Annotated in this window: 44 protein-coding genes (1 of these 44 cut by a window edge); 27 read left to right on the forward strand and 17 right to left on the reverse strand. The window is 45.8% G+C overall.

Annotated features, from left to right (window positions below):
* Both B5D54_RS09190 and B5D54_RS09195 read right to left on the reverse strand, forming a co-directional pair.
* A protein-coding gene (locus B5D54_RS09190; RefSeq protein ID WP_078926249.1) for a DUF1887 family protein crosses the window boundary here: on the reverse strand, window positions 1-739 show its 5' portion. Its footprint begins 416 nt before the window's first position; only the first 739 of its 1,155 coding nucleotides appear in the window; the start codon lies at window positions 737-739; its stop codon lies beyond the left edge, outside the window.
* Window positions 740-933: 194 nt separating this feature from the next.
* Window positions 934-2,925 carry a methyl-accepting chemotaxis protein gene (locus B5D54_RS09195; RefSeq protein WP_078926250.1) on the reverse strand — a complete coding sequence of 664 codons (1,992 nt, stop codon included), beginning with the start codon at window positions 2,923-2,925 and terminating at the stop codon, window positions 934-936.
* A 357-nt stretch (window positions 2,926-3,282) separates the two neighbouring features.
* Here B5D54_RS09195 and hinT point away from each other — a divergent pair, with 357 nt between their 5' ends.
* The 7 genes from hinT (at window position 3,283) to B5D54_RS09230 (ending at window position 9,273) form a co-directional block, all read left to right on the forward strand.
* A complete protein-coding gene (gene hinT, locus B5D54_RS09200) occupies window positions 3,283-3,633 on the forward strand; it encodes a purine nucleoside phosphoramidase (protein WP_078926251.1) in 351 nt (116 codons plus the stop codon).
* Window positions 3,634-3,702: 69 nt separating this feature from the next.
* A complete protein-coding gene (locus tag B5D54_RS09205; protein ID WP_115174011.1) occupies window positions 3,703-5,094 on the forward strand; it encodes a COG3014 family protein in 1,392 nt (463 codons plus the stop codon).
* Window positions 5,094-5,483 (forward strand): YcfL family putative periplasmic lipoprotein, encoded by a 390-nt coding sequence (locus tag B5D54_RS09210; RefSeq protein WP_078926253.1) that lies wholly within the window; start codon window positions 5,094-5,096, stop codon window positions 5,481-5,483. Before B5D54_RS09205 ends, B5D54_RS09210 begins: the two co-directional genes overlap by 1 nt.
* Before the next feature lie 26 nt (window positions 5,484-5,509).
* Window positions 5,510-6,100, forward strand: a complete 591-nt coding sequence (gene lpoB / locus B5D54_RS09215) for a penicillin-binding protein activator LpoB (protein WP_078926254.1) — start codon at window positions 5,510-5,512, stop codon at window positions 6,098-6,100.
* A gap of 32 nt (window positions 6,101-6,132) precedes the next feature.
* Window positions 6,133-7,002 (forward strand): phosphotransferase, encoded by an 870-nt coding sequence (locus B5D54_RS09220; protein ID WP_078926255.1) that lies wholly within the window; start codon window positions 6,133-6,135, stop codon window positions 7,000-7,002.
* 80 nt (window positions 7,003-7,082) lie between these two features.
* Complete coding sequence (gene ycfP / locus B5D54_RS09225; protein WP_078926302.1) at window positions 7,083-7,622, forward strand: alpha/beta hydrolase YcfP; 540 nt, start codon at window positions 7,083-7,085, stop codon at window positions 7,620-7,622.
* A gap of 361 nt (window positions 7,623-7,983) precedes the next feature.
* The gene (locus tag B5D54_RS09230; protein ID WP_078926256.1) at window positions 7,984-9,273 is read left to right on the forward strand and encodes an NAD(P)/FAD-dependent oxidoreductase; all 1,290 of its coding nucleotides are present in this window, start codon (window positions 7,984-7,986) and stop codon (window positions 9,271-9,273) included.
* Window positions 9,274-9,404: 131 nt separating this feature from the next.
* Here B5D54_RS09230 and B5D54_RS09235 read toward each other — a convergent pair whose 3' ends face one another.
* Both B5D54_RS09235 and B5D54_RS09240 read right to left on the reverse strand, forming a co-directional pair.
* Window positions 9,405-11,072 carry a (2,3-dihydroxybenzoyl)adenylate synthase gene (locus tag B5D54_RS09235; RefSeq protein WP_078926257.1) on the reverse strand — a complete coding sequence of 556 codons (1,668 nt, stop codon included), beginning with the start codon at window positions 11,070-11,072 and terminating at the stop codon, window positions 9,405-9,407.
* Between the two features lie 8 nt (window positions 11,073-11,080).
* On the reverse strand, window positions 11,081-12,265 hold the full coding sequence (locus tag B5D54_RS09240; RefSeq protein ID WP_078926303.1) for an isochorismate synthase: 1,185 nt from the start codon (window positions 12,263-12,265) through the stop codon (window positions 11,081-11,083).
* Between the two features lie 254 nt (window positions 12,266-12,519).
* Between B5D54_RS09240 and B5D54_RS09245 the strand changes: the two genes are divergently transcribed.
* Window positions 12,520-13,305 (forward strand): 2,3-dihydro-2,3-dihydroxybenzoate dehydrogenase, encoded by a 786-nt coding sequence (locus B5D54_RS09245; protein WP_078926258.1) that lies wholly within the window; start codon window positions 12,520-12,522, stop codon window positions 13,303-13,305.
* 144 nt (window positions 13,306-13,449) lie between these two features.
* On the opposite strand, the gene B5D54_RS09250 is transcribed toward B5D54_RS09245, so the two are convergent.
* Entirely contained in the window at window positions 13,450-14,520 is a 1,071-nt protein-coding gene (locus tag B5D54_RS09250; protein ID WP_167514872.1) for a 3-deoxy-7-phosphoheptulonate synthase, read from the reverse strand.
* A gap of 209 nt (window positions 14,521-14,729) precedes the next feature.
* On the opposite strand from B5D54_RS09250, the gene B5D54_RS09255 reads away from it, so the two are divergent.
* From B5D54_RS09255 to B5D54_RS09265, 3 genes are all read left to right on the forward strand, one after another.
* Window positions 14,730-19,193 (forward strand): amino acid adenylation domain-containing protein, encoded by a 4,464-nt coding sequence (locus B5D54_RS09255; protein WP_238843293.1) that lies wholly within the window; start codon window positions 14,730-14,732, stop codon window positions 19,191-19,193.
* Between the two features lie 118 nt (window positions 19,194-19,311).
* Window positions 19,312-20,085, forward strand: coding sequence for a cytosolic protein (locus B5D54_RS09260; protein ID WP_078926259.1), 774 nt, complete (start codon window positions 19,312-19,314; stop codon window positions 20,083-20,085).
* A gap of 80 nt (window positions 20,086-20,165) precedes the next feature.
* On the forward strand, window positions 20,166-21,197 hold the full coding sequence (locus B5D54_RS09265; RefSeq protein WP_078926260.1) for a cytosolic protein: 1,032 nt from the start codon (window positions 20,166-20,168) through the stop codon (window positions 21,195-21,197).
* Window positions 21,198-21,270: 73 nt separating this feature from the next.
* Here B5D54_RS09265 and B5D54_RS09270 read toward each other — a convergent pair whose 3' ends face one another.
* The gene (locus B5D54_RS09270) at window positions 21,271-22,620 is read right to left on the reverse strand and encodes a condensation domain-containing protein (protein ID WP_238843292.1); all 1,350 of its coding nucleotides are present in this window, start codon (window positions 22,618-22,620) and stop codon (window positions 21,271-21,273) included.
* 246 nt (window positions 22,621-22,866) lie between these two features.
* On the opposite strand from B5D54_RS09270, the gene fepB reads away from it, so the two are divergent.
* The 8 genes from fepB (at window position 22,867) to B5D54_RS09310 (ending at window position 33,083) form a co-directional block, all read left to right on the forward strand.
* Window positions 22,867-23,793, forward strand: a complete 927-nt coding sequence (gene fepB / locus B5D54_RS09275; protein WP_078926261.1) for a Fe2+-enterobactin ABC transporter substrate-binding protein — start codon at window positions 22,867-22,869, stop codon at window positions 23,791-23,793.
* A 9-nt stretch (window positions 23,794-23,802) separates the two neighbouring features.
* On the forward strand, window positions 23,803-24,840 hold the full coding sequence (locus tag B5D54_RS09280; RefSeq protein WP_078926262.1) for a FecCD family ABC transporter permease: 1,038 nt from the start codon (window positions 23,803-23,805) through the stop codon (window positions 24,838-24,840).
* A complete protein-coding gene (locus B5D54_RS09285) occupies window positions 24,837-25,880 on the forward strand; it encodes a FecCD family ABC transporter permease (protein WP_078926263.1) in 1,044 nt (347 codons plus the stop codon). The genes B5D54_RS09280 and B5D54_RS09285 overlap by 4 nt, the downstream gene beginning before the upstream one ends.
* Window positions 25,881-26,175: 295 nt before the next feature.
* Complete coding sequence (locus tag B5D54_RS09290) at window positions 26,176-28,254, forward strand: TonB-dependent receptor (protein ID WP_242004477.1); 2,079 nt, start codon at window positions 26,176-26,178, stop codon at window positions 28,252-28,254.
* A gap of 108 nt (window positions 28,255-28,362) precedes the next feature.
* Window positions 28,363-28,662 carry an acyl carrier protein gene (locus tag B5D54_RS09295; RefSeq protein WP_078926264.1) on the forward strand — a complete coding sequence of 100 codons (300 nt, stop codon included), beginning with the start codon at window positions 28,363-28,365 and terminating at the stop codon, window positions 28,660-28,662.
* Window positions 28,659-31,583: a condensation domain-containing protein gene (locus B5D54_RS09300; RefSeq protein WP_078926265.1), complete on the forward strand. Its 2,925-nt coding sequence runs from the start codon at window positions 28,659-28,661 to the stop codon at window positions 31,581-31,583. The genes B5D54_RS09295 and B5D54_RS09300 overlap by 4 nt, the downstream gene beginning before the upstream one ends.
* A complete protein-coding gene (locus B5D54_RS09305) occupies window positions 31,580-32,386 on the forward strand; it encodes an ABC transporter ATP-binding protein (RefSeq protein ID WP_078926266.1) in 807 nt (268 codons plus the stop codon). The genes B5D54_RS09300 and B5D54_RS09305 overlap by 4 nt, the downstream gene beginning before the upstream one ends.
* Window positions 32,379-33,083, forward strand: a complete 705-nt coding sequence (locus B5D54_RS09310) for a 4'-phosphopantetheinyl transferase family protein (RefSeq protein ID WP_078926267.1) — start codon at window positions 32,379-32,381, stop codon at window positions 33,081-33,083. Before B5D54_RS09305 ends, B5D54_RS09310 begins: the two co-directional genes overlap by 8 nt.
* Before the next feature lie 2 nt (window positions 33,084-33,085).
* Here B5D54_RS09310 and B5D54_RS09315 read toward each other — a convergent pair whose 3' ends face one another.
* The 6 genes from B5D54_RS09315 to B5D54_RS09340 form a co-directional block, all read right to left on the reverse strand.
* Window positions 33,086-35,395, reverse strand: coding sequence for a penicillin acylase family protein (locus tag B5D54_RS09315; RefSeq protein WP_078926268.1), 2,310 nt, complete (start codon window positions 35,393-35,395; stop codon window positions 33,086-33,088).
* 54 nt (window positions 35,396-35,449) lie between these two features.
* Window positions 35,450-36,340, reverse strand: coding sequence for an isochorismatase (locus tag B5D54_RS09320; protein ID WP_078926269.1), 891 nt, complete (start codon window positions 36,338-36,340; stop codon window positions 35,450-35,452).
* A gap of 210 nt (window positions 36,341-36,550) precedes the next feature.
* Window positions 36,551-37,105, reverse strand: a complete 555-nt coding sequence (locus B5D54_RS09325) for a GNAT family N-acetyltransferase (RefSeq protein WP_078926270.1) — start codon at window positions 37,103-37,105, stop codon at window positions 36,551-36,553.
* A gap of 50 nt (window positions 37,106-37,155) precedes the next feature.
* A complete protein-coding gene (locus B5D54_RS09330) occupies window positions 37,156-37,929 on the reverse strand; it encodes a peptidoglycan binding protein CsiV (RefSeq protein ID WP_078926271.1) in 774 nt (257 codons plus the stop codon).
* Window positions 37,930-37,991: 62 nt separating this feature from the next.
* The gene (mfd, locus tag B5D54_RS09335; protein WP_422398708.1) at window positions 37,992-41,450 is read right to left on the reverse strand and encodes a transcription-repair coupling factor; all 3,459 of its coding nucleotides are present in this window, start codon (window positions 41,448-41,450) and stop codon (window positions 37,992-37,994) included.
* Window positions 41,451-41,468: 18 nt separating this feature from the next.
* On the reverse strand, window positions 41,469-42,038 hold the full coding sequence (locus B5D54_RS09340; RefSeq protein WP_078926273.1) for a PilZ domain-containing protein: 570 nt from the start codon (window positions 42,036-42,038) through the stop codon (window positions 41,469-41,471).
* A gap of 173 nt (window positions 42,039-42,211) precedes the next feature.
* On the opposite strand from B5D54_RS09340, the gene lolC reads away from it, so the two are divergent.
* From lolC to lolE, 3 genes are read left to right on the forward strand one after another with little or no spacing between them, the layout of a single operon-like run.
* Complete coding sequence (lolC, locus tag B5D54_RS09345; protein ID WP_078926274.1) at window positions 42,212-43,420, forward strand: lipoprotein-releasing ABC transporter permease subunit LolC; 1,209 nt, start codon at window positions 42,212-42,214, stop codon at window positions 43,418-43,420.
* Window positions 43,413-44,099 (forward strand): lipoprotein-releasing ABC transporter ATP-binding protein LolD, encoded by a 687-nt coding sequence (lolD, locus tag B5D54_RS09350; RefSeq protein ID WP_078926275.1) that lies wholly within the window; start codon window positions 43,413-43,415, stop codon window positions 44,097-44,099. Before lolC ends, lolD begins: the two co-directional genes overlap by 8 nt.
* On the forward strand, window positions 44,099-45,337 hold the full coding sequence (lolE, locus tag B5D54_RS09355) for a lipoprotein-releasing ABC transporter permease subunit LolE (protein ID WP_078926276.1): 1,239 nt from the start codon (window positions 44,099-44,101) through the stop codon (window positions 45,335-45,337). The genes lolD and lolE overlap by 1 nt, the downstream gene beginning before the upstream one ends.
* Window positions 45,338-45,413: 76 nt before the next feature.
* Here the strand turns inward: lolE and B5D54_RS09360 are convergent, their stop codons facing one another.
* From B5D54_RS09360 to B5D54_RS09370, 3 genes are all read right to left on the reverse strand, one after another.
* Window positions 45,414-47,336, reverse strand: a complete 1,923-nt coding sequence (locus B5D54_RS09360; protein WP_078926277.1) for a monovalent cation:proton antiporter-2 (CPA2) family protein — start codon at window positions 47,334-47,336, stop codon at window positions 45,414-45,416.
* A complete protein-coding gene (locus B5D54_RS09365; RefSeq protein ID WP_078926308.1) occupies window positions 47,333-47,953 on the reverse strand; it encodes an NAD(P)H-dependent oxidoreductase in 621 nt (206 codons plus the stop codon). The genes B5D54_RS09360 and B5D54_RS09365 overlap by 4 nt, the downstream gene beginning before the upstream one ends.
* Window positions 47,954-48,202: 249 nt before the next feature.
* A complete protein-coding gene (locus B5D54_RS09370; protein WP_078926278.1) occupies window positions 48,203-48,718 on the reverse strand; it encodes a DUF2062 domain-containing protein in 516 nt (171 codons plus the stop codon).
* Window positions 48,719-48,840: 122 nt separating this feature from the next.
* On the opposite strand from B5D54_RS09370, the gene B5D54_RS09375 reads away from it, so the two are divergent.
* The 5 genes from B5D54_RS09375 to kdsB are packed head-to-tail and all read left to right on the forward strand — an operon-like array spanning window position 48,841 to window position 54,671.
* Window positions 48,841-50,970 carry a DNA internalization-related competence protein ComEC/Rec2 gene (locus B5D54_RS09375; protein ID WP_238843306.1) on the forward strand — a complete coding sequence of 710 codons (2,130 nt, stop codon included), beginning with the start codon at window positions 48,841-48,843 and terminating at the stop codon, window positions 50,968-50,970.
* Between the two features lie 32 nt (window positions 50,971-51,002).
* On the forward strand, window positions 51,003-52,751 hold the full coding sequence (msbA, locus tag B5D54_RS09380) for a lipid A ABC transporter ATP-binding protein/permease MsbA (RefSeq protein WP_078926280.1): 1,749 nt from the start codon (window positions 51,003-51,005) through the stop codon (window positions 52,749-52,751).
* Window positions 52,752-52,754: 3 nt separating this feature from the next.
* Window positions 52,755-53,762, forward strand: coding sequence for a tetraacyldisaccharide 4'-kinase (gene lpxK / locus B5D54_RS09385; protein WP_078926281.1), 1,008 nt, complete (start codon window positions 52,755-52,757; stop codon window positions 53,760-53,762).
* The gene (locus B5D54_RS09390) at window positions 53,743-53,922 is read left to right on the forward strand and encodes a Trm112 family protein (protein WP_078926282.1); all 180 of its coding nucleotides are present in this window, start codon (window positions 53,743-53,745) and stop codon (window positions 53,920-53,922) included. Before lpxK ends, B5D54_RS09390 begins: the two co-directional genes overlap by 20 nt.
* Entirely contained in the window at window positions 53,922-54,671 is a 750-nt protein-coding gene (kdsB, locus tag B5D54_RS09395) for a 3-deoxy-manno-octulosonate cytidylyltransferase (protein WP_078926283.1), read from the forward strand. Before B5D54_RS09390 ends, kdsB begins: the two co-directional genes overlap by 1 nt.
* 97 nt (window positions 54,672-54,768) lie before the next feature.
* On the opposite strand, the gene B5D54_RS09400 is transcribed toward kdsB, so the two are convergent.
* Window positions 54,769-56,307, reverse strand: a complete 1,539-nt coding sequence (locus tag B5D54_RS09400) for a SpoVR family protein (RefSeq protein WP_078926284.1) — start codon at window positions 56,305-56,307, stop codon at window positions 54,769-54,771.
* Window positions 56,308-56,318: 11 nt separating this feature from the next.
* Window positions 56,319-57,590, reverse strand: coding sequence for a YeaH/YhbH family protein (locus B5D54_RS09405; RefSeq protein ID WP_078926285.1), 1,272 nt, complete (start codon window positions 57,588-57,590; stop codon window positions 56,319-56,321).
* Window positions 57,591-57,671: the final 81 nt, after the last annotated feature.

Raw genomic sequence — 57,671 nt, forward strand, 5'->3', positions numbered from 1 at the left:
CAAAACGACGGGCATCTTCATCGGAAAAGGTCAGTAAACCTTCTTGGTAGGTTGCAATGTTGGCTTCGACAAGATCGGAAATTAGCAAATTGAGCTCACGATAGCCTTGTTGTTTGATGGAAAGTTCAACATCCAGACGTTGTTCTTTACGGCAGGTCGTCGCTAAGTAGTTAAGCGTCGCAAGACCCGGCCCAAGTTCTAATGCGTGGCTGGCCCAGCGTTCACCTAATTGATACAGTTTTTGATCCAATTGAGGGGGGCGGTTATGTTCGCTGAACTCGCCTCGGGCCCCAAAAATAGTCAGGTAATCAGCAATGGTAATGTTGTCTTGCACTTGAGTATCAGGGCTGCCATCTGGATAGAGCCAGCACAACTTATCACTACGAGGCTCAACGACAAAAATAGGCCAGTGATAGGTCCGAAACACTTCATAGACAGATAATAATCGATGGCGTAGCCCGCAGCTGGCATTCAGTTTTACTTCAACTTGGCGTTGTTTGAGATCCTCTGCGAGTTGGCGAATGGCTAGCTTTGTTTCGGTAATATTCGCTTCATAAGGAATTTCAAAAAATTCTGAGGTGATTGCTCGTTGGGCTAATACCGTATGTAAGCGAACATACATGGCTTCTTGTGTTTTATCCCCGATAAAGACAATGTGTCGACTAATGGTGCGATTATCGAGTAGGGGCGTGACTAAACGAACTGGGTCTTGATCTATGATGCCAACATGAACGGCCATATTTTATCCTCATGTTTGGCTTGCAAAATAGAGAGAAGAAAAAGAAACGCGCAAGCCTTATCCATCATATAACGATGGCAGGACAAAAAAACAAGGGTGACTCTGTGGAAAAGTCACCCTTTGGGGAAGTTTTGACGTAGTACTAACAATCTACGCTAAGTTAAGTACCGAAAGCTTAATGTTGCTTCCGACGCTTATAATTTAAATCGATGAACGAGTTGCCCTTGCTGGTTGGCAAGCTGGGTTAAGTTTTCACTGGTTTGCGCGATTTGATTCATTGCCTTATAACTTTCATCCGCGATATGGTTGATGTCTTCTATACTTCGGGCTATTGAACTGGTGGTTTCGCTTTGTTCTGCTGCCGCTTGGGAGATATGCGTACTCATTTGGCTGATTTCTATGATCAAGGCTTGAATTTCTTCCATTGCACTATTGGCGCTGGAGGCTTGTTCAACCGATTGCTCCATATCTTGCATACAGGTTTCAATCACTTTACTGGCCGTTCCTGAACTGGCCTGTAAATTACTGATCATCGTCTCAATTTCAGAGGTCGATTCGGTTGTGCGCTGTGCAAGTACCCTCACTTCATCAGCAACGACAGCAAACCCTCTTCCTTGCTCTCCTGCTCGGGCGGCTTCAATGGCCGCATTTAAGGCCAGTAGGTTTGTTTGCTCAGCAATGTTGCGTATGACATCTAAAATTGAGCCAATTTGGCTGCTCATCTTATGTAATTCACCTACGGCATTCACTGAGTCATGAAGACGAGCTTCCAATTGATTAATTGTGGAGATGTTGTTGCTCATTACTTGGCGACCGGATTCAGAGGCACTTTCTACTTGCTGAACCATGTGCAGTGAATTTTGTGCACTATGGGCAACCTCTTGTACAGAATGTGCCATTTCCGTCATTGCTGTTGCGACATTGGCGGTCTGCTCTCGTTGATTGTTCAGTTTGTCTTGTGCGCTTTGAGAGGTAGATTGGTTACTGTTTGCTGTAATAGTCAGGTTATCTGAAGCTTCATTCAGCTTCATCAAAATGTCATGTAGGTTATTAGCGAGTGAGTTGATATGGGTACTTACACGCGCAAATTCATTGTTATAGCGAACTTCAATACGTTTGGTCATATCCCCTTGAGTAAGGCTTTCCAGCGTAGAAAGAATACGGTTGAGCGGGCTACGGACACTATGTGCAATATGATAGCCGATCCCTGTTGCCAGTAAGACCACTAAAATACCAATACCAATCGCTCGATAGACACCTAAATCATAAACTTCGCCAGCCTCGATGAGTGCGGCATTGAGCTCTTGAGTTGCCGTTTGGTTAAATGAGTCGAGAATCACCATTGCATTGTCCACTTCTGTGGCTAAGTTATCAATGTTGGCATACAAGGCATAACGAGATTTCAAATACTCATTGTGTTGGTCTAGTACCCCCCCTTTCTGTCCAATATCTTGAGTGAACTGTTCAACGGAGTCATCAAATACTCTCTTGAGTTCGGGAAGCTGTGCTGTTAAACCACGGTAAGAATAATTGAGGTGAGCCACCGCTTTTCGGTTATTGGCTACCGCTTGTTCTACAAAGTTCATATCAGAGCTGGCCAGTGCATCGGAAGTGATCACTTCCGCATCTCGAAGCTTAATGAAATAGCTTTTTGCCATGACTTTGACTGAAATACTGCTTTGTTCGTCCACGTACTCTTTCATACCCACGCTGAGTTCTGAATGTAGACGCTGAAAGTTACGTGTTGAATTTTGTACTTTTTCTTGTGAGATAAACATGGCTTGGTAGTTATCCATCGCATCGTACGCTTCAGTAAAATAGCGCTGCTCTAACTGCCGTAATGCACGGATGCGATCTTCCAGTTCAGGGCGGGAGGCACTGGCTTCAGCCAACTGTTGTAATATTGCACGAAAATCGGTTTGTGCTTGAGTAAATTCAGTACGTCTTTCCGCCATCCGCTCGCTATTTTGTGTGGTTAAAAAGTCCTTAAAGGATTTGTCTGCGGATAGGAGTTGAACACTGGTTTGGTTAGATAAGGAAACCAGAGGTAATGCGGATATGGATACTTCTTCAAAATTGGAATGGATACGTTGCATCCCATCCATCATGATAGCGACCGTGACGGCAAACATAATAATAATGAGTGCAAATCCGGCATACATACGCCTAATTACGGAACCTTGCATGTTTTTCTCTCCCTTGAAATCTCTCTCATTTAAAAATATGACACGCTCAATATGAAATGATGTGATAGGTACCGTTTAGGTTATCTTAGTGAAACGTGCTGCCTATCATGCAATTTGGCGGTCTGAATTATAGTAATGACAAAACGTCATAAAAAATTAACAAAATAATCAGTATTGTATGGAGATTAAAATACGCATTTTATGACGGGGACGGCAAAAATACTTTTTGGCATTTAATTTGTGAATGTAAATTTGGGTTTTGATAGGTGAACGGTGTTTTTTATTGAGATTTGATACACCTTGTCGCATACTCAGCCAGACTTAATGGCCTAATTTATTTTATCAACGGAGCGCTTCATGGCTGAAGAAACCATTTTCAGTAAAATCATTCGTAAAGAAATTCCAGCAGAGATTCTTTATCAAGATGAACTGGTTACCGCTTTTCGAGACATCAACCCCAGAGCGCCTAGTCATATCTTAATTATCCCTAACCAATTAATTCCGACGGTTAATGATGTGAAACCGGAACATGAACAGGCTCTTGGTCGTTTATTCACGGTAGCAAAGAAAATTGCGCAGCAAGAAGGCATTGCTGAAGATGGGTATCGCTTACTGGTGAATTGCAATGCACACGGTGGGCAAGAGGTATACCATATCCATATGCATTTAGTGGGTGGTCGCCCACTAGGACCGCTATTGATTGGCTAATATAGAACGGCCCAACAAGATTGGGCCATCACTTTATGGTTTTAACTCTGGTTTGAGGCGGTGAATGGCGTGAGCTTTTATTTACGACATATATTCCCCTTACTCGTCTGTCTGTTACTCAGCGCTTGTGCTCAGTTTACCGCAGGTAACCTCTTTAGCCACTATAGCGCTCAAAACAATCAACTTCATCAAGCGGTAAAAGCCGGAGACTATTCTCGTGCTTCTGGGTATTTATCGGATCATGTGGCGGGTGATATTCTTGATAATCTAGAAAAAGGCCGGGTTTACTTTCTTGACCAGCAGTATGCGTTGAGTAGAACAGCATTGGAATTGTCGGATATGGCGGTCACTCAGCAACAAGAAAAAGCCATGATATCGGTAAGCTCAACAGCGACGAGTATTGGCGCATTGGCGATTAACGATAACTTAAGTGACTATACTCCCGCCGATTATGAACTGGGATTCTTGCACCTTTATTTGGGGTTGAACTATCTTCAAAGTAACCAGTTAGAAGGGGCGCTCGTTGAAATGCGTCGAGCTAACCAGGTTCAGGAACAAGCACGAAGAAATCGTCAGTCAGAGTTGGAACGTGCACAAAAAGAGCTGCGTAGTAATGGTGTGTCTCCCAATATCGGGGCGGTATTATCCCAATATCCCGATGCAGGGACCCAATTGCAAGCCGTTCAGAATGGGTATTTATTCTATCTTTCAGCCTTATTGTATGAAGCGTCAAATGATTTAAACAGTGCTTATGTCGATTATCGCCGAGCTTTAGCGGTCGCTGAAAATAATTCGGCAGTGATTGATGGAATCTTGAGAGTCGCTCAGCGTTTGGGGATGAGAGAAGACTTGCGCCTATTGAGTGAACGCTATGGGGCACCAAATTCTCTGCAAGCACAGCAAGGAAGAGTGATTATTATTGAAGAACAAGGTGTTGTAGATAAGCGGCAAGGCTGGCGTTTATCTTTACCCTTATCTGACAGTCGGGGAAATACGGCGCTGTATTCTTTAGCTTTACCTTATTATGAACCAAGCCCGCAAACGGTCTTTCCACCATTACAACTGAATCAGTCTATGGTGATGGGAAACGAGTTAACCGATGTCCGCCTAATGGCGCAGCAAGATCTGTCTGAGCGGATTCCTACTATGGTGATTCGGCAAGCGTTGCGTGTTGTCACTAAAGATCAAATTCGAAAAGAGAGCACGCAAAGTGATGGGGTTGGAAATTTACTTATCAATGTGTTTAATACCTTAACCGAGCAACCGGATACTCGTAGCTGGTTAACGTTACCTGATCGTATTTTGGCTCATAGTGAAGTGGTCACATCAGGTGAACAAGTGTTGCAGGTTGGAGCTCAGAGCTATCGATTTACTGTGCCAGATGGGGGAACGACCCTAGTTTGGTTATCTCGGCAGGGGAGCAATGCCACTCTCTGGCATAAACAATTGGGAAGATTATGATGAAAAGAAGGGTTCTTGGACTGCTAGCGGCATGGCTTATCAGTGGTTGTGCGAGCAATACCACAGGGTTGAGCGTTGATGGTGCTAGTCAGCGGGTTTTATTTGGTGATCAAGTCCTGGCTGGCCGTATACAGATTGAGGATATTTCAACCACAGAAACTCATGGGCAAACTCGGGGGCTTGTCCGTATCTCCAGTCAATATCGAGGGGATCAACACTTGCAGTACCGTTTCTATTGGTATGATGCTGAGGGGCTGGAAGTGAATGTTCAGCCTGGGCCTTGGAAACAAATTATTTTACGTGGTGATGAAATGTTGCCATTGTCAGAAGTCTCCGTTAATCCACAAGGTAAACAGTTCCGAGTGCAGATTCGAGAATTGAAGAATTAGTGGGTAGGATGAGTAGAGGAAAAGAGATGAAAAAAAGTGTGGTAGTGCTTCTTGGGCTTGCTGTGGTGTTGGGAGGGTGTTCTAACCGTGTGAGTTATGGTGATGCCCAATCGGTCGAAACTGTAACCGTAGATTTCGGTTCCACTGATCTACAAAAAATTGCCGCAGATATGGTCGATAGCATGATGATGTCTGGCTCCGTTGCCGTGATTACTCGTGATACGCGTCCAGTGGTTTTTGTTGAGCGTATCAAGAATAAAACCAGTGAACATATTGATACAGAATCGATCACCGACACCATCAGTACTAAAATGCTGAATTCAGGCAAGTTCCGTTTTGTGGATATGGACCGAGTTGAGGCGGTTCGAGCTCAATTGAATTTCCAGAATAATGATGAGCTTGTTGACCAACGAGCGGCTATTCAATTTGGTCAAATGGTTGGAGCGCAATATATGTTGTACGGTAATTTATCCAGCATCGTAAAAAATGCGGGAAGAGATAAAGATGTCTACTATAAAATGACTATGCGCCTAATGGATTTAAAAACCGGTTTAATCGAATGGGCTGATGAAACGGAAATTCGTAAGCAGCAGTCGAGAAGTTTCTTGGGCTGGTAGAGCATCATGTATTGCAAGTAAAGAGGTGAACAATGGCAAGGATGTCATGGCGGGAAGCCTGTCAACTCGATCCGACATTACAGTCGTTAACTCACTTCTTTACTTCAACGCCAGAGTATGCGCAAACGTTGACTGGTGGGTTAACCAATCGATGCTGGAAAATTACTCACACTGCGGATCAGGTTTTTGTTTGGCGTCCTATTACGCTGATCACGAAAGGGTTATCGATATCTCGAGCTCAAGAGTATCAAATCTTAAAAGCAATAGAATCAAGCCATCTTGGCCCTAAAGCCGTGGTGATGAATGACCAAGGCTTATTAGTTGAATGGATCGCGGGGAAATCGCAGGCCGAAGAGAGTGTATGGGAGAGTATTCTCAAAGTACTGGTTCAAATCCACCAACTAGAAACGTCTCGAATACCTGTTCCTCCTTTTAACTATACTGCTCGTGTCGATCATTACTGGTTACATCTTAAGCCAGACGTTAAATCCTCTCCTTTTGAACCGTTATACCAACAGTGGCGCACAATGCCCAATTGTGCATCACTACCATTAACACTTTGTCATTTTGATTTAGCAGGCTATAACCTGATTAAAACAGAAGCAGGTTTTCGTGCTATTGATTGGGAATACGCCAGCATCGCAGACCCACGGTTAGATCTTGCGATTAGCATTGATGTGGCGGGTGAAAAGTTACTGGATGCTGTTTTCCGTTATTGTCAGTTGAGAAATATCCAGCAGGTAGACACTTGGATTGAGGGTGTGAAAGCGTGGCAGCCAAGAGTGAGAATGATGGCGATGCTTTGGTATTTACTCGCTTATCAGCTGTGGGGAGGGGATGAGTACTATCAGCAAGCTTTACGTTTTAAAGAACAATTAATTGCTGAACATCCATTGCCATAAATCAGTGGCAATAGAGCATTTAACGCTTTAAAACCATGCTTTTCATGTGTAAATTAAAATCTCCAGCTAGCGGGGGTAGTATGATTATTTATTTGCATGGATTTGATTCAACAAGTCCAGGAAATCACGAAAAAGTGCTTCAATTACAGTTTATCGATGACGATGTTCGTTTTATCAGCTACAGCACCCAACATCCGAAACATGATATGCAGCACTTATTGAAGGAAGTTCATAAAGCCATTGAGTTATCCAATGATCCACATCCTCTTATTTGCGGTGTTGGACTGGGAGGGTATTGGTCTGAGCGAATCGGTTTTTTGTGTGGAATTAAGCAAGTGATGTTTAATCCCAATTTACACCCTGAGATCAACATGTCAGGGAAAATTGATCGACCTGAAGAGTATGACGATATTGCGACAAAGTGTGTTGAACAGTATCGAATAAAAAACAAAGGGCGTTGTTTGGTTTTCCTTTCCCGCCATGATGAGTTTTTAGACAATCAAAAGGCCGCTCAAGAGTTGCAAGACTATTATCACATTGTCTGGGATGACGAACAGCCTCATAAATTTAAAAAAATATCACAACATTTACAAACCATTAAGGCCTTCAAAGAGGTTTAATTGGGTAAGCAGCTTCGATATGGGAGCTGCTTTTTACTCTGACCATGTTAACGTTTGTGAGTGTCATCCGTCCCTTACGGCCTCTGTATTGGTGAATCATTCATCAGACGCCTAAAGTCCGCTTAAAGGGAAGCCAGAATAAGCTAATCTTGGCTTGCACCCCTGAATTTGCCCTATATAATGAATCAAAAATAAAAAACTTGATAGACATCAAAAAATTGATGGATAGCATCACCAGAAAGCTAATCCTTATTGATGAACACTCAAGCCTCTCTAGAAGCCTACATATTTGATTTAAAGAATTTTATCAGCATGATACGTCGTGCTGACTCTGATTATTGATACTTTGAGGATAAACATAGTGACACGTATTATTGTAGTCGGTGGCGGAGCTGGAGGGCTTGAGCTAGCAACGAAACTCGGGCGGACCTTAGGGCGTAAAAATCGCGCTAACATTACCTTGGTGGACCGAAAGTCTAGCCATTTATGGAAGCCTTTGCTGCATGAAGTAGCGACAGGTTCATTGGATGAAGGTGTGGATGCTTTAAGTTATCGAGCACATGCCAAAAATCACAGTTTTGATTTTCAACTTGGTAGTCTGGAAGCGATTGATCGAGAAAGCAAAAAAGTGGTCTTGAGTGAGCTGACGGATGAACATGGTGAGCTGTTGATGCCTAAGCGTGAACTGCACTATGATCTACTGGTGCTAGCGATTGGTTCAACGTCTAATGATTTCAATACTCCTGGAGTTCGTGAGCACTGTATTTTCTTGGATAGCCCTGAGCAAGCCCATCGCTTTCGCACCGAAATGAACAATGAGTTTCTAAAACTCCATGCGAAAAATGGCCAAGGAACGGTTGATATTGCGATTGTGGGAGCGGGAGCGACGGGCGTTGAACTCTCGGCTGAATTGCATAATGCGGTGAAAGAATTGCGTACTTATGGATTTGGCGATCTTGACTCAAGTAAGCTAAATGTCAACTTGGTGGAAGCGGGGGAGCGTATTTTACCCGCCTTGCCTCCAAGAATTTCAGCCGCTGCTCATAGTGAACTGACCAAGCTTGGCGTGAATGTTCGAACGTCAACCATGGTGACAAAAGCTGAAAAAGAGGGTTTAACCACGAAAGACGGTGACAAAATCACGGCAACGATTATGGTGTGGGCGGCAGGAATTAAAGCGCCGGATTTTATGAAAGATATTGCGGGCCTAGAAACTAACCGAATTAATCAGTTAGTGGTGAAAGAGACACTGCAAACCACGCGAGACGATGATATTTTTGTGATCGGCGACTTAGCGCAATGCACCCAAGCTGATGGTTCTTTTGTACCACCAAGAGCACAAGCTGCGCACCAGATGGCCAGTTTAGCCTTCAAAAATATCGTTGCTAAACTCAATGGCCGTGAACTGAAACCCTACCTTTATAAAGATCATGGTTCGCTCGTTTCATTAAGCCGTTTTTCTACTGTTGGAAGCTTGATGGGTAACTTAACCAAAGGCTCAATGATGGTTGAAGGCCGTATTGCTCGTGTGGTGTATATTTCGTTGTACCGCATGCACCAAATGGCTTTGCATGGTGTGATAAAAACGGGACTGATGATGTTGGTGGGAAGAATTAACCGAGTACTGAGACCGAATCTCAAACTTCATTAATCTGCCAGAGTGGCTACAACTCAGTGGACCGCATGATCCAACAAGTTTGGGTGATCGGCTTCAGCTAGGCTAAATAGCAAGCGCAGTGTTTACTGCGCTTGCTTATTGTATTTCTCACGTTATCTCTGCTCTTACGATGGGTTTGATGCCATTTCTCCTGTTCGTTGATGCTGTTTCGGTGAAGTTTGGCTATAAAGCGCCCGTAAACTTTTCTTGTCCACCTTACCTACCGACGTTTTGGGAAGGGTATCAATAAACTGTATTTGATCGGGGATCTTGAAATCGGCCACGCCGAGATCACGTAAAAAGCGCTTTAGTTCCAGCGCTTTTATTGTGTGCTCTGAGCGTGTTACGACGACTGCGCAGCTGCGCTCGCCAAGATAATCGTCAGGTATGGCGATCAGAGCAACATCGTGTATGGCAGGATGACGTAACAGATAGTTTTCTACTTCTTCTGCGGCAATTTTTTCACCCCCGCGGTTAATCTGATCTTTCTCTCGTCCCGTGACAATGATGTTACCTTCGGCAGTACGCTTCACCAGATCGCCAGTACGATAAAAACCATCAGCAGTAAATGAGTGCTCATTATGTGCAGGGGCACGGTAGTAACCACGAATGGTATATGGTCCTTGAGTAAGTAGAAAACCTTCTTCACCGATTGCTACATCGTTTCCTTCTTCATCGACCACTCGAATTTGATCATGGGGTGAAATAGGTCGGCCTTGAGTACTGGCAATGATTGGTTCGCTATCTTCAAATCGAGTGTAGTTGACTAGCCCTTCTGCCATACCAAACACTTGCTGTAAGCGGCAATGAAGCTTTTTCGGTAATGCTCGTGCGGCAGTTTCACTGAATTTAGCTCCGCCAACTAACAGTAACTCAAGGCTAGAAATATCCTGTGTGGCTTTTTCTGCATAGTCCATCCATAGTAGAGCTAAAGGGGGCACTAAGGCAGAGACGGTGACACGGTGGCGCTCAATCATGTCAAATGCACTTTGTGGTGCGGGATCTTGGGTGAGAATCACACAGCCTCCAGACCAAAACACCCCTAATGCTCCCGGTGAGCTGAGCGGAAAGTTGTGCGCAACGGGCAGAACACACAGAAAACGCGTCGTGTGATCAAAATGGCAGATCTGAACGCTACCAGTAACACTGTAAGCATAGTCATTATGGGTACGTGGGATCAGCTTGGGAGTCCCTGTGGTTCCTCCTGAGAGTTGGAAAAAGGCCACGTCATTGGCGTGAGCATACTGTTCTTGTATTGGTGGTTGAAAGCATTCGTTCAAAGAGATAAAGCGGGGGTCGCAGGCCTTACCTCGGACAATGACGTGTTTAACACTTGGGCATTGTTGGAGGATATCTGCGGCTAACGCTTGATAATGGAAGGTCGTCGCTTGGCCATCAATAAAATAGGCCTTAACATCGGCATGTTGGCAGAAATAGCGTATTTCCATTTGACGATGAGCTGGGAGTGCGAGTATTGGGCGGACCCCAATTTGTAGTAGTGCAAAAAAACACTGATAAAATTCAGCGATGTTGGTCATTTGCAACACCACATTATCACCACGTTGTAAGCCGAGCCGATGAAATCCAGCGGCTAACTGTGCAGCACTATCGACAAGTTCTCGGTAAGTGATGGTACGTTGTTCGCAAATAATCGCGTCATATTCAGCGTATTTTTGTTTACTTTCCCGTAAATAATCCAGCAGGGTTTTATCTTGCCAATAGCCAAGGGCTCGGTATTGATCGGCTAATGCTTGTGGCCATGGTGTGTAGTCAAGTTCTGGTGGTTTTTTCATCGGACTTCCTAGGCGGTCAGTTGTTCATTGAGTTGAATGCCTGCGGCAGACAAAATCGTGCTCATCTTGGCACCCGTTTCATCTAACTCGCTCTGTGGTTCTGATTCATTAACAATGCCAGCTCCGGCGTATACCTTCATCTGTCTTTTTTGCACTTCTGCGCATCGGATAGTCACTACCCATTCTCCATTGCCACGTGAGTCACACCAGCCAACGATGCCAGTGAAGTAGCCTCGATCAAATTGTTCAATAGCACGAATGGCTTTATAAGCATGAGCGCGAGGATAGCCGCATACCGCTGGGGTAGGGTGAAGCTGGGAGGCAATACTAAGCACGTTGAGGTTAGTGTCGATGGTTTGACCCTCCAGCAAGGTAGAAAGATGTAACATGGTCTGTGTTTCGATAACCGATGGTGTCATCGGTGTATAGAGATTGTGGCAATACTGGCTCAAAATACGTTCCACTTCCTCTACCACTAAGCTGTGCTCATAGAGATCTTTTTGTGTGTTGAGTAACGATAAACGTGCCGCTTCATTATGCGCTTCATTTGAAGTGCGCGGGCGTGATCCAGCAAGGGGATTGGAGGTCACATAGTTGCCTTTTTTGGCGATCAACAATTCAGGGCTGGCTCCCATTAATTTGATACCGGGAGTAATATCTGCGGCGAAGGTATAGCCTTTAGTGTTGATGGATAAGAGGTTGCGAAGTAGGTTTGGTAGATGAATATCTGCATCCGTTTCAACTTCTATGGCTCTTGATAACACAGCTTTAGCGAGCTCTGTGTTCGCAAATAGATTAAGCAGATCGGTGACCCCTTGGCGGTAATGTTGACCGGAAGGAGAGGAAATCACTTTCGCGTTTGATGGCAGATTATTCATTCTATTAGCCGCCCCCCGGGTACTGCTCGATACCCATAGTTGTTTGGGAATAACAAAGCGTGTTGGGTGCTGTTCATGAAATGGCACGATCCCAAACAGGACGGGGTTATCCGCTTCATGACACTTTGCCGCTTGTAACATGGTATACGCTTGCTCCGCTAATTGAGCAAAACGGATCGGTTGGTGAATGTCTTGTTCTATGCCTAGGCCCATCATGGTATGGGTCGGAGAAGCAAAGAAAAATGGAGCTGATTCGAGTTGTTCGCTCAGCACTTCATTTTCCATTTTTGTATAGCCAATGACTTGACGTTGCATTTGGAACCCTTCTTTTCCTTTCTGACGATATCGGCAGCCTGATGTTCCTGTTTTATGACGTTGAAACCGCGCCAATTGCCAATGCATCAGGAACTCGATATAGTTATATTGCCATAAATGATAAATATTATCATTGCTATTTAATAATAATTATCATTATTGTTTTGAGGTTAAGATCTCATTTTGTTGGTAAAGAATGGATTGTTAAATCAATCAGTAATAGTGAGAGACAAATTCTACAAAGGGCTATAAAAATGGATGTATCGTTAAACAATCAAACCGTATTGGTTACTGGAGCGGCAAGAGGGATTGGCTTGAGTGTGGTGGAGCAACTGCTCAAGCAGAACGCTAAGGTAGTGGCAACGGATGTGCGAATGCAAACCTTGCTAAGTAATACGGAATTATTACGCGCAAGTTACGGACAACAACTGCAATGTGCAGAATTAGATGTGGCTCAAATTGATAGGGTTGCCGATATGATGGCCGACCTTCAGCAGCAATATGGCCCTATCGATCATCTGGTAAGCTGTGCTGGAATTTTACATTTAGGTGCGATTCACGAGATGCCATTTGAGCAGATACATGAGACATTCATGGTCAATACATTCGGTATTCTCAATGTAATGAAGGCGTTAAGTCATTCAATGAAAGAAGCAAAGCGTGGTTCGATGGTGATTGTTGGTTCCAACGCTGCCAATACGCCACGCCCCAATATGGGCGCCTATGGTGCTTCGAAATCAGCGTTGCATATGCTGGTGAAATGTATGGGAATTGAGCTGGCTTCTTATGGCGTGCGCTGTAATATTGTTAGCCCGGGTTCAACGCGTACCGATATGCAAATGCAGTTATGGACCGAGAGCTATGGTGAAGCGCAGGCCATTGCCGGTGATGCCGCCACTTATCGCCTTGGTATTCCGCTACAAAAAATAGCCGAACCTGAAGATATTGCACACACCATCTTGTTTCTACTTTCGGATGCCGCCAATCACATCACCATGCATGATTTGCGAGTGGATGGTGGTGCGACATTAGATAACTGACGCCAATACCACTTGAAGCATCCGTGGTATTGGCAATATTCATTCGCCCCAATTGTATCGTCTATCTATGTTCATGGGGTTTCACTGACTGGATTACTACCTGCTATACCAAGTTGTTTGGGGGCGGATAGATGCTCATTGAGATTAAGCAACCGTCGAGTAGCGCTGGCTCTTTACGTCATTCATCGCCTGAGCGAGAGTCTCTAACAAGGATAAGGTGTTTTCCCAGCTTAGGCATTCGTCAGTGATTGATAGGCCCGGTATCAGTGTATTTTTTCCTAATGTCTGATTACCTTGCTTGAGAAAACTTTCACACATTACTCCTGCGATACAGGTTTCTCCTGCCCGCAACTGTGTGGCGATATCGTTAGCAACTACTTGTTGATTGTGCGCTTTTTTCAGACTATTGCCGTGGCTGCAATCAATAATAAGGCGTGGATTAAGTGCATTCTCTTCCAGTTGTTTGGCAACGGAAATCACCGCATGGCTATGATAGTTAGGGACTTTCCCACCACGTAGAATCAGGTGTCCGTGTGGGTTACCATGAGACATGACTAAGTTTGGTTCACCTTGGGTTCCGGGGATTGCCATCACATGTTCTGTTTGCGCGGAATAAATGGCATCAATCGCAATGGTGACGTTGCCGTCGGTACCATTCTTAAATCCAACTGGACACGGTAGTGCTGACGCCATCTGACGATGAATTTGAGATTCGGTGGTGCGGGCTCCAATGGCTCCCCAGCAGATCAGATCGCACAGATAGGGATAGAGATGGGTATCGAGAAACTCGGTGGCGGTTGCTAATTCAAGGCTGATCACTTCACGTAGAAAAGCTCGCGCCATCGTAAGGCCTTTAACCATGTTGTGTGTGCCATTTAAATCAGGGTCAACAATGAAACCTTTCCAGCCAGTACGGGTACGTGGCTTTTCAAAATAGGTCCGCATCACAATCAACAGTTGGTCGGCATACTGGGCTTGCACCGCTGCAAGTTTATGAGCGTATTCTAAACCTTGCTGAGGATCGTGGATAGAGCAAGGGCCGACAATCACTAACAGCCTTGGATCTTGACCTTCTAGAATAGCGGCAATCTGGTTACGTTGTCGTTTTATAAACGCTCTTTGCTTCTCGTTCGTTGGGATATCGCTAAGTAGCGCTTCCACAAAGGGCAATTGGCCGATGGTAGTAGAGCGTATGACGTTGTCGAAAATTGGCATGAATATTCCTCAACCTGACTCTGTATCCTAAAGGGATGGTGGTTTATAGGTATGTAAATGATAATTATTATCAAAAATTGATTGGGTGATTATCAGCACTGCTTGATTTTGTTGTCAAGCATTTAATGCAAATGATAACCATTGTCATTTTTGTGTTTTGTCTGTAACAATAATAGCCAGTCAATAAAATACAACTGAGGCGTAGAAAAATGACCATGCATGACATGACAACGTTACAGGCAGCCTATTGGATTGGTCGGCAACCTACTAGCTCATTAACTGGTGATGCCGCTCATCTTTATGTTGAATTTGAAGGTCGTGAAATCGACACGGTTCGTTTAACACAGGCGGTACACGCCGTGTTTTGTCAACATGAGATGTTAAGGCTTATGGTTTCTGAACAGGGCCAGTGGTGGGTCAGCGATCTGTCTGATTGGCATCAATTGTTTTTAATCGATTGGCGAGAAAAAAATGCGGCCGAATGTGAAAGAGATGGCGCTGCACTACGTAAGCAAAAAATGCATCAGAAACTCGCGCTTAATCAAGGACAAGGGGCAGAATTTACCTTAATACTTCTGCCTGACAACGGTTTTCGTTTGCATGTTGATATCGACATGATTGCTGCAGATGCACCCAGTTTTCGTATTATTATTGAAGATTTAGTTCGTGCGTATCATGGACCATTCCCGCAAGAGAAGCCCCCCTCATTTTCAGGCTATCTGACTCAGTCTGTGACGGATGATCAGCAAGCACTCATTGCCCGTGACCGACGATATTGGCAAGGAGTATTAGATGACATTGCGCCCGCGCCTCAGCTACCCGAGCACAAAGCGGCTGACTCTCAGCCATTCCTGCATACCGAGCGGTTAGCCGCACAGTTAGATGCCTCGCAACGGGAAAAATTAGCCGCGTTGGCAACTCACCACCATATCAGTTTAACGGATCTATCATTAAGCCTGTTTAACCTAGTGTTAGCCAATGCACTGAATCAGCCTTCATTGCGTATCAATGTGCCGCTTTTTGTACGCCCACAAACGTTTTGTCATACCGTTGGTGATTTTGCCAACCTGACATTATTCAGTGCCCATTGTTCGTCAACGGCGTCGATTTTGACACACTGTCAACAAACGCAGCATCAACTCATCGCCTGTCTTGAACATCGACATTATAGTGGTGTGAACGTGATGCGCGATCTTTCTCGTCGGCAAGGTTGTCTACAAACTTCACCGGTGGTGTTTACTTCGGGTTGGAATCTCGGTGGTGATCTGTATTCCGCTCAAGTGCATGACACCTTAGGAGACATGATATGGGCTAGCTCTCAGGGGGCGCATGTTTTGCTCGATGCTCAAATTGTACCGTACAACAGTGGTGTGCTGATTAATTGGGATGTTCGCGTTGATAGCGTTCCGTTAGCGTTTTATCGTGCTCTGTTCGAGCGTTATGTTAACTTGCTAAGCGATATTGCAGAGTATCCAGAGACGCTGTTACAACCTTATGCCGTTAAGCCAACCATCTCTCCTGCCAAAGAAAAACGCCATAGTGAGCAACCACTGACTCGATTACAACAGGCTTATTTAGTTGGCCGTAGTGAACACTTAGCATTGGGCGGGGTCGCTATGCAGGATTTTAGAGTTTATCGTGGTGAGGTCGATCTTGCACAGTTGCAAACCCGTCTGGCTTCGATGGTGCAGACCCTTCCAGTGCTACGAACGCGTATCGATGAGAGTGCTTTAACTCAGTGGGTGAGTGACGAGGCGTTGGTGAATTTAACCCACTGTGATTGGCGAGATCTAAGCCGAGCACAGGCGCGACAGAAGGCGGATCAACTGATCGAACAGGTGTCGCATTATCGACATGATTTATCCTTATCACCGTGGAAAGTCTGGGTCGTGTCACTGCCAAAAGAGGCGGAGGATGTTGAGGGTTGTGCCGCTTTTAGCCATATGGTGTTGACGAGTTTTGATGCTCTGATTTCGGATGGACACTCCATTTCTTATATACTTGCTCGTATGTTAGAGGTCACACCTCAACCTCTCATAGTGCCTACCGTTTTGATGGCGGGAAATCCCAGTGATGAGCAACGCGGTATTGCTCAAGATTACTGGCAAAAGAAACTCTCTCATGTCACAGAGCCTATGGCATTACCTTGGCGTCAGCCCCTTAATACCATTTATCAGCCCAGCTATGCGAGAGAAACGATCACGCTGAGTCGAGAAGAGGCGCGGGCTCTGTTTAAACTGGCCGCTCAGGCTCGGCTGTTTCCAAATAGCTTATTGACCACACTGGTGATGCAGACGGTCGCGGTTTGGTGCCCGCAGAGCGCATTGTGTATCGGTTTGCCCGTTTCGCCATTTCAAACTGGTCAATTGAGTAACCAATCCAGCTTTTTAGTACTTAACTACTCTCTTGAATCACAAGATTTTCAACATCAAGCGCTGGGCGTGCAGCGAGATATTGCTGAAGGGATGGCGCATCTTGCGTTCTCTGGCGTTGACCTTAACCGTTTGTTGTTGAGCCAACTGCCATCCCAGACGATTCCTCTGCCTATTGTGGTGACCAATGGGCTGGGGTGGGAAACGTTACCTGAACATCATTCTATCCAAGAATATGACGGCTTAACGCAAACACCACAGATAGCGATCGATTTTCGTTTCACTTACGATGCACAGAAAAATCTGCACATGAGTGCCGATTATGTCACACAGGCGCTGGGAGTGGAGCAAGTTCGGGCTTGGCTTGAAAGCTGGAAACGTGCAGCTCTGGGGATGATCGCTCGCCAGAGCTTACAGTGGTATAGCCGTGAAGCGCTGGATTTAAGCCACTATCGTTTCAATGATACGCCGCCGAAGACTGCGCCGTTTCCTTTTCTTGTGACGTTAGCTGAACGCTTGTTTGGGCAGCCACAAGATCGTACCGCGCTGATTTGTAAAGAGCAGTGTTGGAGTTATCGACAGCTCGGACAACAGGTGTCGGGCATCATCGCTCAGTTACACGCCAGAGGGATGACATCCGGTGATGTTGTGGCGATTTGTTTGCCACGTAGTGCAGAACACGTGATGGTTACATTAAGTTGCGCATTAGCAGGCCTTGTTTGGGTACCGATTGATGCCGCGAGCCCACCGGAGCGTAAAGCTTATCTATTGGCTCACTGCCAACCTTCTTTGGTGGTGACGATAGATAAAACACTCGAATTTAAAGGGCGGAGTCATAGCGTCGCACTGAATGAACTGCTGCAACCGGCGCAACAAAGAGCAAACTTGCCAGATGAACAGACCTTGAGCAGACGCAGCCATAGTGAGGATCCGGCCTATTATCTCTACACATCAGGTACGACAGGTCAGCCTAAATGTGTGGTGCTAACCAATAAAGCGACATCCAATGTGTTGTATCAGACGCTGGCTAAATGGCAGGTGAATGAGAGTGATGTATTAATGTCAGTGACACCGTTTCATCATGATATGTCTGTTTTTGATGTGCTGGGTTCATTATGCGCCGGAGCATCGCTGGTCATTCCTCCCCCTCAAGCAGAAAAAGATGCCTTGCAATGGAATGAGTTAGTGGATCGTCACCGGGTCACACTCTGGTGCTCGGTTCCTGCTATTTTGGAAATGTTATTGGCGTGTCAGTCTGAGTTTCAAGGAAAATCGCTGCGCTTGATAGCGCAGGGGGGGGATTACATCAAACCGCAGACCATTAAAACACTGCGTGAACGTTTACCCTCCGCACGACTATTCTCACTGGGTGGGCCGACCGAAACCACGATTTGGAGCATTTGGCATGAACTGGTTGATGAAGATATCAATCTGATTCCCTATGGTGAGCCGCTACCCGGGAATCAGTACTACCTCATTAATCAAGCACATCAACACTGCCCTCAGGGCGTGATCGGTCGAATAGTGACTTCCGGTGTTAACTTATCTCTTGGTTATCTAATGGATGGAGAGTTTGCTCAGCATGATTTTATAGAGATAACGACACCCGAAGGAGAGCGGGTTCGAGCCTTTAAAACGGGGGATTTGGGTTACTATCGAGACGATGGTCGCCTTATTTTTTCAGGAAGAGTCAATGGGTATGTCAAAGTAAGAGGAATACGAATTTCACTACCAGATGTGGAAAAAGTGTTGCTCAATGCCACCAAAGTTCGGGATTTAGCAGTGATTGATTATGTGGATTCATTCACGGGGGATACGGAGTTAGCCCTGTTTTATGTCAGTGAGAGAGAGCCTTTCAGTGTCACTCAGTGGCGAGAAATGATTCATCACTGTTTACCTGCATCCCATATGCCACAGCGTTTTATTGCGCTTGAGCATTTTCCCTTGTCGGCAAATGGAAAAAAAGACAAGCGTGCTTTGCTTGCCCAGTTGGCGTTACTAAAGGATCAACGCTTGGAGGAGGCGGTAGAAGAAGAACGGTATAAGAGGCGCCGAGACGCACGCTTAGCCAGTAAAACGCAACCGTGGCAAGTGATCCTTGATGTTTATCAGCAGGTGTTGGGGGAGCGGGCAACGACATTGACCGAGCATTCCGCATTTATTCAAGCGGGGCTGCGGCCTTCACATATCAAAAGCATTGCGACACAACTCAGTAAGATGTTTAACAAGCCCGTGGATGCTCGCTTACTACTCAACTGTAAAAATGTAGAGCAAGTGTCAAAATTACTTGAGAGCAGTTAAACTGGGCATACTCGGTGTACGGGTTAGCAGGGGGGCGTCAGTATTTTGATTTCAAATATCATCCTAATCGTTTTTTTGATAAAGTGCACGGCGGGTGTTGCTGAGTTGGGAAAGTGAAATGAAGTTACTGTACTGGTTGAATGAATGGGGCTCTCTCCCGCAACCAGAGCAGCAAGACCGCCTACCATTATCTGGACATAGCCTTATTGACGATGTGTTTGTTCGGTATGAGTTGGTGGATGTCACTAAGCCATTATTGTTTACTTTCTCCCCTTCTGGTACCAATGTGCAGGAGCAAGAGCTACACCCGCATTTTGCCCCTTGGGGCTATCATTTCGCTCAACAACAAAACATCAATATTATTGCCTTTCAACATCTTGGGGTAACCAATTGGTTTCGTAGCCCGGCTTTGATCGCTTTTCTTGAACCATTATCGATGTTGTTGTCTCCTTTCCAATGCCGTTTGGGTTATGGCTGGAGCCGAGGAGGTTTTGCTATTAGCGCATTTGCTCGCTTGCTTCAGCTTGATCATGTCCTGCTGTTTTACCCCGTCAGCACTAAAAATAAAATGCTGGTGCCGTGGGATGATCGACCGAGTACCGATATTGCTCAACAGTTTGATTGGGAAGGGGACTATCATGATAAGGATCTTGGTCATGCCCAAGGTTATATTGTTTATGACCCTACCGATGATATCGATAGACTTCATGCCAAACGTTACCCAGAGTTGACCCATTTTCAGGTGGTTGGGATGGGACATGGCCTATATTCCCACGATTTTAATCAGTTAGATTTTTATAACCAAGTGGCTGAACAATTTATCCATCATCAAAAGATAGATATTGCTGATTTTCACGAGCAAGCCAAGCACTGGTTTTTAAAAGAGGATTGATAGCGCCCCATTAGGGGATACGGCACACGAAAAACGAGATTTTTAAGACCATTGCTTAATGCAATTTAGATGGAGGATAAATGAAGTTACTGTATTGGCTGGATGAATGGTTGTCTCTTTCCAAAGACGATCAACAGGCCAAGTTACCGATGTCTGGTGAGGATTTACTTGACGATATTTTCGTTAAATATGAATTTGTGGATCTCAATCAACCCCTACTATTCACCTTCTCACCCGCGGGCACCAACTTACAGGAACAAGACTTACATTCAGATTTTTCGCCTTGGGGTTATCGTCTTGCCCAAAAGCAGAACGTGAATATTATTGCCTTTCAGCACTTAGGTAAAAGTAACTGGTTTCGTAGCCGTAACTTAATTGTCTTCCTAGAGCAATTATCAACCTTGCTGACGCCTTTTGAATGTCGTTTGGGGTACGGACTGAGCCGAGGCGGTTTTGCCGTTGGCGCTTTTGCTAATTTGCTGAAATTAAATCAAGTATTGCTATTTTATCCCGTGAGCACCAAAAACAAAAGGTTAGTACCATGGGATACTCGTTCGAGCACGGAGATTGCTCAACAGTTTGATTGGGAAGGCGATTACCACGACTTAGATCTGGGAAGCGCCAAAGGCTATATCATTTATGACCCGACCAATAAAATCGATCAACGCCATGCGAAGCGTTATCCTGAGCTGACCCATCTAAGAGTTTTTGGCATGGGCCATGGTACTCACGCCACCTATCTTAATAAATTCGGTTTTTATAAACAGGTGGCGATCGATTTTATTTGCCATCAGCATATCGATATTGCCCACTTTCGGCATCAAACTAAAACCCTGCGCTTTAAAGAGGACTATTACCAGCGTCTTAACAAAGCGAACGCCAATTCCTCTCATCGTCTGGGTTTGCTGAGTAAAGCTCACAATATGCTTATTGCTGAGAAAAAAGAGCATGTGAAGGAACATCAGACAACCATTGATATTCAACCATTAGTGGATATTGCGGTGAAGCATCAACAAGACAACCCTGAAGATGCCGTACAGCTATTGGAAATTGCCCAGCAAATCGTCCCTGACAATCCCTTCATCGAGTACAAGCTGCAACAATTGCTATAAGCAGAGGGCAATCTAAGCGCCGGATGGCGCTTCTTGTTAGAAGGTGTAGCACATCGTTTCTTTAATGGTGTGGTTAAAGGTGTTCAATCGTGTGGTAGAGTTTTGCGATTGGCAGATCGAGAGCGCCTTCATCCAGTACTGAATTCATAAAGATCATCACACGTTGTCTATGTTGTTCAAATTCTTCTGCTGGATGCGTTTGTGAATCTGCATCTAAGCTGAGTACCAAGCCATCCGCATTCGTCTGCCCTCGAAAAGTGAGGTTAAAACCGTCCGCAGGACCGCTGGTGATGACGTGGTGTTTTACCTGACAACCCATGAATTTTGGCGGATCAAAGGGTAACACATTGACAAAAGGCGAGAAGAAGTAGCGGCTATTTTCTGTTACGCCTTGATCGCGGGCTATCTGCTCGACACGATAACGTCCATGCGTGTAGAGCTGGCGTAATGTTGTGCTGGTTTGGGTCAGATATTCTCGTAACGTGATGTGAGTATCTACCTCGAGAAATAACGGCAAAATATTAACCAGCAGTGCTGGCATATAGGCCCCAATACTACCCCAGCGGCTCATAAATGGAATCCAAAGTGGCATGGTATTGTGAGCACCCATATATGTTTTAGCAAGATAGCGGTGCAAGTAAAGGCCAGATAAGGTCACCAGCAAATCAGGCCATCCGATGCCAACGTTCTGTGCAAGTCGACGGATATGGTCACTCATCGTAGCGGTTAATTCATGTGCAGCATGGAGGGTTTCACCCTCACTGTCCTCTTCTTTATTGAGGATGGTGAGCTGGGTTGAATGAGTAAGGTATTCTTGCCAGAATATTTTATCTTGCTGGCAGCGTTGGCTTGATTGATAGCGTTGTTCTTCACTCAGAAAATCCGCAAAGGCGTTGAAAGGTTTACCGAGTTCGGTTCGTTCAACATAGTGTTGATAGAGCGTAGCGCAGCGTTGTTCAAACAACGTCATACCAAAGCCATCCATAATGATGTGATGTGCTCGAATGTACCATAGATAGTGATCATCACTGAGTTTCAGTAACCACTGAACGGAGAGTGGATCGTGGAGTAAATTTAAGCGCGCATTAACATCGTCTTCCATCCATTTTTTGGCTTGCTCGAAAGGCTTGTCGTAGCGGCGTAAATCTTTCACTTCAACTTGAGGGATGCGGTTTGGATCATGAGCCTGAAGTGGCGTTTTCCCATCCTCATTCAGTTTAAACCGCAGGGCGAGTACATCTGTTTCTTTGGCGGTTTGTGTTATGGCCTTACATAGCGCGATTTCATTGATGGTTCCTTTGAGCTCGATAAAGTGTGCGACGGTAGAAAGAGGATCATCGGGATGAAGTGAAAACTCTTCCCAAAAATCGAGCTGGGGCAGAGTAAGCGGCATCCAACGTAGAGTTAACCCATTAACTGACATGTAAAAACCTTGAATTATAACTGTGATAAGAGAGGTGGTAGCAACAAAGCAAGTACCGATTCAAGTGCTATTGTTGTGACGTCTCTTGTTTCAGGCGAGTTCGACATCGAAGCAAGAGGTCACAGCGAAACAAGTTTAGCTTTATTTTTGCTAATGGCAATCATTATCATTTGCATAAATATCAGAATTTGACACAATCAGACGTAAGAGGTTTATGCCGCTTGGTTTCATACCATAAGGAACTTAATGATCTTTAATGCGATTAAAACATTAGTATTCATCACCTTGCTGATGAGTTACCCCACTCAGGCACAGGATTGGCCTCGGGTATTTCATAATGCCGATGGTTCGACGACAACGTTGATGGCACCTGCAAAACGTATTCTTTCTACGTCGGTGTCTATCACAGGGACGCTACTTGCCGTGGATGCCCCGGTAGTGGCGAGTGCCACCACCAGCAATGGCCACTATTTTGCCCAGTGGCAAGCGGTGGCAGAGAAAAAAGGGGTAGAGCCTCTTTGGCCAGCAGGCAGTGTGGATCTTGAGATGGTTTACGCTTATGAACCGGATTTGATTATTGTATCGCTCAGTGGTGCTGACTCAGCATTGGGGCAGTTGGCGGTGTTGCGCCAAGTTGCCCCGACGGTGGTGCTCGATTACGGCGGTCAGAACTGGCAGCAACTAGCAGAAAAAATCGGTGAAGTTGCGGGTATTGAACAGAAAGTTGCGGCTAAAATTAGCCAGTTTGATGATTTCATTGACAAGACTCGTTCGACGCTTACTCTGCCTAAAGGACAGGTGAACATCATTAGCTACCATGGCCCCGGTGTGACGAATCCGATTGCTACAGAGAATGGTTCACATGGAATGTTACTTAAATCATTGGGGTTTGATGTTGAAGAGCCGAATCCTGCTTGGCAGACAGGATCCGGTCAGTTGAATGATTTTGTACGCTCACACTATGAACACCTCATAGAAATGACCGCTTCGACCACGTTTTTACTGAACGCGACTGATGCCCAAGTGCCCCCATTTTTACATGACCCTGTGCTGGCGAATTTACCGTCAGTCAAAGCCAATCAGGTCTATGGACTTGGGGCTAATTCGTTTCGGATTGATTATTTCAGTGCTCACGAAGTGATCGATGAAATTCGGGCTCGTTTTGGGAACTAAGACGACACAATGACAAGATTAATGGTTGAGCATAGGGTGGTGGTTAGACAAAACCAGAGTAAGAGATGGGGCATTGTAGGGTTGCTCTTTTTGTTACTCAGTTGTGCTTGCCTAAGTGTATTTATTGGTACACGTTTTGTTGCACCATCGGTGACCTGGCAGGCCATTACGGCATTTGATCCTAGCAGTAGTGAACACCTATTGGTGCACTATCTTAGAATTCCACGCACTCTTCTGGCTATGGTGGTTGGCGGTGCACTGGGTGTGGCGGGCGCTATGATGCAGGCGCTGACGCGAAATCCGTTGGCCGACCCGGGCATTCTTGGCGTTAACGCTGGGGCAACCGTTGCGATTGTCAGTGCGATTGCACTGTTTGGTATTACCGATGTGTTTGGTTATATGTGGTTTGGTTTGGTGGGGGCCACCATGGCGGGGGGCGCGGTGTATCTGCTAGCAGGGCTGCGCCGCGGCATTAATCCTGTGCGAGTGGTACTGGCGGGTTCGGCTTTATCCGTGGTCTTGCTCGCTTTAACTCACATCATTACTGTCAATAGCGATCAGGAAGTGTTTAATCAGTTTCGCCATTGGGCGGTCGGCTCACTGCAAGGGCGAGGATACGATGTACTGTGGCCCGTTTCATTGCTGGTGGCCGTGGGGCTCGCACTTTCCATGGCGCTTCGCCAAGCGCTCAATACCGTTTCTTTGGGGCAAGATTTGGGTGAAGCTTTGGGGGTTAATCCTCAGCGAATCTGGTTATTGGCATCCAGCGTGATTGTGGTGCTATCGGGAGCGGCAACCTCTGCCGCTGGGCCACTCAGTTTTGTGGGGTTGACAGCACCGCATTTAGCGCGTTTTTGGGTCGGTCCAGATCATCGCTGGCTGCTGCCGTATTCGATGTTGATTGCGTCGTTATTGACGGTCATCGCCGATATTCTTGGCCGCGTGATCGGTTATCCGGATGAAATCAGTGTCGGTATCATGATCGCGTTAATTGGTGGGCCATTCTTTGTGGTTCTGGTTCGCAAATGGAAGATAGCACAGTTATGAGTCGTTTTTCTCAACCGGTTTATCAAGTCTGGCGCCGAGGCGAATTATCCGTGCGCTATTCTGTGGTTTCTATACGTTGGTTATTGCTGTTAACACTATTGGTCGTGCTGCTGGCGGCGTATGCATTGACAATAGGACGCTACACCATCTCGATGCCGGACTTATGGCAGGTTATTCTCGGACAGGGTAGTTCGGTTCAAGAACGTATTGTTTGGAATATTCGCTTGCCGCGCATTGTGACTGCGGTGTTTGTCGGCGCGGCACTGGGCGTCTCGGGTGGAATTTTTCAGTCTGTATCACGCAATGCGCTCGGTTCGCCAGATGTGATTGGTTTTACTACCGGAGCTGCGACCGGAGCGATTGCACAAATCGTGTTGTTTGAACAAGGGCCGGTGCAGGTCGCGTTGGCGGCGATTGTTGGCGGTATGGTGACTGCCGTTGCGGTGTACCTGCTCTCACGCAAAGCGGGTGTGGTTGGCGGTTATCGTTTGATCCTCACCGGGATAGGTATTGGCTCTGTATTGAGCGCGCTCAATGGGTTGATGTTAGTAAAAGGCAATATCGATAATGCAGTTACTGCCAATCTATGGTTGGCAGGGTCGTTACACGCTCGTACATGGCTACATGCGATTCCCGTGATGGTCGGAACGCTGCTACTGGTTCCCGTTGTGATGTTGTTGGCTAAGCCATTGGCAATGATAGAAATGGGGGACGATTTAGCCATTCAGTTAGGGATTCAGGTCGAGCATATCCGTCTTGTCATGTTATTGATGGCCGTGGTTCTGGCCGCTATTGCGACCGGTTCTGCTGGGCCCATTGCATTTATTGCTTTGGCTGCTCCGCAACTGATCAGCCGCCTGTTACGAGCCTCACAGTTACCTGTGTATGGTTGCGCGGTGATGGGCGCTTTGTTGATGGTGGTAGCGGATCTGATCACCCAACTGCAACCGCTTAATCTGACGCTGCCGATTGGCCGCATGACAGGTATTGTGGGCGGTTTTTATCTTCTTTGGCTGCTGACTCGTACACCGCGTTTGTGAAAAAGCGCTACGACGCTACGAAACGTTATGCCCATTTCCTTTTATGCTCGACGAATATGCTTGGATTTCCTCCCCCTCTCCTAATTGCAGCAAATGAAAATCATTACTAAATGTAAATGATAACTCTTTACATTTGAACCTCTCAGTTCTAAAGTGGTTCATCAATACTATTTGTAATGTAACCAAACCGATTCATTCATGTCGTCGATTTGCTGTTTTGGCATGCAGTGGGTTAGCTCTGCCTAGCAAACTCAACGTGAGCGTATGACGTTTATACTGATGAAAGGAGAAAAAAATGACAGGATCCCCTCGAATTCGACAAAACAAGCTATCGACAGCCCCAAAGGCTAAGGCTTGTATTTTGTCGAGTATAGTGATGGCTTTATGCCATGCTCCATTGGCGATGGCGGAAGCAGAAGAGGGAGCCAGTACCTCTGCGGTTTCGATGTCGACCATTACGGTGTATGGAGAAAAAACGACGCGTTCAATGCAAGAAACCAGTGCGAGTGTAACGGTGTTTGATGAGGGCAAAATAGATTCTATGCCCAATGCGACCAATGTAACGGATCTCCTACAAAGCACACCCAATATTGTCGATGTGGGGGTCGGGAACGATGTACCAGCGATTCGTGGTATTGATGGTTCGGGTGCTGCACGAGGCGCAAACGCCTTCCTCAACGGGACTCGTCCACGTTTGAACGTGTCACTGGATGGTCGATCACTGACTTACAACGAATTGGCCTTTGGTCCACAATCTCTTTGGGACCTGAAACAAGTGGAAGTTTATCGTGGCCCACAGAGCTATATTCAGGGGCGTAATGCGATGGCTGGCGCGGTCGTTTTACAATCGAAAGATCCTACTTATCATTGGGAAAGCTCGGTTCGTGGTTCTTATGGTGAGCAGGGGTATTCACAAACCGCTGCCGTTGTGTCCGGCCCAATCATTGAAAATGAACTTGCGTTTCGTCTGTCGATAGATAGGCAGACTAGAGAAAGCTTTGTTGATATGCCATCTTACGATCCGGTTGGCGATCCTCGTGATATTGAAACCATTACCGCACGTGGCAAGTTGTTGTATGAACCCTCGGCATTACCGGGGCTCTCTACCATGCTGACTGTGAACCATTTCGACAGCAAAGCGCCACAAAATGAAGCTCTGATTCCTTCTGCTGAGCACCAGAGTGCTCGTTATGATGAGCGTCGCCCTGTGTTTGAAACTAAAAACACCAGCGGCGTCTGGGACTTAGAGTATCAAACGGCGGGTAATGTGCGCTTTGAGAACCAAATTGCCTATACCGATTTTACTATTGACCGTCGCACGGCCACCACTTTGCCTTATGCCAATATCGATGGTGAGGAATTTCACATAGAGCCAGTGGTACATTTTGCGACGAATGATGATAAATGGCGTGGTTTGGCTGGTCTTCGTTATTACTATTCTTCACAAGATGAATATGTCTACCTTTTCGGTGGTAGTACGTTTGATGACAAGACAAAAACCAGCTCTGCCTTTGCAGAAGTGACGTATGCGGTGTTACCCATGGTGGATCTAACGCTAGCTGGGCGACTTGAAAGGGAGCATCGTACCCGTAAAGGCGGCAGTTCAACGGTTGAGGTTGACTTTGATGAAACCTACAACGTCTTTCTGCCTAAAGCGGATGTTGCATGGAAACTTAACCGCGATCATACGGTCGGTGTGATGGTTGCCAAGGGGTATAACGCAGGGGGAGCAGGCATGACCTTCGATACTCCCTACACGGCATACACTTATGACGAGGAGTATGTTTGGAGCTACGAAATGTATACTCGTCACCGTTTATTCGATGGCAAAGTTGAGCTGACATCAAACTTCTTCTACAACGATTATGAGGATTTGCAACTGCCGTTCTATATCAGTGCGCGGACGACCAAAATTATTAATGCAGAAAAGGCTCGGACATATGGTGCGGAATTTAGCTCTCGTTGGTTACCGAGGCCGGATCTTCAACTATCAGCCGGATTAGGTTTGTTAGAAACCAAGATCAATAAATTTAGTGATAGCGAGTATGAAGGTAATGAACTGCCGCGCGCGCCATCCTATAGCATGAACTTTGGTGCGGATTATACCTTCTTTAACAACTTTGTGTTCAGTACTACGGTCAACTATACCGACACTTATTACTCATACTATGACAACGATGAGATGGGTAAGATTGATGCAGATTGGATCACCAACGTACAGTTGGCCTACAACTTCAGCATGGGCCGTGCAACGCTGTTTGCAACCAACCTATTCAACTCAACTCAACCAACCATGATTACCGACAATGATGTATATACAGCGGTGACGCAACAGCCACGTTTAGTGGGTGTCTCTTTGCAGTTGGACTTCTGATGTCCTATGGGGCCCGATAAATCGGGCTCCTGTACTTTTTCTCTTGAAGGCCGTCTGCTTCATTGTGGCTCATAAGAAGAGACGGGCTAAAATCCATGGAGTGCTCTAATGGTTGATGCAAAACAATTGGTAATCAGCGAAGTGACTCAAGCGCTGAAGCTGTCGTCTCATTCTCTTTCTTTTGATACGAACCTTTATCAACTCGGTCTTCACTCTTTGCTTATCTTACGTCTTAGTGAATGTTTCAGCGCACAGTGTGGGGTCTACATTGGGTATCTACCCTTGGCATCTCAGCCAACGTTAAATTGCTGGATTGCATTGGTTGACAGTGCTTTGCAGTCTTCTTCTCTTATTAACCCGCCTGAACCGTTTTGTGTTCAAGGCTCAACCATAAGGAATGATTCATGAGCGAAGCAAACTTTGTCACTGAGCGGTATGACGTTGAAACAGAGGCATCGGTACACCTGATTAGCGATTTTGAGCAACAGGTATGGCTACATCATCAGCAGTGTGATGATTGCTCGCACCAGCGGTTGAGCGCTTTTCGTTTTAGTTGCGATATCAATCTCTCTCTGCTGCTAGAGTCATTAGAGCGGGTTATTCAATCATTGCCTATGCTCGATAGCCGCTACCAGCTCACGGAAGATTTTGAACTGATTAAGCAAAAGACATCTAAGAGGCAGAGAGTCGAATTGATACCATTCGGTGGTCGGGATGAAGCGATTCAGTACCTGCTGAATTGGCAACATGAGCGCATCAACTTATCTTCACAAGCACCCATGGAATTTCGCTTATTATTGGACGAGGAGCCAATACTGGCGATACGTCACCATCGCATTTTAGATCAAAGTTTGAATTGGCAGACGGTGTTTCGTTTACTGAGCCGTTTTTATCATGGTGAACACAACGTTCAGGCATGGACGCAGCCCAACGAAGTGGTGTGGCCACTCGCGCATCCGCTCTATTCATGCCAAGAGCCACTCAAAACCGCCTATCAATGGCTTGCCACCCGTGAGGGAGTGAGTCGCCATATCGAATTACTGGGTAGTGAACGGCTGAAAACCATTCAGCGTCATGCAGAGACAGTGCGAACCTCTTTGCCTGTAAAAGCCTTCGAACAACTGACAAAACATCAAAGTAGACAGGCCAGCCTTGAACATGGCGTGATGTTGCGTGGGGCCATCACCGCGTTTGCCCAGTTCATTGCTCAACTGAGCGGAGAGACGGTGCAAACGATTTTTGCTCCTAAGAAGGTAATGCAACGTCATCATGAATTGAACGGCCGCGTTGTGCAAAGTGGCTTACAGTGTTTTACTCTTAATACTCACCATCAATGCCGTCGTGAACTGCTGGATGAAGTCGAGAAGCAGTGGCAAATGGCGGAGCCTAGAACATTATCGCTCCCTCATGCTGAAGCGTTGAGTAGCTTGGTCACTTGGAGTATCGATCCTGCGATACATTTGCGTGCGGAGAAAATGCCAGCAGAAACGCTGCGTCTTGCTCCTTTGCACAGTGACTTTGACCTGATTCTGGCTCTAGGAATAAGCTGTGACAACAGCTTACTACTTGAACTGACCACGGGTGAACGTCTTTCACCGTATATTGGTAGCTGGTTGCTTGAGCAATTTATTGATTCTCTAGTGCAGGATATTCGTCCTGAATCCACCACGCCATCATTGGTACGGATGACACACCCAATAGATCGTCAAGTGAATGAGCGTGAGCACATCGCTCAGCGGATAGCTGAGGCATTTGGTCAGGCACTTAATGTGCCTGAGTTTTCTGTTCATGACAATTTTTTCGATTTTGGTGGGCATTCTCTGATTGCTACCCGTGTGATCGGCAAGCTAAAAAGCGAACATAAAATTGAAGTGCATATCAACGACCTATTCAGCCAGCCAACGGCTTGGGGCTTGGCTAATCATGCGGTTGCGCTGAGCCATTCACTCGTTCAACCGATAAAAAATGAGGGGGCTCCACCCATACGCACAAACGTACCGCTCTCTTTTGCACAGGCGTCACTGTGGAAAGCTTATGCTGCATTTGGTTACAACGAACTGTTTAATATTCCATTTGCGCTGCGTTTTTTAGATCGTGTTGATGAGGAGATATTCAGACAAGCTTTTGAAGATGTCATGCACCGTCATTCTGCACTGCGGACGCTTTTTGTGATGGAGGGGGGAACGGTAACACAGTCCGTGGTGCCAGAAAAAGAACTCAGTGGCTATCGCTGGTTTTGGCGCTCTGATGAAGCGGGTCAGGTTGATTGTCAGGCAGTACTCAATCAAGAGGCTTCGCACGTCTTTGACTTAAGTGCTGAACTGCCTGTTCGACTCCGTTTTGTACGAGAGCAAACCTCGGGTATGCAGTACTTATCTTTCTTGTTCCACCATGTCGTACTGGATGAATGGTCGGTGAACTTGCTGATGGATGATTTGCGCGAGGCGTATCAGGCTCGGGCGAAAGGTTATGTGCCGAAATGGCAGAGCCAACCATTGGCGTTCAGTGAATACGCCGCTCGGCAGCATGACAGCGGACGGGATGAATCCCACTTAGCGTATTGGTTAGCTCAGTTTGAGGGGGTTCCTCTCCATGCCCCGCTGCTGCCTGAGTTGCAAAATCAACCGAATTCTGAACCCTCGGATGCCGGTGGCTGGGTAGAATTTAAACTCAGTACAGAAGTGGTACAAGGATTGTATCAGTTGGCTCGTGAGCAAGGTGCTTCACTGTTTAATGTGGTCTATGCCGCAATTTCGCTGGCACTGAAACAGTTGGGTGCTCCAAGTAAACTGATTGTCGGGACACCAATGTCAGGACGTATTGATGCCAATTTTTTTGACACGGTAGGCTATTTTACGACCTTGGCAATGCATGTGGTGCACTTTGATCGGGCACACTCGGTGGCGGAACTGATTGCACAGGTGAAAAACACCATTAATGAATCGCTCAATTACTCCGATGTGCCTATTGATTGGGTAGAAGATGCCTTACTGGGTGAACAAAACCGTAAACAGCACCTATTTGAAGTGATGATCCAACTGCATGCGAAAAACAAGCTGCATGGAGAGCTAGTCGGAGATCAGACTATGGTTAGATTTGAGCAGGTTGACCCAGAGAAGAGTGAGTCGGCGTTGGGCTTGCAGTTTGAGGTCATGGAAGAGCGTGTCGGTGGCGAAGATCGTATCCGAGTCTTGATGAGTTATCGCAGTGATCGGTATGGGGATGCTCAAGTCAAAATGCTAACACACGCCACTCAGAGTATGTTGGAACAGTTTGCTCAGCCACAATCAGGCAATCAGAGGCTCAATCTTGAGGAGGAAAAGCAATGAGTATTGAGCAGAATGCGCGTTTACAGGGTAGCCATTTACGTCTTGGCTATGAAAATTATACGGTGTTTGATGATATTGATGTCTGTATCCCTGATCATCAATTCACCGTGATTGTCGGCCCGAATGGTTGTGGTAAGTCGACTTTACTTCGCACCTTATGTCGTTTGATTAAACCTCAAGCGGGTCAGGTTTGCCTTGATGGTCATGATATTCACCAGTTTCCTACCAAAGCGTTGGCTCGTCAGTTAGGGCTTCTCCCACAAAGTGCAATTGCACCAGATGGAATTCGTGTGCTGGATCTCGTTGCTCGTGGGCGCTATCCACATCAGCAGTTGTTTCGACAGTGGAGCTTGGAGGATGAAAGGGCGGTGTGTGATGCCATGCAGGTGACAGGGGTTGAAACGCTGGCAGAACGACAGGTGGATGAATTATCGGGTGGACAGCGTCAGCGGGTATGGATTGCAATGGTATTAGCCCAGCAAACGCCTCTGCTACTGCTCGATGAACCGACCACCTATCTTGATATCGCCCATCAGATTGAGCTGTTAGAGCTGTTTCGTGATCTCAATCGTAACAGTGGCCACACCTTGATTGCGGTGCTACACGATCTCAATCAAGCCTGTCGTTATGCGGACCACATGATTGCGATGGCACACGGAAGAATTATTGCTGAAGGTAACCCCAGTGAACTGATCAGTGCGGAATTGGTTCGGGAAGTGTTTGGCTTGGAAAGTGTGATTATTGATGATCCGGTTAGCCATACGCCGTTAGTGATTCCTTTGGGTCGAGAACGACATGAATGACATTTTTCTCCACTCGGCAATGCAGATCGAATTGGGAGGGTATACGCTGCATCTGCGCCCGTTTGATGTTGCGCGCTATTCACCTCAACAACCGCTGCCTTATTCGCTAACACAGCCAGACGACTTGCTGAGTGCGGTAACGAAACGTCAGGCGGAATTTATGGCAGGTCGAGTTGCTGCGTGTGATGCATTGCAAGCGGCGGGCGTTACGCCACAGATGTTGAGTGTGGGTAAACATCGCGCTCCACAGTGGCCAGAAGGGGTGGTGGGGTCGATTTCGCACAACGAAAACCTCGCGTTGGCGGTGGCGCAATATGTCGATAATGGGACATTACTGCTTGGAGCGGATGTGGAAAGTTGGATCGACGCCCATTCATTGTCTCTGATTCAAACAGCCATTGCAGATCCGCAGGAAGCCGCCATTTTGGATTCGCTGTCGCTCAGTACAACTCAGCGTATCACCACCCTATTTTCGGCCAAAGAAAGCCTCTTCAAAGCGCTGTATCCAAGGGTACGCCGATATCTTGATTTTCAAGACTCACGCCTGATTTTTTGGAATGAACCGGCGAGTTATTTACTGTTGCAGCTTACTCATACTGCGAAAAAATATATCGGTGATGGGCGAATTTTTCGGGTTGATTATCAATGGAACGAAGAGGCTGTGGTGACTTTAGCGCAACTCAGCCTCGCTGCTTAGCATTAAGTTAATCTTATCGATGGCGTTGCTATTTCTGGGTTATCCATTGAGCTTCTCGACAAGGTTAAAGTGTCAATGACATCAGCCATGTCTAGATCTTGTTTTGAATAGGGGATGCGATAGAGCTGTTTATTGGCAAATAAAGTTAACTGAGCGGTTCGTCCTAAGGACTCGACTCCATCACGTTGTCCATGGCTAAGTAGAGCATGAACGACAAGCTCCCCTTCTTGCCATGTGACGAGTTGAATGTAAGCGCTGCCAAAGAGAATATAAGGGAACCCTGTTTCACAAAGGGGGGCAGGCATTTCTCCATTGAGTAACCCTTCTTGATAAGATCCACCATGCATAGGAATCTGTACGCCCCCCGTCGTTTGGTATAGGACCTCTCCCCACGCTTTATCCAACTCAAAACCTAAACAATCCAGTTCACAAACGGTCTCTTCTAAGGCTTGTAAGATGATAGGGATATGCTTCGGGCTCATATCGAGTTGAGAGCCGAGTTCGGGATCGCCATTACTCGGGACTCGGAGAAGTTTTTTCTGAACGATTCGATTCCAAAATTGATGGAATAACAAAGCCCCTTTACTTTGTGAATTGTTTTTACGGTCCCAGCGACGTAATACTTGACAAGCACGTTGCACGACTTGTGATGAATGAACATTTTCTAACATCAGGAGATCATCAAGAAAGGTTTCAGCCGCATAATTACGATTGTCAAAGATCACGGGTAACACCTTTTCAGCCGTAATTTGGCCTTCTGTTAGCAGTTCTTTCATGCGCTGAGCCGACATGATTAGCCGAGGATCATAGTGCAATTTCGCGGCAATCGGTTTACCTATTTGATAATTTTCTTTGTGCTGACCAAAAACGGAAGGATAGTCCGGCTGAGTTTTTCCATACTCGGTAAATTTGTAGCTATTGTTGGTGTTATGGATGATGCCACGCGAGAGAATAGTTGGGTAAAATGATGTCGGTGCCATTAATGGGTGGCCGTTAGTATCGCGTAATGATGCACAAGAACGTGTTCCATCAAGGACGTTAAAGGCGGCAGAATCATCATCCACATGGTATTGCTCCAGCTCTTGGTCTGAGATGGGCGGTACATTACCCGCGATGACATAAGCGATATCACCCGCCTTATCAGCTACAATCAGTTGGCATAAAATGCCACGATGATGCTCAATTGCCGTAACAAATTCTCGGGTTGAAGTGGCATGGGCCGCCGCTAAAAATTGATCAAGCCCTTTGGCATTGTGCTCACCGGGGTTGGTAATGGCATACCACCCTTCTGGTCTTCCGGGACGTTGGGGAAGGAAATAGAGCGGCCCCCATTCGGATTCAAGAAATTCATAACAGCGTGGTGCAACCTGCCCCGAATCTTCAAGAACCTCGATGACAATCGACTTTAGGGAGAGCGCTTTCTCTTGATCGTCCATTCGGTAGCGCCATGAATCTTGGACTCTGTTGATCTCCATCTTTTGTAACACAAAAGGGGTCACGGTGGCGGCATCTAAAATGCTCCAAGCAACATGGCTATTGTATCCCGTCATGGGAAAAGGAAAGCCAAGAAACGAGGTTCCTGCCACATCCAACTCTCCCGGAATGGTTAAATGGTATTGATGCATATAAATGCGTTGCTGGTGTGGTGTTCGTTTCCATGCTGAATGTGGATTACCAAGTAAAATGGCGTGTTTCCCCTCGACCACATCACCACCATAAGCCCAAGCATTACTACCAAAACCCCCTTCCACTTCGATGGGCTTCGCATGAGGCGAATCATCAGCATGGTGGGGTGGGGTTTCGCGCCATTGAGTGGCAGAAGAAACGAGGTATGGGCCGATTTCGACCAGCTCTTTCATAATGCCAAAACGCATTGCAGCACGAACCACATCCTCTTCTTCAAAATACACAAGCACTTCCTCAGGGCTTATTGTTGCGCTCTCTTCTTCTGTCATCTGGCTGACATAGTGGTTAAGGCCAGCGACATACCCACGGATATATGCTCGGGTATTTTTGCTCAACTTATTCAGCTCATTCGCTACCCACGGTTTAGGCAGCCTTAGGCGGAACATTAAATCAGAGTTCAGATTGGTCGTTTTCAAAAATCCAATGGTGGAGAATTGTTCGGCTCCATAGTGCTTAGAACGCTCACCACGTAGGGTAATGGCTTGCCCTGAGACTTCACATAAACGGTCTCGGGCATGGACATAACCGTATCCAAAGCCAAGACTTTCATAATTATTAGCGGTGATGTGGGGAACTTCATTCTCTGTCCAACGGATAGTGACCTGTTTGCATGGTGAGTTGTGCATGTCGTTTTAAGCCTATGATTGGGTAGCAACGCTCTGTCGTTTAGGGATGTAGGGTTATGCCGAGGCGGATTCCATGGATTGCTGAGGAGTTTGATCATGAATAAGCTCCCACCATTCCTTCAGCGTGACCTTTTCGATTAATTGAGCAAAGGTGAGATTAACGCCGAATGGACGCCATTTTTCTAACAGGACCATGGCTCTAATGGAATCGAGCCCGAGGAAAAGGAGATTCTCGTTTACATCAACTTCATCCAGTTCAAGAGATAAGGTATTGGCGACATCTAGGCACATCTGATCCAGTGTGAGGGCGGTTTTTTTCTCTGCCAGGCGTTGCTCAACCTCTGCCAGCGTTTGTATATTAGCCGCTCGCCCAGCAAGATAGTGTAGAGTATGAATATGATCGGCTTGGCTGAAATCAGCGATAGTATCGCCAATCACAAAAGGTTTAATATCGAGCATGAACGCATCCAGTGCCGTCGATAAAATTCCGATATGGCCATAGACTCCACAGATGATCAGTTGATCTTTATTGTTTTCTTGCATGAATTGAAGCAAAGGCGTTTTTTTAAAGGCACTGTAGCGCCATTTGACGTATTCAATGTCACCGATTTCTGGTGCTAGTTCGCCAATAATCGCCGTTTCTTGCTGAAGTCCAGGCCCCCAGAAGTCGGTTAGGAGTGCGCGCTCATTCGGATCTTGCTTTGCGGGCTGCGCGGTATAAATGACCGGAATTGCTAAACGTTTAGCAACGGTTTTTAAGCGTTGAATGCGATGGATGACATCACTCATGGGAGGGTGGTGGATGTCAAAGAAGTTTACGAAATACTCTTGCATATCATGAATGAGAAGAACGGCTTTTTCTGGATCTATTTGCCACTGAGTTTTATTGAGCGGGTAGTGTTCTTTGTCTGGAAGTGTATAACTGGTAATTCGAGGAATACTCATGAATCCAAATCCTTTGATCGTTATATAAGCAGATGTCGTTAGCCTGTGATTTTGTTTCATCAAAACGTTGAGTGAGTGTTTTGATTTCAGACACAACAACATGACTCACCAAACTGACGATGTCATAGTGTTGTGTAACGATAATACAAATAAAAACCATTATCAATTATCAATTATGAATTTGAAGGGCTCTCGTATTTGGGGTATCTCTCAATATTTTTCAACATCTTCCGGTATGAGCGAAAAAATGACCCCCGCTTTCGGTTTTCCATGGAACAGATATCGATTTCTCGCTAAGTATTCTTTTTTGGCACCACAAGCGGCGGCTAAGTGTTGGCTTGGTAAGTTTTCTGGATCGCAGACGATTTCTAAGCGAGTTAACTGTAACTGGCTAAAACACCACTCTGTGATGGCATTTAGGGCTTCTAGTGCCATCCCTTGACGTTGAAAAGCATCGCCGATCCAATAACCTAGGCTTGCCATATTAAAGGTGGGATAGAATTCATTGATCGCCACCATACCTACTAATTGTTGGGTCGATTTCTGAATAATTGCAAACCCATAAGCCCGAGCTTTTACCCAATTGAGTCGGGTTGCTAAAATAAAACGATCGGCCTCTTCTTGGGTAAAGGCTGGGTGACACCAGTCGATCCATTGATGAAGTGAGGAGGAGGTACGGATTAATGTCGAGAGGGCGGGGGAATCATCCAACGTGAGTAGGCGTAAATGTAAATGTTGAGTATTAATGAGAAATTCACAGTGCATGGTCGGCCCAATCGGTGAGAGTAAAACGCCCCAGTAAGGGGCGTAAAAAACTATTGAACTCGGCGAACTTGAATAATGATTCCTAGCAGTGGGTGATCCAAATAGTGAGTTTCACTACTGCGCATTCGACGTTTCTGATCCAAACGATAAGACTTAAGGAAGGATTCGGTTTCGACCGTAGGAGAGATAGCAGTGAGGTGGCCCACTTGTACTGTTGGGTCTGAATCTTGCTCATTTTCTATATCAAGATCAAGTTTTTGATCTTTAAGGGTAATCTCACGCACACTCGGTTTTTTCAGATCGAGCATGGCTTCTGCATATAAAAAGTGTTGAACGTAAATCTGCAGTGTTCCGTCCAGCTCATACAGTGGGTGATCAATGGTTTGCTCCATCACGCCATCAATCGGGCTGTCCCCCTGTTCTGATTTTACTCGTTCACTACCATCGGGGTTGAATTGCTGTGAATAATCTTGCCCCGCTTTAATATGGAAAATAGGTGCACGAGCTTTACCTTGGTCACCTTGTCGCCATGCTGTATGCAGCATGACTTGGAAACCCGCATGATTTCTTAACCGCTGTACTTGCTCATTAAGCTTGTAATCGGAGTAAGGAAGCATCATCACGCCTTTGCTATGACGGTATTGAGTATCACTAAAGTTGCCTGCTTGGGTAACATTAATTTCAGGAAGCGAGTTAGGCCATGACTCACTGGTCTGCTCTGGGTTTACTGCTCGCTGAAAGATGATCACTTCAATATCAAATTGCCGTTGTGCCAAACTGGGCATAGCAATGAGCAAAAGCAGTAGTGGGATCAGTTTTTTCATTATGACTCCGTCATTATGTGCTTGTTAGCACGTGTTCTATTTCATCAGCAGAAATCAAGCCATTAGGCAGCGGGGAGTAGATTTTGCTGGAATTCATTGAGCATGTCTGCAATAAATTGAATTCTTTCTCTTCTATCGACCAAAGTACGGGTAAATTTAAACTTGGTCGGACCGTCCATAGCAAATATTTTTGGCTGAGCTTGCAATAGTTTAACCAAAAACATCGGATTAATGTCAGCATTTGGATAGAACTCGATATAGCCGCCTTTATCGTGTGCCTCTATTTTGCGAATTTTTAAGGTGGCTGCAGTCAGTTTGAGATCGGCAATTGTTAACAGATTTAATGCAGCATCTGGGAGTTTGCCAAATCTATCAATCAGTTCCACTTTTAGTTCTATCAATTCATCTTGATGGAGGACACTGGCAATTTGCTTATACATAGACAAGCGGGTATTAATATCGGGAATATAGTCATCCGGCAGCAGAGCGGGAATGCGCAGCTCAACGTCGGTTTGTTCACGTAACAGTTCATCCAATGATGGTTCTTTGCCGGATTTCAAGGCTTCAACCGCCTGTTCCAACATTTCCATATATAAAGTGAATCCAATCGATTGAATTTGTCCACTTTGCTCGTCACCTAATAACTCACCTGCACCACGAATTTCTAAGTCATGCGTGGCTAAGGTAAAGCCGGCTCCTAAATCTTCGAGTGACGCAATGGCTTCCAATCGTTTGATGGCGTCTTTGGTCATCGCTTTCGGATGTGGGGTCAGTAAATACGCATACGCTTGGTGATGAGAACGCCCCACCCGGCCACGTAATTGATGCAACTGAGCTAAGCCTAATGAATCAGCGCGGTTGATGATAATGGTATTCGCGGTTGGAACGTCAATACCGGTTTCAATAATGGTGGTACACACCAATACGTTATATTTTTGGTGGTAAAAATCATTCATGATGCGCTCGAGCTCTCGCTCTCGCATCTGACCATGTGCCACCGTGATTCGTGCTTCCGGAATGAGTTTTTCTAAATCGGCCGCCACTTTATCGATGGTCTCAACTTGATTATGTAAGAAGTAGACTTGACCACCCCGCATAATTTCCCGTAGTACGGACTCTCGAATAACACTCTGTTCACTTTGTCGCACAAAGGTTTTAATGGCTAAACGACGAGCGGGAGGGGTGGCAATAATGGAGAGATCTCGCATGCCACTCATTGCCATATTGAGCGTACGTGGAATGGGGGTCGCGGTCAGTGTGAGAATATCGACATCTGCTCGCATGGCTTTGACTTTCTCTTTTTGACGAACACCAAAGCGATGTTCTTCATCCACAATCAATAAACCTAAATCAGCAAATTTTAATTCACTGGAAAGCAATTTATGGGTGCCGACGACAATATCGACTTTGCCATCGGCCACATCCTGCATGATCGCTTTTTGTTCTTTAGCCGACTTAAAACGTGAGAGAACTTCAACCCGCACAGGAAGGTTTGCAAAGCGGTCTCGGAAGTTTTCAAAATGTTGCTGCGCTAACAGGGTGGTAGGGACTAACACAGCAACTTGTTTACTATTGTCGGTACAGACGAAAGCCGCTCGCATGGCCACTTCGGTTTTTCCAAATCCGACATCACCACAAACTAAGCGATCCATTGCTTTGGGTTGACACATATCCGAAAGCACGGCATTGATAGCCATGTTTTGATCGTCCGTTTCTTCAAAGGGGAAGGTCGCTTTAAATGTGGCGTATTGTTCACGATCAAGGTGAAATTGATAGCCAGGTTTTAGCTCTCGTTTAGCATACACATCCAGTAATTCTGCGGCGACATCACGGACTTTTTCTGCGGCTTTTTTTCGGGCTTTAACCCAAGCTTCTCCGCCGAGTTTATGTAATGGTGCCGATTCCTCAGCGCCCCCAGAGTAGCGACTGATTAAATTGAGTGACGAAACTGGGACATAAAGCTTAGCTTCATTTTGGTACTCTAACGTCACATATTCAGTTGCTATTCCCCCTGCTTCCAGTGTTTGTAAGCCAAGGTAGCGACCAATACCATGATCAATATGAACGACCGGTTGTCCGGGTTTGAGTTCGGCAAGGTTACGGATAACCGCATCAATATTGACGTGTTTGCGATCTTTATTACGGCGTTGAACTACTCTTGCGCCCAGTAGGTCGCTTTCGCAAATTAAGGCAACGTTTTGATCATCAAAAATAACCCCTTTTTCTGCAAACCCTTGAACTAAGGAAAATGGCTCCTGACTGTGCCAAGCTTGGGCAAAAGAGGGGGAAGGGAGTGGGCGAAGCTTAATGCGTTGCAAGAGTTCTAGTAGCGCTTCTCTTCGGCCTTCCGATTCCACCGAGAAAATAATTTTCCCAGCAAAACTTTCACTAAATTGACGCAGTGCAATCAGCGGCTCTTTGTGCTGATGCTGTACGGCCAGATTCGGTAGTGGCGAAATATGGAGATTGCTGCGTCCGGCTTTTTCATCAATCGACTCGATTGAGAGTTGTAATTGAGAAAAGCGCTTGAGCTGAGCAAACAATGCTTCTTTTTTGAGCCATAACTCTTCTGGTGGAAGAAGTGGCCGCAGAGGGTCAACATTGCGTTGATCATAACGATAAGCCACGTCTGTTAAGAATTGATCAACCGAAGCTTCAAGATGCCCTAAGGTGATGAGTTGACTGTTTTCGGGTAAATAGTCAAACAGCGTTTCCGTGTGTTCAAAAAAGAGGGGTTGCCAGTATTCGATACCCGCAGGCCAAGTGCCTTTAGAGACTTGCATATAGATAGATTCAGGTTCTCGGCGAGCTTCAAATCGTTGTCGCCAGCGAGAGCGGAAAGCTTCTATCGCATCCTCTGAGGTAGGAAACTCATGAGCGGGCAGAAGCCGGATGTTCTGAATTTCTTCAATCGAGCGCTGATTTTCAGGGTCGAAGGTGCGAATGGTATCAATTTCATTATCAAAGAAATCGATTCGATAGGGGTCATGACTGCCCATTGGGAATAGGTCGATAATCGAACCTCGACTCGCATATTCACCCGGCCCAAAAACTTGATCGACGTGTCGATAACCTGACTTTTCTAACTGGATACGTAAATGGTCTAACGAGTAGTGATCGCCTTTTGTCACCATTAAGGTGTGCTGTAATAAAAAATCACGTGGACTTTGCCGTTGCAATAAGGTACTGACAGGCACCACGGTGATCCCCCTTCCCTGTGAAGGTAACTGATACAGTCGAGCGATACGATCGGAAATAATTTCTTGATGCGGCGAAAAGTTGTCGTAAGGGAGCGTTTCCCAATCTGGAAACAGGGCGACAGGTACTTGGCTAAACTGTTCGATTTCTTGGACAAGTCTTAAAGCGGTTTGGGGATCGGGCACCGCAAGTAAGGTATGGCTTGTATGGCGATGCGCATATTCAGCAACGGTAAGCGCCAAACTGGCACCTTGTAGGTTACCTAGATATTTTTTGTCACCCGCGCCGCGAAGTACCGGGAGATCAAGTAGAGTGTTTATCATCATGAGTCGTGTGGTTCGTTATGATTGGTCTCGGTCTAAAGAGCGCTGGCGTAGCAGTTTCTGCTGGCGATAAAGGGCTGCTTTAATGAGTAAGTCTTGGTCATTATCACGCAATAGTGTGTATTTAACGGTGATGATGGCAGGGCTTTGTTCAGTGTCACAATCGATGACTTGGCCATAGCAATATATTGCTGCGGCAGGGTGCTCTAGAAATAGCTTCAATCTTAGCTGGGTGCCTAACGCTAATTGGGTACAGGATCGGTAAGTCAATTGACTGGCACCAAACGAGGTCGTGGATGTGCGCTGAGTGGGGTTATCTTGTTGAGAGAGCATAAAACTCAGGAGTAAATTCAACTTGCTATTCTGGGTTTCTAATAATTGAATAACGTGTTTAAAATCGCTGTTTCTTAGCTCTAAGCGAGCCGCATCGTTGAGCTGATCTAGTTGACTAAATTCACTGGCGACCACGAAGGGGGCAGGAATTTCTGCTTCAAACTCCATTTGAGAAGGTAAAGTAAACTCAGAGGGTAGAGGCTCGACATTGATATTGAGTGCGTGGTGTACAGTAAAAAATTCTTGGTCAGTCATAGTTGGTTCCTTCTCACCTGTGTTGATTATCGTCATTAATAGCAAGGAATCAAGCTATGTCCTTGTTATTGGTGTGAATCAAACGATGGCTAACAGAGATTTAGCAAAGAAAAACTACAACCTGAGCAGGAATATCGTTACAGTAACGACACTCTATTTATTTGGTTTTTATTATGTTTCACCCAATTTCGATATTTATCGGGTTACGTTATTTACGCGGCCGCTCTGGTGATAGGTTTAGCCGTTTCGTTTCCTATATGTCTACCGCAGGGATCACGATTGGTGTGATGGCGCTAGTGACGGTTCTTTCTGTAATGAATGGTTTTGAAGCACAATTAAAAACCCGCGTGTTAGGGGTTTTGCCTCAAGCGGTGATCGGCCAAGCCCAAGAGAGAACGCCTTGGCAGCCGCAAGCGCCTGAGTTTGTACGCCAGTTATCCCCGCAAAAAGCCCCAGAGCCCATTGTGCGTAGTGAGACGGTGATTCAAAGCGCTTCACAGCTTTCTGCTGGGTTAATGGTAGGTATTGAGCCCAGCGCTGATGATCCGATTAACCATTACCTCATTGCAGGCCGAGTGGCCGATTTACAGCAAGGGTCGTATCAAGTTTTTTTAGGCCATACACTCGCACGTAATTTAAATGTGTCGTTGGGGGATACGGTTCGATTGATGGTCACTCAAGCAAGTCAATTTACACCCTTAGGGCGAATACCGAGCCAACGTAATTTTACCGTTGCTGGGATGTTTAATACCGGTTCGGATGTGGATGGACAACTGATGATCACCCACCTTCGGGATGCGGGACGATTACTGCGTTTTGATGATTCGACCATCTCCGGTTGGCGGGTTTTTTTGCATGATCCTTTTGATGTAGCTGAATTCTCTCAGATGCCATTGCCTACAGGATGGCAGTGGCGTGATTGGCGTGAGCAGCGAGGCGAATTATTTCAAGCGGTCAGAATGGAAAAAAACATCATGGGGTTAATGCTTGGGTTGATTGTCGGTGTGGCCGCATTCAATATTATCTCAGCTCTGATAATGGTGGTGATGGAGAAACAAGCGGAAGTGGCGATTTTAAAAACGCAAGGCATGAGTGATCGACAAGTACTGATGATTTTTATGGTGCAAGGCGCCAGTAGCGGTGTTATTGGCGCGATTGTCGGTGGTGCGCTGGGCATACTCTTGGCGATCAATCTGAATACTCTGCTCGATTTCGCCGAAGTGGCTCTTTTTTCTTTGGGGGGATCGCTTCCTGTGGTGATTAATCCTTTGCAAATTCTCATTGTGGTGTTGCTAGCTATCTTATTGAGTTTTATGGCTACCTTATATCCTTCTTACCGCGCATCTGCGGTTAAACCCGCTGAGGCTTTACGTTATGAATAACCTTTTACGCTGTCACCAAATTTGTAAAACTTACCAAGAAGGGGAGTTAGCAACGCAAGTTCTCAACGGGGTTAGTTTTGACATGCAACGTGGTGAGTTGGTGTCGATCATTGGTTCCTCTGGATCGGGGAAAAGTACTTTGCTGCATATTTTAGGGGCTCTCGATGAGGCGAGCAGTGGCAAGATAGAATTCCTCGGTCATGACCTCAATGCCTTGAGTTCGAATCGACAAGCAAAAATACGTAACCAACATTTGGGATTTGTGTATCAATTCCACCACTTATTAGCCGATTTCACCGCACTAGAAAATGTGGCTATGCCTTTATTGATTGGTGGGCAGCCTGTTTCACAAGCCAAGCAGGCGGCTCAGCAGCTATTGGCTCGTGTTGGGTTGGCGCATCGGTTACAACATCGCCCATCCGAGTTGTCAGGGGGGGAGCGCCAACGAGTGGCGATTGCTCGAGCGCTGGTCAATCAACCGGATTTGGTGTTGGCCGATGAACCCACGGGAAACTTAGACAATAAAACTGCATTGTCCATCTATGATTTGATGCGTGAACTCAACCGTGAGTTTGCTACCGCTTTTCTCGTGGTGACTCATGATGGACAGTTAGCGGCCAAAATGGATCGCCAGTTACATATGCAAGATGGTCTATTGCTGACGGTTTCGGAGGCATAATGTTTTTGTCTTTATTGATTGGCGCTCGCTTTAGCCGTGCCAAGCAACGTAATAAATTAGTCTCTTTCATCTCTTTATCTTCAACCATCGGGATTGCGGTAGGAGTGGCGGTGATTATTATTGGCTTATCGGCGATGAATGGGTTTGAGAGAGAGCTGCAACAACGGGTGCTGTCTGTCATTCCTCATGGTGAGTTTGAAGGGGTTCGAGGCCCGATTAACGATTGGCCGGATATGGTGCTGCAAGCGACTCGTCATCCGCGTGTGCAAGCTGCCGCGCCGTACGTGAAGTTTACCGCTTTAGCTGAAAAAGGAACGCAACTAAAAGCGATAGAGGTTCGAGGAATTGAGCCAGAGAGAGAACGGGCCATTTCTCGTTTAGACCAATTTGTTACCGCTGATGTATGGGAACACTTTATTCCTGGTGAGCAGCAGGTCATTTTAGGGCAAGGCGTTGCTCAACAGTTACAGGCAAACATGGGGGATTGGATTACGTTAATGATTCCAACGCAACACAATAGCCAACGGGTACAAGCGCCAAAAAGAGTGCGGGTAAAAATTGCAGGCTTGCTGAGCTTGAATGGGCAAATTGACCATAACCTCGCACTTTTGCCTTTACAAGATGCTCAGTCGTACCATCAGCTTGGTAATAAAGTCACCGGGGTTGCGCTTAAAGTTTCGGATGTTTTAAATGCCAATCACATTGTCCGCGAAGTTGGGAATACGTTACATGAATATGTTTATATTCATAGTTGGCAGCAAAAATATGGCTTTTTGTATCGGGATATTCAGTTGGTTCGGACTATCATGTATTTAGTGATGGTGCTGGTTATTGGGGTAGCGAGTTTTAATATTGTGTCCACACTCATGATGGCAGTGAAAGATCGAGCGGCTGACATTGCTATTTTGCGAACGATGGGTGCCAGTGATGGCCTCATTAAGCGGATTTTTGTGTGGCAAGGTGTTTTTTCCGGTGTACTAGGTAGCCTAGCGGGGAGTTTCGCAGGGGTGGTGATTGCGCTTAATCTCCCCCGTTTGATTAAGGGGCTTGAAGCCCTTATTGGCCATTCCTTCCTTTCAGGAGACATCTATTTTGTGGACTTTCTTCCCTCACAACTGTTGATCAGTGATGTCTTCTTGGTCTCTGGAACGGCCATCGTTCTGAGCTTATTAGCCACGTGGTATCCCGCCTCTCGTGCTAGCCGTTTGCACCCTGCATCGGTGCTGAGCAGTAAATAGGCTTTGTGAATGGTTACACGGTGTGAAAGGTTACACGGTCTTGGATTCCTTCGACCGTGTAACCTAAGGTATGGGGTTACTTGGAGTCAAGGGGGGTGGTGGGCTCACTAAATGGCGGTACCCATGAATGTTCAGCATCAAAACGTCGATCCGTTCTATCAAAAGCCATTTCTTGCTTAAGCCTTTCTTCCAGTTCGATAAACAGTTTTATGTAGTTATTATCTACCCGTTCTTTACCTTGTGCTTCCGCATTCCATGCGGTGTACATGCTGTCTGAGTGAGTACTTTCCACCTTTTTATAGGTGTTTTTTTGGTGTTCTACAAAGAAAGGATGAAAACCTAAACTTATCATTGCTTGGGCTCCAATTTCTAATGCTGAGTGATAGGTTTCGGATACGGCAATATCAACTCCGGCTTGTCGCAAACGATAGCCATGTCCTCGGTCGAAAGCTCGGGCCAAGACTTTGACATGGGGGTAAGTGTCTTTAACGTATTTGACCAGTTCCACGCTGCTTTCTTGGTTATCTATAGCCACCACGAGTAGTGAGGCTTCTTCAATACCTGCGGTATGCAGTAGATCAGGACGAGTCGCATCGCCAAAATAGGCTTTGGTTTTGATTTTTCGTAAGTTTTCGACTTGAACTGCCTGATGATCAAGAACGACCGCTTTGATGCCATTCGCCACAAGGAGGCGGTTAACGATTTGTCCGAAACGACCGATGCCGGCGATAATGACCGTTCCCTGTTCATCGATGCTATCGCTCGCCTGATCATTCGTTTTTTGTTCAAAGCGGGGCAAGATGATCTTGTCGAACAGAATAAACAACCCCGGAGTGAGAAACATTGAGAGCGTGACGACTAAAGAGAGAATCTGCACGAGATCGGAAGCGAGAACATGTCGCTGTTCGGTAAAGCTGAGCAAGACAAACCCAAATTCCCCCGCTTGCGCTAAGCTGAGTGTAAATAGCCAACGGTTGCTACCTTTAATACGAAAAATAAAGGTGAGGAGATATAAAATCATCGCCTTAAGCAGCATCACGCCTAAAGTGGCTCCCACAATTAAGAAAAAATGGTTCAGCAGGACATCAAATTTAATTCCAGCTCCGACCGTGATGAAAAATAGCCCCAGTAGTAAGCCTTTAAGCGGTTCGATATTTGCCTCTAACTCATGACGAAATTCACTATTTGCCAGGACAACTCCCGCCAGAAAGGTGCCCAATGCAGGTGAGAGCCCAACAATATTCATGAGAGTTGCAATTCCCACCACTAACATCAGCGCCGTGGCTGTAAATATTTCACGTACTCCAGCACTGGCAACAAAGCGAAAGAGTGGGCGGCTTAGATAATGTCCACCGACCACAACGATGGCGATGGCCGCCGTAATGATGACGCCATATACCCAACCGGGTAAGCCTGTCATAAGTGAGAGATCTTCATGATGTTGTGCGGCGATGCTGGCGGCATTTTGTGCTTGCTCAATCAGTTCAGGTAAGGCGAGCAGAGGAATGAATGCCAGCATGGGAATGACGGCAATGTCCTGAAATAACAAAACGGAAAAAGCATTTTTCCCCCCTTCCGTACGATTGAGATGCTTTTCATTGAATGTCTGTAACACAATGGCGGTGGAAGAGAGAGAAAAAATCAAACCAATGGTGAGTGCAATCGACCATGGAACCTCAAAGACTAAGCACGCAGCCATGGTACCTAATGTCGTGATGCTGACTTGTAGCCCGCCTAATCCGAGTAAGCGGTGGCGCATTGACCACAGCATTTTGGGTTCGAGCTCTAGCCCAACGAGAAACAGCATCATCACCACACCAAATTCAGCAAAATGTTGAATGGTTGAGGTCTCTTCTCCCACTAAACCCACAATGGGCCCAATCACAACCCCTGCTATCAAGTAGCCGAGAACAGAGCCTAGCCCGAAGCGTTTGGCAAGGGGGACTGCGATAACGGCGGCAACTAAGTAAATAAAGGCCTGAATAAAATAATTGGTCATGCTGAGTGTCTTCGTTCCTGAGAAAGAAAATAGTGGTTTAGATCCGGTAATGTATGTGCCTTTTTAACGTCAATTTGGTTTTTTCTTAGTGCTTGTAACAGATTTAAGTAGCGCTTGAGATGCTCATCGAGCCGTTCATCCTCACTGACGTTTTGAGCATCGAAGAGGACAAATGGGGGGAGGTAGCACATCCCCGTCATCCCAGCCATTTGTTCAATGGGACGAAGTAACTCTCGAATGGTGTAATGATTGGCTTTGCCATGCTGATAGTTCTCGGCCTTTCCTCCAGCAGAAGTCATACATAACAATATTTTCCCATGCAGTGCTTGTCCGTTCTCGCCATAGGCAAAGCCATACTCTAAAACGCTATCTTGCCATTCTTTCAGTATGGATGGGGTGGAGTACCAATACATCGGAAATTGAAAAATAATAACGTCATGATCAAGTAGGCGCTGCTGTTCTTTCTCTGCATCGATATGAAAGGTTGGGTATTCCGCATAAAGATCGATCAAAGTAATGTTATCAAGGTATCGGGCGGCTTTAAACAACCGGTGATTGGCTTTGCTTTTATGCGGACAAGGGTGTGCGTAAAGCAGTAGGATTTTTTGGCTGAGCATAATTTTTTGAAGGTTGTTCTGCTTGCTGGAATAGTTATCCAAAATGAACGGCCATTCAAATAATTATTGGAGTAAAAACTCGATTTGACACCATTTTTACAACCGTTCGGTAAGTACACCGTGAGCGGTGAGGTTTTTTCACCTTTTTTGCGTACAACATTTTACAAGCGAAAGCGTTGTTCACTCGCAAATCGGTTGATATGCCTGCATCAAGGTGATTTTAGCTCTATTGAGATGTCATTCTATTGATTACAGTTTTCTGGTTCGGCGTTTTTGCCAGCTTCGGACCACTGAATAACGCCATAACCAGCGAATGCCAAAATATCCCCAAAGAGCGGCAATGGTGCCACAAATCATACTGCCTAATAAGAAGGGCGGCCCAATGGTATGCATTTGATGGTAAAGAAATTCCCAACTGAGTTCGAAATGAAAATCCTGCGGAGGGACTTTCATGGCCCAAGCTCCAACTTTATAAGAGAAATAGAAAATAAAAGGCATAGTAATAGGGTTGGTAATCCACACTAAAGCCACCGACAGTGGTAGGTTGACTCCACACAAGATGGCAATTCCAGCAGACATAATCATTTGGCTGGGAAGCGGGACGAACGCCATAAATAACCCAACAGCAAAAGCCCCTGCTGCTGAGCGGCGGTTTAGACACCATAAATTCGGGTTATACAGGACCGTGCCAAAAACTTTCAATGCCTTTTGACGTTTAATTACCGAATGATCAGGCATAAAACGCTTAATAAATTTTCTTGGCATAGGGAACTATGACTCTCTTATCGAATTACTGGACACTGGCTTCGTTCTCATTAACAGCGCTCTCTTCCCCATATTGGCCTTGGATGCCTCATTGGTTTGTGGCATTCACCATACTGGTTGCTATGAGTATGATGTTATTCATGAACCGTTGCAGGGGATGCATCGGGGTCGCTCTGGCTTTGGTGGTAATAATAACACAAGGAAACTTGGTGAGAGCACAGTCCAATATAATCTTACAATTTGAGGGCGATATTACCATAAAAGGAGAGGTTAACAGCTTTTTTAACGCAACTTCACACGGTTTTGTTGGTTCGGCGGTTATTCGTTCAATTAATCATCAGCCTTTACCCTTTTTTCTAACACCTAAGATACATTTAACGACGCCTATCGCATTACAGCTGGGGGATCAATTTGAGTTTATTGCGCAAGTGAAACCCATTTATGGACGGTTAAATGAAGTTGGGTTTGATCAGGAGTCTTTTTACTTTAGCCAGCGTTGGGTTGCCCGTGCGAATGTTAAAAAAAATTCAACCTATCAAATTATTCCCAATAGCCATTTACGTTCGAAGCTCTATTCCCATATTAAACAGCTCACAGAGTTGAGCCCAGTACAAGGTATGATACTTGCCCTGACTTTTGGTGAGCGCAGTTTGATTACCGCTGAGCAGTGGTTAGGGCTGCGTAATAGCGGCCTGATTCATTTAACGGCAATCTCGGGGTTACATATTGGGATGGCGTTTGGGGTGGGGTATGTGTTTGGGTTGTTATTAATTCGAATACTTACGGGGCGGCTGTGGCTGCCTTTTGTACTCGGAGGGGGGCTGGCATTGGCTTATGCTTGGCTTGCTGGGTTTACGTTGCCCACTCAACGTGCATTAATTATGTGTTGGTTAAACATAGTGCTGCTATTACTCAATGTTCGAGTCACCGCAATACAGCGAATATTACTGACCTTGTCTGCCGTGGCACTGTGGGATCCATTTACGGCTCTTTCGGCGAGTTTTTGGTTATCTTTTCTCGCAGTGGGTTTGGTGATTTATCAAATATCGACCATCAACCCACAATTCGTTTGGTGGAAAAAACTCCTTTTGGGGCAGTTTCGTTTGTCAATATTAATGGTTCCAATGAGCGCTTATTTCTTTGCTGGCGTTAGCTTATCTTCGGTTCTCTATAACATATTATTCATTCCGTGGTTCAGTTTTGTGGTGATTCCACTGCTATTTATGGCCTTAATTTGCTACCTATTATTTCAGTATGAATCCTCTTGGTGGTGGGAATGGCTAGAGAGCGCTTTATGGCCGTTCAATGTGTCATTGGGTTTATCGTCGCCGAGTTGGATTGATGCTAGCTTATCCTCTCAATATTTTTTGCTGATGATACTGACGCTATGGTTTCTTAGGCCAATGTTATCGAAGAGCGCTGGGATTGCGATAACGATGATTGTGGCAATGGGATGGGTCAGCTTTCCTGATAAACAAGGCTGGCGAGTAGATGTGTTGGATGTTGGACATGGTTTGGCTGTACTCATTGAACGAAACGGTGCTTTTGTTTTGTATGACACAGGCAGTGGCTGGGAAGGTGGTAGCTATGCTCAATCATTGATAGCCCCTCTGCTTATTCATCGAGGATATAGCCATCTTGATGGTGTGATCATTAGCCACTTTGATAATGATCATTCAGGGGGCTTGTATGACATTCAGCGGTTACTTTCTCCGACTTGGATTCGCGCTAGTCAGCATAAGCCTAGTATTCAACCTTGCAAACAAGGTGAGCAGTGGCAGTGGCAAGGGTTAACTTTTACTGCGCTCTGGCCTCCGCAGCTCGTTTCTCGGGCAGAAAATCCGCATTCTTGTGTGGTACGTATTGAAGACCCTGAATACGGCCATTCTTTATTGTTGACTGGCGATGTAACCGCGGTGGGCGAGTGGTTATTGAGTCGAGAGGCTGAGATATTAGAAAGTGATGTTCTGCTCGTGCCACATCATGGTAGTCAAACCTCATCAACCCTTGCTTTCATCAAGACAGTGAATCCACAGATTGCATTAGCTTCTTTAGCAAAGGGGCATCGCTGGCGTTTACCTCATCCGGATGTGTTGTCTCGTTATCAAGATTTAGGGATCAACTGGTTAGATACTGGGGATATGGGGCAAATTTCTTTACTCTATCGAAAAGAAGATCGCCAGTTACAGACGCTTCGTCAGAGAGGAATTCGGCCGTGGTATAGGCAGATGCTACGTAACGAGGTAGAATAAGAACAATATTGTCATATTTATTAAGCATCTCTATGTCTCTCAATTCTGACGAAACAACTTGGCAAACCTTTAAGCGCCTTTGGACTTACATCCGTCTTTATAAAGCGGGATTAGTTTTAGCAGTGATAGCGCTGGTGATTAATGCCTTGTCTGATACCTATATGATTTCTTTGCTCAAACCTTTGCTTGATGAAGGGTTTGGCGGGACAGATTCTCGCTTCTTACAAGTGCTGCCTTTTATTATTTTAGGCTTAATGTTTATTCGCGGTTGCAGTAGTTTTATCTCCGCTTACTGTTTGAGTTGGGTTTCAGGCAACGTTGTGATGCAGATGCGGCGACGTATTTTTCATCAATTTATGCATATGCCCGTCAGCTTTTTTGATCGAGAATCCACAGGGGGGCTACTCTCTCGAATTACGTACGATTCAGAGCAGGTAGCCGGGGCGACTAGCCGAGCATTGGTGAGTATTGTTCGTGAAGGGGCAAGCATCGTTGGTTTATTAACCTTAATGTTTTGGAATAGTTGGCAGTTGTCGTTGGTGTTGATCGTAGTGGCTCCTGTTGTGGCATTAGGTATTCGTGTTGTCTCTAAGCGATTTCGTAAAATATCCAAAAATATGCAAACAACAATGGGGCATGTTGCGTCTTCTGCTGAGCAGATGCTTAAGGGCCATAAGGTGGTGTTGAGCTATGGTGGGCAAGAGGTTGAACGTAAACGGTTTGACAGTGTGAGTAACCGTATGCGCCAACAGACCATGAAGCTGGTTTCAGCCCAAGCTGTCGCGGATCCTATCATTCAGATGATTGCCTCATTAGCACTTGTGACGGTGCTTTTTTTAGCCAGTGTGGATTCTATTCGCGCTGACTTAACTCCCGGAACCTTTACGGTGGTCTTTTCGGCAATGTTTGGCTTAATGCGCCCACTGAAAGCATTAACGAATGTGACCTCTGATTTTCAGCGTGGTATGGCGGCAACACAAACGTTGTTTGCGTTGATGGATCTGGAAACAGAACGTGATCACGGTAAATTTGAAACGGATAAAGTCCGTGGTGATATTGCGGTGAAAGATGTCACTTTCACTTATCAAGGTAAAGAGAAACCCGCGCTATCTCATATCAGTTTTACTATTCCACAGGGAAAAACGGTTGCTTTAGTTGGACGTTCTGGATCGGGGAAATCGACCATTGCTAACTTGTTTACCCGTTTTTACGATGTCGATTCAGGCTCTATTTGCCTTGATGATCATGATATTCGTGATTATACCTTAGCCAATTTACGTCAACATTTTGCTCTTGTTTCCCAGAACGTACACCTCTTCAATGACACGATAGCCAATAATATTGCTTATGCAGCCGAAGGTCAGTACACCAGAGAGCAAATAGAAGAGGCCGCTCGTCTTGCCCATGCGATGGATTTTATCCAACACATGCCAGATGGGCTTGATACCATGATAGGTGAAAATGGAGCCAACCTTTCGGGGGGGCAGCGTCAGCGAGTGGCGATTGCTCGGGCATTACTGAGAGACGCGCCCGTGCTGATTTTAGATGAAGCGACATCAGCGCTGGATACGGAATCAGAGCGTGCGATTCAAGCCGCTTTAGATGAGTTACAGAAAGATAAAACGGTATTGGTCATTGCTCACCGTCTTTCGACGATAGAGCAAGCGGATGAAATCTTGGTCGTTGATGATGGTGAGATCATTGAGCGCGGTAAACATGCAGAGTTGATCGCTCAGAATGGTGCGTATGCTCAACTTCATCGCATTCAATTTGGTGACTAATACGTGATTGAAAAACTCTGGTTTGAGCGTCATCTAGGTTACTACCTCTTGTGGCCAATCTTGTGGCCATTGAGTGTATTGTTTAAAGCGATAAGCACAGCTCGACGTCGTGCTTTTCAACAAGGGAAAAAGGCGACTTATAAAGCCCCCATTCCTGTTTTTGTGGTGGGAAACATTACGGCTGGGGGGAATGGCAAAACCCCATTTGTCGTCTGGTTGGTGGAAAGATTGCAGCAACAAGGTTATCGACCCGGTGTCGTTTCCCGTGGTTATGGAGCCAAAGCCCCCAGCTATCCTCTGCTAGTAACCAATGACACCTCCACATCACACTGTGGGGATGAACCCAAACTCATCTACCAGAGAACGCAAGCTCCGGTTGCGGTTGATCCTATCCGTTCCAATGCGGTTAAAGCTCTCTTAGCGCTCGGGGTGGATGTGATTGTGACCGATGATGGTTTACAACACTATGCGCTTGAAAGAGATATTGAGTTTGCGGTTGTGGATGGCGTGCGACGTTTTGGAAATCAGCAACTGCTTCCTCTTGGCCCACTACGTGAGCCGATGACACGCTTACAAGAGGTGGATTTTATTATTACCAATGGTGGGCAAGCAGAGACTGGTGAAATGGGGATGGCCTTATCTCCCAGTTTGGCCGTTAATCTTGTCACCGGTGAGAAAATAGCGCTGACCAAGCTTACGCATCTTGTGGCGTGGGCGGGGATTGGCCATCCTGATCGTTTTTTTAAAACGTTAGAAACCTTAGGGGTGGAACCTATCTTGACGCATGGGTTTGCTGATCATCAAGCTTTTGATGAGTCACAATTAAAAGCGTTAGCAAAGAAAGGTGATCACGTCATTATGACGGAGAAAGATGCCGTTAAATGTGCTGGATTTGCCGAAGCTAACTGGTGGTATTTACCCGTTTCTGCTCAGATCTCGTCGGAAGAGACACAGTGCATTTTGAACACAATTAAAGAGGTTATGGAACAGTATGGATCATCGTCTGCTTGAAATCGTTGCCTGCCCAGTTTGTAAAGGGAAGCTCATTTACGATAAAGAGAATCAAGAGTTAATTTGTAAGCTTGATCGCCTTGCTTATCCTATTAAAGAAGGAATTCCGGTTTTGCTTGAGCCGGAAGCTCGTACCATGAAAATGGAAGAGGGGCGCTAATGTCATTTACCGTGGTGATCCCCGCCCGCTATCAATCGACCCGTTTGCCGGGCAAACCTCTGGCCGACATTGCGGGTAAACCTATGGTTCAGTGGGTGTATGAACAAGCGTTGCAGTCGGGAGCCGAACGCGTGATTGTCGCAACCGATGATCATCGAGTTGAACAAGCGGTACACGATTTCGGTGGATTGGTGTGTATGACATCGGCTGAACACCAGTCAGGCACCGAGCGTTTAGCTGAAGTCGTCGCTTTAATGGGCATTGAGGATGATCATATCATTGTCAATGTGCAAGGTGATGAGCCCTTGATTCCACCGAGCATTATTCGTCAAGTTGCGGATAACTTATCGTCTAGTCAAGCGCCGATGGCCACGTTAGCGGTTGAGATTGATCATCAAGATGAAATCTTTAACCCCAATGCCGTGAAAGTGGTGACAGACAAAGAAGGCTATGCCCTTTATTTTAGCCGGGCGGCGATTCCTTGGGATAGAGATAATTTTGCTTTGCCAGAGAAACCGATAGTTCAACCTCTGATGCGCCATATTGGTATTTATGCCTACCGTGCTGGTTTCATTAATACCTATATTCACTGGCAGCCTAGTATGCTAGAGAAAATAGAAAGCCTAGAACAGCTTAGAGTGCTTTGGTATGGGGAAAAAATTCATGTTGCTGTCGCACTTGAAGCGCCACCAGCAGGGGTTGATACTCCTGAAGATCTAGCCGTTGTCCGTCGAATTATGGCTTGCTAGAGCAAGCCTCCCGAACGGCTTTTCGCTCGTTCGGGAATCACTGCAATTGTTAACCTCGTCTCTTTTCTCCCATTTGTTCTATCAATGAAGCAGCAAGTTAGTGTTTACTGTCGGGCTCATTCTTTGAAGGGCAAGTTGCTAGGAGTTCATGATGGCCACTCTCTTTTCGTTCTTCGAGTTTCACCTCAAAACCCCATAATCGATGCATATGCTTAAGTACTTCATGGTAGCTTGGGGCCAAAGGAATCCGTTCATGGGGGATATACTGTAAGGTGATTGAGCGATCCCCCCGAACATCCACATTATAAACTTGAATATTGGGTTCTAAATGGCTCAGGTTATATTGGGCAGCCAGTTTTTCACGAATTTTCTGATAACCAAACTCATCGTGGATGGCGCTGATTTCAATAAAGTTTTTATGGTCATCATCACAGATAGCAAACAATTTAAAGTCCCGGATTAATTTGGGTGATAAATATTGACTAATAAAGCTTTCATCTTTGTAGTTCTGCATCGCAAAGTGGACCGCCTCTAACCAATCGCTTCCTGCCAATTCAGGAAACCAGTGTCTATCCTCTTCGGTGGGCTCTTCACAGATACGCTTGATATCTCGAAACATGGCAAACCCTAAAGCATAAGGGTTAATGCCACTGTAATAAGGGCTATTGTAAGAGGGTTGAGCAACGACACTAGTATGGCTATGTAAAAACTCAAGGATGAATTTATCGGAAACGACTCCTTCATCATAGAGATGATTGAGGATAGTGTAGTGCCAAAATGTTGCCCAACCTTCATTCATGACTTGGGTTTGTTTTTGTGGATAAAAGTATTGGCTGATTTTGCGGACAATCCGCACAATTTCTCTCTGCCAAGATTCAAGTAGTGGAGCGTGTTTTTCAATAAAATAGAGAATATTTTCTTGAGGTTCACTAGGAAAGCGAGCTTGAGATTCCGCAGCTTTCGTTTTTTGTGGGACGGTGCGCCATAACGCATTTACTTGAGATTGTAGATAGGCTTCACGCTCTTCTTGGCGAACTTTCTCTTCCGCAATCGAGATTTTTTCCGGCCGTTTATAACGATCAACCCCATAATTCATTAATGCATGGCAAGAATCGAGGAGTTGTTCAACTTCATGAACACCATATTTTTCTTCACACTGAGCCAGATAGTTTTTGGCAAATAAAAGATAGTCAATAATTGAACTGGCATCGGTCCAAGTTTGAAACAGGTAGTTGCCTTTAAAGAAAGAGTTATGCCCATAGCAAGCATGTGCCATGACTAACGCTTGCATGGTGACGGTGTTTTCTTCCATCAAATAAGCAATGCAAGGGTCAGAGTTAATGACAATTTCATACGCAAGCCCCATCTGCCCATGCTTGTAGTTTTGTTCTGTTTGAATAAATTTCTTACCAAATGACCAGTGATTGTAATTGATGGGCATGCCAATACTTGAGTAAGCATCCATCATTTGTTCTGAGGTAATGACTTCTATCTGATTTGGGTAAGTATCTAGACGATAGTATTTGGCGACCCGTTTAATCTCTTGATGATATTGTTCAAGCAAATCAAAGGTCCAATCGGGGCCATCGGGTAGGCGAGTTTTTTTAGAGAGCGTTGCCGATTTCTTATGACTCATTTAGATTCCCTCTATGCGGTTTCCTTGTGAAATAACTCCCTAAACACAGGGAAAATATCTTCAACACTACGGATGTTTTTCATCGCAAAGTGGTCAAAAGTTTCGATAAGTTTTTCGTACTCATGCCATAAGGTTTGATGAGAGCGGCGAGTGATTTCAATATACGCAAAGTATTGGCATTTAGGGAGCAACTGGCTAGCAAGCAGTTCTTTACAGCGAGGTGAATCATCGGCCCAGTTATCTCCATCAGAGGCTTGCGCTGCATAAATATTCCACTCACCTTGCGGGTAGCGTTCTTCAACAATGTCATGCATCAGTTTCAGTGCGCTGGAAACGATCGTTCCTCCCGTTTCTTGTGAATAGAAAAACTCGTGCTCATCGACTTCTTTGGCTTGGGTATGATGGCGAATAAAGACCACTTCCACATTTTCGTAAGTTCGGGTTAGAAATAGATAGAGCAAAACATAAAAACGTTTGGCGATATCTTTGGTGGCTTGATCCATTGAACCAGACACATCCATTAAGCAGAACATGACCGCTTGGCTTGTTGGAACTGGCCGTTTTTCATAATTTTTAAAACGTAAATCAAACGTATCAATAAAAGGAACACTCTCTATTTTACGCCTGAGTTCCGCTATCTCTTCTTTTAGCTGTTTTTCTGCTAATAACTGTGCCGGTTCTTCCTGTTGTATTTTTTCCAGTTCCTGTTCTAACTCTCGCATTAAGCGCCGTTTCCCGGCGGTCATTGCGGTTCGACGAGCTAAAGAGTTCTGTAAAGAACGGACAATGGCAATGTTGGCCGGAACACCTGCGCTCTGAAAACCTGCACGATGTGTTTTCCACTCTTTAATTTTATTGATCTGGGTTTTGTCGAGGTTAGGAAGGGCTAAATCTTCAAATAGAATATCTAAGTATTCATCTTTTGAAAGTTGAAAAACGAAAGCATCTTCTCCTTCACCATCTTGGCTGGCTTCTCCTTCCCCTGAACCTTCACCTTGTCCTCCACCTTTTGGGCGTTCAATTTTATCCCCTCGAATAAACTGGTCGTTCCCAGGATGCACTCGTTCTTTTAGGCCTCCTTTCCCTTGATGGAATATCGGTTCTTTAATGTCACGTTGTGGAATAGAGACGTCTTCACCTGATTCAGTATTGGTGATTGAACGATGGTTGACCGCATCCGCAACAGACTCTTTGATTTGGTCTTTATAACGGCGTAGAAAACGCTGCCGATTGACGGCGCTTTTATTTTTACCGTTTAACCTTCTATCAATAAATTGCGCCATGAAATTCTCCCTGTAAACGTCACCCTAATAAGCTGAAATCGCTTATACGCTGCGGGTCGGCTTGACGGTCAGTGGCCTAGT

Origin of the sequence: Vibrio cincinnatiensis DSM 19608, assembly GCF_900167345.1 — a bacterium.
Classification (GTDB): Bacteria; Pseudomonadota; Gammaproteobacteria; order Enterobacterales; family Vibrionaceae; genus Vibrio; species Vibrio cincinnatiensis.

Bases quoted from the DNA above. Each gene is read 5' to 3' on its own strand.
- B5D54_RS09365 (WP_078926308.1), bottom strand. From the start codon at position 47,953: ATGCTCAGCCAAAAAATCCTACTGCTTTACGCACACCCTTGTCCGCAT.
- B5D54_RS09285 (WP_078926263.1), top strand. From the start codon at position 24,837: ATGAGTCGTTTTTCTCAACCGGTTTATCAAGTCTGGCGCCGAGGCGAA.
- B5D54_RS09235 (WP_078926257.1), bottom strand. From the start codon at position 11,072: ATGAAAAAACCACCAGAACTTGACTACACACCATGGCCACAAGCATTA.
- lolE (WP_078926276.1), top strand. From the start codon at position 44,099: ATGTTTTTGTCTTTATTGATTGGCGCTCGCTTTAGCCGTGCCAAGCAA.
- B5D54_RS09370 (WP_078926278.1), bottom strand. From the start codon at position 48,718: ATGCCAAGAAAATTTATTAAGCGTTTTATGCCTGATCATTCGGTAATT.
- B5D54_RS09375 (WP_238843306.1), top strand. From the start codon at position 48,841: ATGAGTATGATGTTATTCATGAACCGTTGCAGGGGATGCATCGGGGTC.
- hinT (WP_078926251.1), top strand. From the start codon at position 3,283: ATGGCTGAAGAAACCATTTTCAGTAAAATCATTCGTAAAGAAATTCCA.
- B5D54_RS09195 (WP_078926250.1), bottom strand. From the start codon at position 2,925: ATGCAAGGTTCCGTAATTAGGCGTATGTATGCCGGATTTGCACTCATT.
- B5D54_RS09210 (WP_078926253.1), top strand. From the start codon at position 5,094: ATGAAAAGAAGGGTTCTTGGACTGCTAGCGGCATGGCTTATCAGTGGT.
- ycfP (WP_078926302.1), top strand. From the start codon at position 7,083: ATGATTATTTATTTGCATGGATTTGATTCAACAAGTCCAGGAAATCAC.
- B5D54_RS09300 (WP_078926265.1), top strand. From the start codon at position 28,659: ATGAGCGAAGCAAACTTTGTCACTGAGCGGTATGACGTTGAAACAGAG.
- B5D54_RS09325 (WP_078926270.1), bottom strand. From the start codon at position 37,105: ATGCACTGTGAATTTCTCATTAATACTCAACATTTACATTTACGCCTA.
- B5D54_RS09400 (WP_078926284.1), bottom strand. From the start codon at position 56,307: ATGAGTCATAAGAAATCGGCAACGCTCTCTAAAAAAACTCGCCTACCC.
- lolD (WP_078926275.1), top strand. From the start codon at position 43,413: ATGAATAACCTTTTACGCTGTCACCAAATTTGTAAAACTTACCAAGAA.
- msbA (WP_078926280.1), top strand. From the start codon at position 51,003: ATGTCTCTCAATTCTGACGAAACAACTTGGCAAACCTTTAAGCGCCTT.
- B5D54_RS09255 (WP_238843293.1), top strand. From the start codon at position 14,730: ATGACCATGCATGACATGACAACGTTACAGGCAGCCTATTGGATTGGT.
- B5D54_RS09315 (WP_078926268.1), bottom strand. From the start codon at position 35,395: ATGCACAACTCACCATGCAAACAGGTCACTATCCGTTGGACAGAGAAT.
- B5D54_RS09390 (WP_078926282.1), top strand. From the start codon at position 53,743: ATGGATCATCGTCTGCTTGAAATCGTTGCCTGCCCAGTTTGTAAAGGG.
- B5D54_RS09340 (WP_078926273.1), bottom strand. From the start codon at position 42,038: ATGACTGACCAAGAATTTTTTACTGTACACCACGCACTCAATATCAAT.
- B5D54_RS09260 (WP_078926259.1), top strand. From the start codon at position 19,312: ATGAAGTTACTGTACTGGTTGAATGAATGGGGCTCTCTCCCGCAACCA.
- B5D54_RS09265 (WP_078926260.1), top strand. From the start codon at position 20,166: ATGAAGTTACTGTATTGGCTGGATGAATGGTTGTCTCTTTCCAAAGAC.
- B5D54_RS09310 (WP_078926267.1), top strand. From the start codon at position 32,379: ATGAATGACATTTTTCTCCACTCGGCAATGCAGATCGAATTGGGAGGG.
- lpoB (WP_078926254.1), top strand. From the start codon at position 5,510: ATGAAAAAAAGTGTGGTAGTGCTTCTTGGGCTTGCTGTGGTGTTGGGA.
- B5D54_RS09245 (WP_078926258.1), top strand. From the start codon at position 12,520: ATGGATGTATCGTTAAACAATCAAACCGTATTGGTTACTGGAGCGGCA.
- B5D54_RS09270 (WP_238843292.1), bottom strand. From the start codon at position 22,620: ATGTCAGTTAATGGGTTAACTCTACGTTGGATGCCGCTTACTCTGCCC.
- B5D54_RS09360 (WP_078926277.1), bottom strand. From the start codon at position 47,336: ATGACCAATTATTTTATTCAGGCCTTTATTTACTTAGTTGCCGCCGTT.
- mfd (WP_422398708.1), bottom strand. From the start codon at position 41,450: ATGATAAACACTCTACTTGATCTCCCGGTACTTCGCGGCGCGGGTGAC.
- B5D54_RS09330 (WP_078926271.1), bottom strand. From the start codon at position 37,929: ATGAAAAAACTGATCCCACTACTGCTTTTGCTCATTGCTATGCCCAGT.
- B5D54_RS09295 (WP_078926264.1), top strand. From the start codon at position 28,363: ATGGTTGATGCAAAACAATTGGTAATCAGCGAAGTGACTCAAGCGCTG.
- fepB (WP_078926261.1), top strand. From the start codon at position 22,867: ATGATCTTTAATGCGATTAAAACATTAGTATTCATCACCTTGCTGATG.
- B5D54_RS09290 (WP_242004477.1), top strand. From the start codon at position 26,176: ATGACAGGATCCCCTCGAATTCGACAAAACAAGCTATCGACAGCCCCA.
- B5D54_RS09240 (WP_078926303.1), bottom strand. From the start codon at position 12,265: ATGCAACGTCAAGTCATTGGCTATACAAAAATGGAAAATGAAGTGCTG.
- B5D54_RS09220 (WP_078926255.1), top strand. From the start codon at position 6,133: ATGGCAAGGATGTCATGGCGGGAAGCCTGTCAACTCGATCCGACATTA.
- B5D54_RS09405 (WP_078926285.1), bottom strand. From the start codon at position 57,590: ATGGCGCAATTTATTGATAGAAGGTTAAACGGTAAAAATAAAAGCGCC.
- lolC (WP_078926274.1), top strand. From the start codon at position 42,212: ATGTTTCACCCAATTTCGATATTTATCGGGTTACGTTATTTACGCGGC.
- B5D54_RS09320 (WP_078926269.1), bottom strand. From the start codon at position 36,340: ATGAGTATTCCTCGAATTACCAGTTATACACTTCCAGACAAAGAACAC.
- B5D54_RS09280 (WP_078926262.1), top strand. From the start codon at position 23,803: ATGACAAGATTAATGGTTGAGCATAGGGTGGTGGTTAGACAAAACCAG.
- B5D54_RS09250 (WP_167514872.1), bottom strand. From the start codon at position 14,520: ATGCCAATTTTCGACAACGTCATACGCTCTACTACCATCGGCCAATTG.
- kdsB (WP_078926283.1), top strand. From the start codon at position 53,922: ATGTCATTTACCGTGGTGATCCCCGCCCGCTATCAATCGACCCGTTTG.
- B5D54_RS09305 (WP_078926266.1), top strand. From the start codon at position 31,580: ATGAGTATTGAGCAGAATGCGCGTTTACAGGGTAGCCATTTACGTCTT.